The organism is Microseira sp. BLCC-F43 (assembly GCF_041929235.1).
Classification (GTDB): Bacteria; Cyanobacteriota; Cyanobacteriia; order Cyanobacteriales; family Aerosakkonemataceae; genus Microseira.
Genome location: NZ_JBHFNP010000067.1, coordinates 1 through 57,671, shown reverse-complemented (window position 1 = coordinate 57,671; position 57,671 = coordinate 1). Strand labels below are relative to the sequence as shown.

The 57,671-nt window shown below is 46.0% G+C and carries 42 protein-coding genes and 1 pseudogene (1 of these 43 running past the window's edge); 28 read left to right on the top strand and 15 right to left on the bottom strand.

Going from position 1 to position 57,671, the window contains the following annotated elements; all coding sequences use genetic code 11:
- Positions 1–2,362 carry the 5' portion of a sigma 54-interacting transcriptional regulator gene (locus ACE1CM_RS11270; RefSeq protein WP_374877529.1) on the bottom strand. 164 nt of this gene lie to the left of the window's left edge, so 2,362 of the gene's 2,526 nt are visible here — the first part of the coding sequence; its start codon is at positions 2,360–2,362; its stop codon lies beyond the left edge, outside the window.
- 548 nt (positions 2,363–2,910) lie between these two features.
- On the opposite strand from ACE1CM_RS11270, the gene ACE1CM_RS11265 reads away from it, so the two are divergent.
- The 4 genes from ACE1CM_RS11265 (at position 2,911) to ACE1CM_RS11250 (ending at position 6,201) form a co-directional block, all read left to right on the top strand.
- Positions 2,911–3,492, top strand: a complete 582-nt coding sequence (locus ACE1CM_RS11265; RefSeq protein ID WP_374877528.1) for a thylakoid membrane photosystem I accumulation factor — start codon at positions 2,911–2,913, stop codon at positions 3,490–3,492.
- A gap of 175 nt (positions 3,493–3,667) precedes the next feature.
- Positions 3,668–4,279, top strand: a complete 612-nt coding sequence (locus ACE1CM_RS11260; protein ID WP_374877527.1) for a hypothetical protein — start codon at positions 3,668–3,670, stop codon at positions 4,277–4,279.
- Between the two features lie 109 nt (positions 4,280–4,388).
- Positions 4,389–5,162 (top strand): ABC transporter permease, encoded by a 774-nt coding sequence (locus tag ACE1CM_RS11255; RefSeq protein WP_374877525.1) that lies wholly within the window; start codon positions 4,389–4,391, stop codon positions 5,160–5,162.
- Between the two features lie 151 nt (positions 5,163–5,313).
- Positions 5,314–6,201 (top strand): ABC transporter ATP-binding protein, encoded by an 888-nt coding sequence (locus ACE1CM_RS11250; protein ID WP_226580830.1) that lies wholly within the window; start codon positions 5,314–5,316, stop codon positions 6,199–6,201.
- A 69-nt stretch (positions 6,202–6,270) separates the two neighbouring features.
- On the opposite strand, the gene ACE1CM_RS11245 is transcribed toward ACE1CM_RS11250, so the two are convergent.
- Positions 6,271–7,038 carry a hypothetical protein gene (locus ACE1CM_RS11245; RefSeq protein WP_374877523.1) on the bottom strand — a complete coding sequence of 256 codons (768 nt, stop codon included), beginning with the start codon at positions 7,036–7,038 and terminating at the stop codon, positions 6,271–6,273.
- 402 nt (positions 7,039–7,440) lie between these two features.
- On the opposite strand from ACE1CM_RS11245, the gene ACE1CM_RS11240 reads away from it, so the two are divergent.
- Positions 7,441–9,156, top strand: coding sequence for an iron uptake porin (locus ACE1CM_RS11240; RefSeq protein ID WP_374877521.1), 1,716 nt, complete (start codon positions 7,441–7,443; stop codon positions 9,154–9,156).
- A 465-nt stretch (positions 9,157–9,621) separates the two neighbouring features.
- On the opposite strand, the gene ACE1CM_RS11235 is transcribed toward ACE1CM_RS11240, so the two are convergent.
- Positions 9,622–10,362 (bottom strand): pentapeptide repeat-containing protein, encoded by a 741-nt coding sequence (locus ACE1CM_RS11235; protein WP_374877519.1) that lies wholly within the window; start codon positions 10,360–10,362, stop codon positions 9,622–9,624.
- A 280-nt stretch (positions 10,363–10,642) separates the two neighbouring features.
- Between ACE1CM_RS11235 and glyS the strand changes: the two genes are divergently transcribed.
- Positions 10,643–12,796: a glycine--tRNA ligase subunit beta gene (gene glyS, locus ACE1CM_RS11230; RefSeq protein WP_374877518.1), complete on the top strand. Its 2,154-nt coding sequence runs from the start codon at positions 10,643–10,645 to the stop codon at positions 12,794–12,796.
- Between the two features lie 449 nt (positions 12,797–13,245).
- Here the strand turns inward: glyS and ACE1CM_RS11225 are convergent, their stop codons facing one another.
- Both ACE1CM_RS11225 and ACE1CM_RS11220 read right to left on the bottom strand, forming a co-directional pair.
- Positions 13,246–16,896 carry a PAS domain S-box protein gene (locus ACE1CM_RS11225; RefSeq protein WP_374877515.1) on the bottom strand — a complete coding sequence of 1,217 codons (3,651 nt, stop codon included), beginning with the start codon at positions 16,894–16,896 and terminating at the stop codon, positions 13,246–13,248.
- A gap of 248 nt (positions 16,897–17,144) precedes the next feature.
- Complete coding sequence (locus tag ACE1CM_RS11220) at positions 17,145–17,372, bottom strand: hypothetical protein (RefSeq protein ID WP_374877513.1); 228 nt, start codon at positions 17,370–17,372, stop codon at positions 17,145–17,147.
- 123 nt (positions 17,373–17,495) lie between these two features.
- On the opposite strand from ACE1CM_RS11220, the gene murD reads away from it, so the two are divergent.
- Positions 17,496–18,842: a UDP-N-acetylmuramoyl-L-alanine--D-glutamate ligase gene (gene murD / locus ACE1CM_RS11215; protein ID WP_374877511.1), complete on the top strand. Its 1,347-nt coding sequence runs from the start codon at positions 17,496–17,498 to the stop codon at positions 18,840–18,842.
- Positions 18,843–18,999: 157 nt separating this feature from the next.
- Here the strand turns inward: murD and ACE1CM_RS11210 are convergent, their stop codons facing one another.
- Positions 19,000–19,479 carry a DUF6335 family protein gene (locus ACE1CM_RS11210; RefSeq protein WP_374877509.1) on the bottom strand — a complete coding sequence of 160 codons (480 nt, stop codon included), beginning with the start codon at positions 19,477–19,479 and terminating at the stop codon, positions 19,000–19,002.
- A 153-nt stretch (positions 19,480–19,632) separates the two neighbouring features.
- Here ACE1CM_RS11210 and ACE1CM_RS11205 point away from each other — a divergent pair, with 153 nt between their 5' ends.
- The 9 genes from ACE1CM_RS11205 (at position 19,633) to ACE1CM_RS11165 (ending at position 27,564) form a co-directional block, all read left to right on the top strand.
- On the top strand, positions 19,633–20,022 hold the full coding sequence (locus tag ACE1CM_RS11205) for a DUF2267 domain-containing protein (RefSeq protein WP_374877507.1): 390 nt from the start codon (positions 19,633–19,635) through the stop codon (positions 20,020–20,022).
- 101 nt (positions 20,023–20,123) lie between these two features.
- A complete protein-coding gene (locus tag ACE1CM_RS11200) occupies positions 20,124–21,224 on the top strand; it encodes a DJ-1/PfpI/YhbO family deglycase/protease (protein WP_374877593.1) in 1,101 nt (366 codons plus the stop codon).
- A 117-nt stretch (positions 21,225–21,341) separates the two neighbouring features.
- Positions 21,342–21,995 (top strand): phosphoribosyltransferase, encoded by a 654-nt coding sequence (locus ACE1CM_RS11195; protein WP_374877505.1) that lies wholly within the window; start codon positions 21,342–21,344, stop codon positions 21,993–21,995.
- 24 nt (positions 21,996–22,019) lie between these two features.
- Positions 22,020–23,189: a zinc-dependent alcohol dehydrogenase gene (locus tag ACE1CM_RS11190; RefSeq protein ID WP_374877503.1), complete on the top strand. Its 1,170-nt coding sequence runs from the start codon at positions 22,020–22,022 to the stop codon at positions 23,187–23,189.
- A gap of 89 nt (positions 23,190–23,278) precedes the next feature.
- On the top strand, positions 23,279–23,491 hold the full coding sequence (locus tag ACE1CM_RS11185) for an acetyltransferase (RefSeq protein WP_374877502.1): 213 nt from the start codon (positions 23,279–23,281) through the stop codon (positions 23,489–23,491).
- A 93-nt stretch (positions 23,492–23,584) separates the two neighbouring features.
- On the top strand, positions 23,585–23,923 hold the full coding sequence (locus tag ACE1CM_RS11180) for a cupin domain-containing protein (protein ID WP_374877501.1): 339 nt from the start codon (positions 23,585–23,587) through the stop codon (positions 23,921–23,923).
- Positions 23,924–24,123: 200 nt separating this feature from the next.
- Positions 24,124–25,212 (top strand): iron-containing redox enzyme family protein, encoded by a 1,089-nt coding sequence (locus tag ACE1CM_RS11175; protein WP_374877499.1) that lies wholly within the window; start codon positions 24,124–24,126, stop codon positions 25,210–25,212.
- A gap of 204 nt (positions 25,213–25,416) precedes the next feature.
- Positions 25,417–26,247, top strand: coding sequence for an SAM-dependent methyltransferase (locus ACE1CM_RS11170; protein WP_374877497.1), 831 nt, complete (start codon positions 25,417–25,419; stop codon positions 26,245–26,247).
- Between the two features lie 378 nt (positions 26,248–26,625).
- Positions 26,626–27,564, top strand: coding sequence for a manganese catalase family protein (locus ACE1CM_RS11165; protein ID WP_374877495.1), 939 nt, complete (start codon positions 26,626–26,628; stop codon positions 27,562–27,564).
- A gap of 133 nt (positions 27,565–27,697) precedes the next feature.
- Here the strand turns inward: ACE1CM_RS11165 and ACE1CM_RS11160 are convergent, their stop codons facing one another.
- Positions 27,698–28,375, bottom strand: a complete 678-nt coding sequence (locus ACE1CM_RS11160) for a DUF2459 domain-containing protein (protein ID WP_374877493.1) — start codon at positions 28,373–28,375, stop codon at positions 27,698–27,700.
- Positions 28,376–28,511: 136 nt separating this feature from the next.
- Here ACE1CM_RS11160 and ACE1CM_RS11155 point away from each other — a divergent pair, with 136 nt between their 5' ends.
- Positions 28,512–29,177 (top strand): HAD family hydrolase, encoded by a 666-nt coding sequence (locus ACE1CM_RS11155; RefSeq protein ID WP_374877492.1) that lies wholly within the window; start codon positions 28,512–28,514, stop codon positions 29,175–29,177.
- 566 nt (positions 29,178–29,743) lie between these two features.
- Here ACE1CM_RS11155 and ACE1CM_RS11150 read toward each other — a convergent pair.
- The 3 genes from ACE1CM_RS11150 to ACE1CM_RS11140 all read right to left on the bottom strand — a co-directional run bounded on the left by ACE1CM_RS11150 (position 29,744) and on the right by ACE1CM_RS11140 (position 32,099).
- On the bottom strand, positions 29,744–30,922 hold the full coding sequence (locus ACE1CM_RS11150; RefSeq protein WP_374877491.1) for an RNA-guided endonuclease TnpB family protein: 1,179 nt from the start codon (positions 30,920–30,922) through the stop codon (positions 29,744–29,746).
- Between the two features lie 279 nt (positions 30,923–31,201).
- Positions 31,202–31,525: a translation initiation factor gene (locus tag ACE1CM_RS11145; RefSeq protein ID WP_374877490.1), complete on the bottom strand. Its 324-nt coding sequence runs from the start codon at positions 31,523–31,525 to the stop codon at positions 31,202–31,204.
- Between the two features lie 91 nt (positions 31,526–31,616).
- Positions 31,617–32,099: a hypothetical protein gene (locus ACE1CM_RS11140; RefSeq protein ID WP_374877487.1), complete on the bottom strand. Its 483-nt coding sequence runs from the start codon at positions 32,097–32,099 to the stop codon at positions 31,617–31,619.
- 373 nt (positions 32,100–32,472) lie between these two features.
- Here ACE1CM_RS11140 and ACE1CM_RS11135 point away from each other — a divergent pair, with 373 nt between their 5' ends.
- From ACE1CM_RS11135 to ACE1CM_RS11125, 3 genes are all read left to right on the top strand, one after another.
- The gene (locus ACE1CM_RS11135) at positions 32,473–34,977 is read left to right on the top strand and encodes a glycoside hydrolase family 31 protein (RefSeq protein WP_374877486.1); all 2,505 of its coding nucleotides are present in this window, start codon (positions 32,473–32,475) and stop codon (positions 34,975–34,977) included.
- A 171-nt stretch (positions 34,978–35,148) separates the two neighbouring features.
- A complete protein-coding gene (locus ACE1CM_RS11130; protein ID WP_374877484.1) occupies positions 35,149–35,298 on the top strand; it encodes a hypothetical protein in 150 nt (49 codons plus the stop codon).
- An 84-nt stretch (positions 35,299–35,382) separates the two neighbouring features.
- The gene (locus tag ACE1CM_RS11125) at positions 35,383–35,727 is read left to right on the top strand and encodes a hypothetical protein (RefSeq protein ID WP_374877482.1); all 345 of its coding nucleotides are present in this window, start codon (positions 35,383–35,385) and stop codon (positions 35,725–35,727) included.
- A gap of 56 nt (positions 35,728–35,783) precedes the next feature.
- Here the strand turns inward: ACE1CM_RS11125 and ACE1CM_RS11120 are convergent, their stop codons facing one another.
- Positions 35,784–36,197, bottom strand: coding sequence for a hypothetical protein (locus tag ACE1CM_RS11120; protein WP_374877481.1), 414 nt, complete (start codon positions 36,195–36,197; stop codon positions 35,784–35,786).
- Between the two features lie 839 nt (positions 36,198–37,036).
- Here ACE1CM_RS11120 and ACE1CM_RS11115 point away from each other — a divergent pair.
- Together ACE1CM_RS11115 and ACE1CM_RS11110 are read left to right on the top strand one after the other, a co-directional pair.
- Complete coding sequence (locus ACE1CM_RS11115; RefSeq protein ID WP_374877480.1) at positions 37,037–38,818, top strand: S8 family peptidase; 1,782 nt, start codon at positions 37,037–37,039, stop codon at positions 38,816–38,818.
- Entirely contained in the window at positions 38,815–39,042 is a 228-nt protein-coding gene (locus tag ACE1CM_RS11110) for a hypothetical protein (protein WP_374877479.1), read from the top strand. Before ACE1CM_RS11115 ends, ACE1CM_RS11110 begins: the two co-directional genes overlap by 4 nt.
- A gap of 57 nt (positions 39,043–39,099) precedes the next feature.
- On the opposite strand, the gene ACE1CM_RS11105 is transcribed toward ACE1CM_RS11110, so the two are convergent.
- The 4 genes from ACE1CM_RS11105 to ACE1CM_RS11090 form a co-directional block, all read right to left on the bottom strand.
- Positions 39,100–39,417 carry a thioredoxin family protein gene (locus ACE1CM_RS11105; RefSeq protein ID WP_226585299.1) on the bottom strand — a complete coding sequence of 106 codons (318 nt, stop codon included), beginning with the start codon at positions 39,415–39,417 and terminating at the stop codon, positions 39,100–39,102.
- Between the two features lie 382 nt (positions 39,418–39,799).
- Positions 39,800–40,357, bottom strand: coding sequence for a hypothetical protein (locus ACE1CM_RS11100; RefSeq protein WP_374877478.1), 558 nt, complete (start codon positions 40,355–40,357; stop codon positions 39,800–39,802).
- A gap of 87 nt (positions 40,358–40,444) precedes the next feature.
- Complete coding sequence (locus ACE1CM_RS11095; protein WP_374877477.1) at positions 40,445–44,839, bottom strand: PAS domain S-box protein; 4,395 nt, start codon at positions 44,837–44,839, stop codon at positions 40,445–40,447.
- 6 nt (positions 44,840–44,845) lie between these two features.
- On the bottom strand, positions 44,846–46,066 hold the full coding sequence (locus ACE1CM_RS11090) for an RNA-guided endonuclease InsQ/TnpB family protein (protein WP_374877476.1): 1,221 nt from the start codon (positions 46,064–46,066) through the stop codon (positions 44,846–44,848).
- Positions 46,067–46,659: 593 nt separating this feature from the next.
- On the opposite strand from ACE1CM_RS11090, the gene ACE1CM_RS11085 reads away from it, so the two are divergent.
- From ACE1CM_RS11085 to ACE1CM_RS11060, 6 genes and pseudogenes are all read left to right on the top strand, one after another.
- A complete protein-coding gene (locus ACE1CM_RS11085) occupies positions 46,660–48,990 on the top strand; it encodes a response regulator (protein ID WP_374877475.1) in 2,331 nt (776 codons plus the stop codon).
- A 308-nt stretch (positions 48,991–49,298) separates the two neighbouring features.
- Positions 49,299–54,767 (top strand): PAS domain S-box protein, encoded by a 5,469-nt coding sequence (locus ACE1CM_RS11080; RefSeq protein WP_374877474.1) that lies wholly within the window; start codon positions 49,299–49,301, stop codon positions 54,765–54,767.
- 60 nt (positions 54,768–54,827) lie between these two features.
- Complete coding sequence (locus ACE1CM_RS11075) at positions 54,828–55,208, top strand: response regulator (protein WP_374877473.1); 381 nt, start codon at positions 54,828–54,830, stop codon at positions 55,206–55,208.
- Positions 55,209–55,330: 122 nt separating this feature from the next.
- Positions 55,331–55,555: a hypothetical protein gene (locus ACE1CM_RS11070; protein WP_374877472.1), complete on the top strand. Its 225-nt coding sequence runs from the start codon at positions 55,331–55,333 to the stop codon at positions 55,553–55,555.
- An 827-nt stretch (positions 55,556–56,382) separates the two neighbouring features.
- On the top strand, positions 56,383–56,961 hold the full coding sequence (locus tag ACE1CM_RS11065) for an NYN domain-containing protein (RefSeq protein WP_374877592.1): 579 nt from the start codon (positions 56,383–56,385) through the stop codon (positions 56,959–56,961).
- A gap of 379 nt (positions 56,962–57,340) precedes the next feature.
- A pseudogene (locus ACE1CM_RS11060) lies at positions 57,341–57,671 on the top strand (hypothetical protein); the annotation flags it as partial.

Sequence of the window (57,671 nt, the reverse complement as noted above, 5' to 3'; positions counted from 1 at the left end):
GATGGGCAACTAATATAGGCAATCCTTCACCATTCAAGCCAAAAGTTGCAAAAATAACTGGGATAATTCGTCCAGCTTCCCCTAAACCCAAACGCAAATAATGCGCCAAATTTCCCCCCCATACTAAAGGTAAATATCCATAAGCTAAACATACAAATGCTCGGGGTTTTAGGGAACCTTGAAACAACTTTATTACCCCATAAGCTAAAAATGGGATAGTCACTGGAATAATTAAAGCTGCCAGGGAAACGCCAAAATGATGCCAAAATTGAGTTAAATTTAGGTTCAATCCCAAAATTGATTGGATTTCCGGTAATCGATGCAGAAAAATTCCTCCCAAAAGCAACATTAACAGCGCTACTTCATAAGTACGAGGTACGTGGGTTGTCCACAATTCAATCCCTGGCGGACGCAAATTTAACTCAACCGAACGGTGAGGACAAGCTTTCAGACAAGTCATGCATAAAACGCAGTCGCGGTTATCTTCCAACTGTGCTGGGTGAGAATATAACGGACATCCATCTGTTTCCATTCCTTCGCCTTTTTGCGGGCCACCTTTATAACATTGATAGGTGGTGCATTCTGCGGAACAAGTCCCCTGTTGCGCCCTTAGTTCGGTCATCGATAATTTGGCAAATAATCCGTTCATCCCTCCTATTGGACATAAATATCTGCACCAAAAGCGGCGTTCAAAAATAGCAGAAAAAATCATCGCTCCTGCTGTAATTAATAGGAGCAAACAGGAAGAAAGGTAGGCGGTGTTTTCTAAATTCCAGAGTTCTTCCCACAGGAATATTAGAGTAAATAAGCCAAATAAAAACCATCCGCCCCATTTTTCTGCGCTTTCTCTAGGCCATCTTTTTAATTGTCGAGGCCATAACCAGAGGGAAAGTTTTTGAGTTACTTCGCCGTAAATCATGAACGGACAAACTGCACACCACAGTCGCCCAACAAAAGGAAATCCTAACAATACTAAAGGCCACCACCAAGCCCAGAAAGCGTTCAAAGCAAAATTTTGATTGCGGTTCTGGGGGCCAATAAATAAAATTATCACAACAATGGCAAAAAACCACAAGGTAAAGCCATAATTAATCCGATCTGGCCACCAAGGACTTCGCAAAAACCGCCGCAACCAAGGATTGGCGTTTAAAAGATTAACCCGAAATAGTTTTTTCTTGGTTTGTGCCGACCAAAAAATTTCTTCGGTTAGTTCTTTGGCGTTGACGCTTTGGACGAGTGCGCGTTCTACTAAACTTTCTAATTCCCTAAGATTATTGGGAAAATCATACGCTTGTAACCGCCGCAATGCTTCGGGTGTTAAATGGGGTTTAGGAATGCCTTTGGCTCGACATAAAAGGGTAATGTAATATTCAACGTGGGCGCTAATATCTGCTTTGCGTACTCGCAGCGGTGGAACTTTGATTAAATGACCGAATTGGCGTTCAATGGTGGGTAGGTATTTTTCTGCGATCGCCACAATCCTCGCCACACAAGAAATAGGCTGTGCTTGCTTTTCTTCGTTGCGACTCACAGGCGTATAAGTGCCAGTTTCTAACAATTGAGCCACCTTCGGGGTCAATTCCTTGGGAAGTTCGTGAATGTTGTTAAGAATTATCGTTCCCGTTCCGATCCATTCCAGCAGTCCCGCTTTACCGTTGGCGCGTCCAAATAGTTCTGAACCGCTGACTTGCAACGTACTGCAATCTACTTTAATTATCGGTGACCGTCGCTGTGCAGAATTGAAGTGAATTAAAGCAGCAAGGTTATCTTTTTCTAACCCCGGTTCGCCGAAAATTAAAACTGGTTTGCGCCCGCTAGATGCTGCTTTAATTTGCTGTCGCATGCGCACCGCGTAGCGGCTTTTTCCAATCACTCCGCGTTTGGCTTTGGTAACTAAATAAGGTCGCAAAACGGTTTGGCGTTCTTGTTCGTAGCTTAACTGGGAAGAAAGCTGCGCCAGTTCCATCGCCAGTTGTTGCGAGAAAGCTGGCGTAATTTCAGGATATTTCTCTATTAACTCGCGAAATTTATCAGCCGGAATAAACCATAACTGACATTCGCTCAGCGCTACGATTGTTCTTTGAGCGAGTTGTCCAAATAGCAATTCTTGTAAGTTAATAATGCTTCCGGGGAGTAAACTAACCGCCCAAATCGAGCCAGTTTGAGTAGAGCGATCGCCTTCTAACCTCCCCTGTTTTAAAATGTACACTCCCTGGGTTGGTGTATCTTCTAGCACCAGGCGCTGGTTGGGCAGGATAACTTTCTCTTGGATGTTTTGCGCCAATTCTTCTAGTACTTCCGCCGCCAGAATACTGAATGCCGTTCGCTCTTGCAGCCATATCACTATATCTTTTGATGTCATAGCTGGCTTTCCGATAAAATATATTCTGTATTCTACTATTTATTTTCAAACACTAAAATGATTAACTTGACCGACCTCTGGGTTCCCCTGGTACTATTAGGTTTAATTGTCATGGCGGCGATATTCTTTAGCCGTGCCAGTAGTTGATTTTTGATTATACTTTTTGCCATCTGCATTTTACAAGATTTTCTCATATAACCTTGGGGGGCATCGAATTATATTTTCTGGCAACAGCAGCGAATTCAAAAATGAAAGCGCAATCAAAGATGATTCAGTTGGCTACAGCAATAAAAAAGCTTTAGCTGCCTAACTAGATGGGGGGATAGGGGATGCGAAACTATTGCAGAGAGGGAGGTGGAACCTCGAATAATTCGTTCTCAGGTTGAACCTGGGAACGAGGAACGAGGAAAACGAGGAAACTGGTTGAAACCTGGGAAGGAGGACGAGGAGGAGGAAAACGAGGAAACAAGCAAAACGAAGAACGAGAATTTTGTTTAGCGGCAGCAGCCGCTAACAGGGATAATGCATTAGAGGGTTTTTGGGTAACGATGACTATTGCTACTTTTGTGAAATCTTGGCGGCGTCTGGTTGCCAAATGCCTGTTGATACTGACAATTGGACTGGGTTGTCTGCTGGTAGCGGATACTCAACCGGCTTTAGCAAAGTTCGACAACGATACCTTTGATGGCAATATCTTTGTTCTTTATGCCGGGAACGGTTCCCTAGTACCGCCGAAAGTGACGCTGGCACAGTCTTTGAAGCGAGATAAGCCAACGCTGTTGGTGTTTTACACAGACGACAGCAGCGATTGCAAGCAATACGCGACTGTGGTATCTAGCCTGCAAGCGTTCTATGGTCGGGTGACAGATTTCATCCCCATCAGCGTGGATGCAATTGCCCCTAAATCTACCTATACGCCGGATGAACCAGGTTATTACTACTCTGGCTTTGTGCCGCAAGTGGTTTTGTTCGACCAGTCTGGTAAAATTGTCCTCAACGAAAAAGGACAAGTGCCGTTTGAGCGGGTAGACGATGCTTTTCGCAAAGTGTTTAACTTGCTACCCCGCTCCGAATCGGTAGAGTTGAAGCAGCGAGCAGTCAACGAGTTTAATACCGAATTGACGAAGTAGGTGATGGGTAATTGGTAATGGGTAATTGGTCATTGCTAAGATGCCGATGACCGATTACCGATGACCAAATTCCAAAATTTTTCTGGCAGATAGTGCCGAAAACAGACTTCTGTCGCTATCATCTCTCACAAGGCGTACTGCCTTTAAACGCGATCGCTCTCTTGTAGGTGTGCTGATGTCTAAAGTCTACAGCACAGATGAACTACTCCAAATCTTGGCCTCCGAGCGCCAAGCTTGTCTGACGGGGAAACGCCTGAAACTGACGACAAAGGTTTCCGGCAATCCCGTTATCGATATGTTTCTCAAAGCGGAGGGGTTGCAAAAGTTCACGGCATATCAAGACTTTAAAGCTGCCGTTCACGACTACCAGCGGGAACACCAGGTTTCGGGGATTGTCTGGCGACAGATGACGGTGAAGGGCATTTCCCTGCACTATCCCGCCGTGGATGACCAGCTAATTGCCATCCCTAGCGATATTGAAACCCTCAAAGCTGCCAAAACTTCCATGCTGGCATTCTGGCACGAAGTGACGGCGGGTATGGATTTATACCTCAGCATGAATAATGGCAGAGATTTCCGGCAGATTATACCCGCCGATGTGGGCAGAATTTCTTTTCGCACCGAATGGGTAAATCTCTGCAAGTGGGAAAATGCCAAAAATTTCCTGGAAATTGTGTTGCAACTGGGATGGGGAAACCCAGAAGAAGCATCTTACAAAAGGGGATGGCCTAATTCTGGAAGCGAGTACGTTCACGCAGTCAATCCTGGAAATAGACCAATTTGTTAAAGCGCTGACAAAACCCGGTTTCTTAAAGAAACCGGGTTTTTGGGTAAAAAGAGCGATCGCGCAACCTGGGTTTAAAGGTATATTACTTACGAGCTGAATTCTTTACCCGATGAAATACTGGCGCGAAACCCTGGCTGTAGCTCAGCGAATCTTGATTGAACTGTTGCGGCGGCGGCGCAGTTTAATTCTTTGGCTAATTTTTCCCGTTTCTATCCTCACGATCAACGGCTTGGTGATGGCAGACCAGCAAAAACTTTCCAACGCTGACGCTTTTGGTATTATCGCACCTTCAGCTTTGGTGGGAGCGGCGCTGTTTTTTAGCTGTCTAGGGGGTACTGTAGCAACAGTCGTTGCAGAGCGAGAACAACAAACCCTCAAACGTTTATTTCTCTCCCCGCTGAGCGGTACTTCCTACTTTTTAGGAATTTTTATCGCCCACTGCTGGATCGGGATTGGTCAAACCTTAATAGTTTACACCGTCGCGGCTTTTTGGGGCGCCAAGTTCGAGGGGTCGCTTTTATTGGGCGGAGCGATTATCTTGCTCAGTATCATTTCTTACGTTGGATTGGGGTTTATTCTCAGTACTCAACTCGCTCGTCGCACCGAGGACGTAAACTCTTTAGTAGCTGCGTTTGGCGTGCCTTTATTAATTTTAGGCGGGGCATTTTTTCCCACTTCTTTTTTTCCGGATCCACTGCTAAAAATTGCTCAATATAATCCCATCTATCACATGAATGAAGCGTTAGTGGGAGTTTCTGCTAATGGAGATAACTTGACAAAGGTAGAGTCCCACTTTTGGTTTTTGTGCAGCTTTGCCGTTTTTGTCGTTTGCGGTGGATGGTTGTCCTATTGGCGAATGTTAGAGTCGGAACGCAGACTATAACGCCAAGATGTTTACCGAGGACAGAAACCCGGTTTCTTAGGAGATATTGAACCACCAAACCCAGGAGTTTTCGGAGAAACCGGGTTTTCTTAGTAGAGTTTCTTTGCTGAAGTACTGTCATATTCGTTTTCCCCAATTCAAAATAAAACTTATGCTCAAAATCAAAAACCTGCAAAAATCTTACGGAGATCGATTAGTTTTACGAGATTTAACGCTGCATATCCCCTTTGGAGAAATTTACGGTTTACTAGGACCAAACGGTGCGGGAAAAACCACTACGATTAATATTTTATGCGATTTGCTGAGAGCCGATAGCGGAGAAATAACAATCAATAACGAACCTGTTTCTAAAGCAACAAAAAGGCTGATCGGCGTTGCTCCTCAAGAAAATTTACTGTATAAAACGCTCAGCTGCGAAGAAAACCTGTATTTCTTTGCCAAAATTTACGGATTATCGGGGAAAGAAAGGCGAGAACAAGTGCGGGCAGCTCTCAAAGCTGTAAAATTAGCAGATCGGGCAAAATGTCCCGTGGAAACCCTCAGCGGCGGAATGCAGCGGCGGCTGAACATTGCAGCCGCTTTGGTGCATTATCCCAAGTTATTGATATTAGATGAACCGACAACGGGTTTAGATATTGAAGCGCGTTACGAAATTTGGGAATTGATTCGGCGACTGAAAAATCAAGGCATGACAATTTTGCTGACAACTCACTTATTAGAAGAAGCAGAGCGGCTTTGTCAGCGAATTGGTATTCTTAAAAATGGTAAAATTATTGCAGAAGGCAGTTTAGAACAACTGCGGAAACGCATTCCGGCACAAGAAATTGTAATTCTGCAAACCCCGGAAGAAGATGATGCAATCGCTCGCGCCTCAAAATATGGTTTCACCTACCGACGCTACGGCAACGACATCGCATTTTGGCTCCCCAAACATCTAGAATTAAAAGAAATTATTGCCTGCTTTGATGGCATTCCCCTCGACTCAATTTCCCGTCACCCCGTGCGGTTAGAACATATTTACGTTGAGGTGACCAAATAATTGCAGATTGAAGATTTTAGATGGCAGATTTAATTGAGATTGAAAATCTGCAATCTGCAATCTTAAATCTTAACTTTCAGTAGTCAATGTAGCATCCACCTTTGTTAACTCAGTTTTTCCCCGCTCTGACTCAATTTTTACTTTAGTCACCCCTACTTCTAACTGAGTAGTATCGGTTTTTGCCCGATTGGATTTTGCAGATGAGTCAGCTTTTAACAAAACAGGAGGATTAACAAAACAGGGAAAATTAACAACATCCCTTGGAGTTTGCTCAGATGCATTAATTTCTGGGTTATTAAGTACGCCAGCTACCTGCAAAGCTGCCGTGACAAGTTCAGAACAAAACAGCCGCGACAGGTCTGCTTTATTGGTTAATCCCAGCACATTATCCCATAAATCTAAGCCAGAACCAAGGGGTTGATAACTGTCGTAGCGTAGCTTTTTGTTATTAGTTTGTCTTAACCAAGTTTGCATTCTTTCCAAACTGTCTTTTGCTAGCTTTTCCTTGAGCGGCACTAACCAAACCTCACCATCATACATATCTAGGCGCTTAGATAGCCAATTAATCTGAACCCCTTTAATAACTTCTTTTCCATCAGCATCTGTATAGCCAATAGAAGTGGTAGACTCGACAACTAGAAGACTTTTTCCAAATCCTCCGCCCATTTCAACTTCCAGCACTATGCCGACGTGAGAGTATATAGATCGCGTCGCCCATTTAATCAAAGAAGAAAATCCTTCTTTACCCGAAAAGGCAATCACATCGCCGCTTTTTATTTGCGACCGATATTGCTCGTACTCATTGAAGATACTCGGCTTTCTTTTAACTTGCTTCATAACCTCTTTGGTTGGAGTAAATTTCATCTATAAAAAATATCCACCAGGTGGAACTCAATTGCCATATTTTGTTAATAAAACGTAAAAATTGTGTCAATGGCTCAAGCTTTTGAATTTATTGCACCTTCAGTCTTAGTCGGGAGTGGGCGGTTGTTTAGCTGTCTGTGTAGTGTCAGAACGATTTTTCTACCCTAAGAGTGGCAATTCCTACTTTTTTGGCATTTGTATCGCCCACAGGTAGATCGGGATTGGTCACGGCAACGATATCGCATTTTGGCTCCCCAAACATCTAGAATTAAAAGAAATTCTTGCCTGCTGCGATGGCATTCCCGTCGATTCCATTTCCCGCCAACCCGTGCGGTTCTGCTATCTTAAATCTTAAATTTCAGTAGAGGAGTGCTTGTGAAAAAATATCGTCTGCCGTTTCTTGGTAGAGTAGGTTTGTCGATCTCGATCGTCGGTTGTGCATCTTTGGGTATAATGCCTGCGATCGCTTTTGATACTTCGCTGACTGAGGACTCTGACCCAATGGGACAAGTCACCTCAGTATCGCAGCTAACTGACGTAGACCCCAACCATTGGGCTTTTCAAGCGCTGCGATCCCTCGTCGAACGCTACGGTTGTATCGAAGGATACCCAGACCGCACTTATAGGGGCAACCGAGCTTTAACTCGCTACGAATTCGCCACCCAATTAAATGCTTGCTTAGACCGCGTTCAAGAATTAATTGCCGCAGCAGTTGCTGACTTACCCAGTAAAGAGGATATCGCCACAATTCGGCGATTGCAAGAAGAATTTGCTGCCGAACTTGCTACCCTGCGGGGACGGGTAGATGGATTAGAAACACGCACCGCTAGGTTAGAAGCGCAGCAATTTTCTACGACTACCAAACTGCGAGGTCAAGCGATTTTCGCGATTAACCAAGGTTTTGGCGGCGCACCCAATGGAGACGATACGCAAACAATTTTTGTTGACCGGGTGCGGTTAAATTTAATCACCAGTTTTTCGGGTAAAGACCTGTTAATTACAGGTTTGCAAGCGCATAATTTCAGGGGTAACGCATTCGGTGAAGGCAGCGTTCAAAACACTTTGTTCCCCGGTTCAACCCTGACTTCGGGAATGTCTAAATTGAGTTTTGAACCGCAATTCCCCGAATTCGATCCGAAAGATTTAAGTCGCTCTGGTTTTGGTAACAACGACATTGCACTTTACAAGCTGCTGTACCTTTTCCCAGCTACTGATAGGCTGTCTTTATTTGTTGCTCCTGCTGTTGAAGTATCAGATGCATTTCCTGCCATTACTCCCTTTGCCGATGAAGGACAAGAAGCGCTTTCCAGATTTGCCGGATATAACCCTGTAGTCCGCGTTTCTGGCGGTACTTCCGGTAGTGGTTTGGCTTCTGGTGCTGGCTTTATTTGGAATATCGCTCCCCAAGTTGATTTAAGGGCTTTGTACGCTAATGTTACCGCCAATTTGACATCGAGCGGCCCGGATGTATTACCGAGTGTTTCTGTTAATCCTCTGGGGGCGGGATTTTTTAGCGGCAGTTACGTTGCGGCGGCACAATTGACGATCAAACCTGTTAAAAGCCTGGATATTGCTTTAAACTACGCCCACAGCTATCACGAAATTAATATTCTGGGGACGGGTTTATCTCAAGCTTCAGAAAATGCTTTGGGAGGTTTGCCGCTTGGTATTCCCGTCCACGTCAATTCGGTAGGCGGTACTTTAACTTGGCGCGTGACGCCTAAAGTGGCGTTAAGTGGCTATGGTGCTGCTTTTTTTGTAGATGATTCTTCTGGTAGGGTGGATGCTTCTTCTACGCTTACCAGTTGGATGGCGGGTTTGCATTTCAAAGATGTTTTGATTGGCGGTAATAGTGCGGGTTTAATTTTTGGACAGCCGCTATTTCGCGTCGCAGCAGATGGGGATGCGAGTCTGAAAGCAAATGCCGATGTTGACAGGGCAACTCCCTATCATTTAGAAGCTTACTATCGCATTCAAATCAGCGATAACATCAGCGTTACGCCGGGAGCTTTTGTGTTGTTTAATCCTGAAGGGGATAAACGCAATGACACGACAACAATCGGCGTAATTCGCACAACTTTTAATTTCTAATACCGCAAGTTGCTAGTTATAAACATGCTAATTGCTAATTGCTAATTGCTAATTGCTAATCTTGGATTTTTACTCACATTAGCCATTAGTAGGGGCTAGGGCATTTGCGCTGTTATCTTGTCACCTGAAATATTTCTACGCAAATGCGATAGCCCTTACACGCCATTAGCTGCTATGCATGAGACAACTAGCAACTTGAGTTAATACCGTTTTCCCATGAATGCGCCACACTTGGGGGCGGGTTTAGAGAAATTGTTTGTTTTTCCCTGACGTGATTGGTAAAACCCGCCCCTACCAACATGTTTGAGGTGTAGCACGTATCAAGGGAAATTGGTATAATATCGTTGACCGTTGCATCGGAATTACTGCACGTAGGGTCAATTAGCAATTAGCAATTAGCAAGAAAAGCCGATCGTTCCGATGCAACCGGATTTGATATAAAACCTTGACTAGGAACCGGGTTTTTTAGAGAAACCGGGTTGCTTGAAACTCTGTAATTGACCAGAAACCGGGTTTTTTAGAAAAACCGGATTGCTTGAAACTCTGACAAATTTTGGTAAATTCTCCTAGAGCAAAACTTCTATGAATGGGACGACGTTGTTTGCAGTTATTTTCTAGATAAATATAGTCACAAAGCGATCGATCAAATTGGGTGTCGCTGTTGATTTTCCAATCTTCTATACAAACTCCAGTTAATATTGCCTGGTTAAAGTTCGTGTTAAGTGCTTGGGTTCGGCTTAAATCGGCGGCAAATAAGTCGGCTTTGCTTAAATCGGCGGCAAACAAGTCGGATCTGGTCAGATATGCGCCTCTGAGGTCTGCTAGTTGCAGGTTGGCTTCGCTTAAGTCTGCTAAATAGAGGTTGGCTTCGCTTAAGTCTGCCATTGTCAGGTTAGCTTGGTTCAGATCTGCTCCCCTCAAATCTGCCATACTTAGGTGTGCGTCGTTGAGGTTAGTTTGGCTGAGGTTGGCACTTCTGAGGTTTGCGCCTCTGAGGTACGCTTGGCTGAGGTTTGCGCCTCTAAGGTATGCTTGGCTGAGGTTGGTTTGGCTGAGGTTGACTTTGCTGAGGTTGACTCCCCTGAGATATAACCCGCGCAGGTCTGCTATCCTGAGATCCGGGTTGATTTCCGGATGGGTTTCCCGCCACTCGTTCCAAGTGTCCACTCCTTGCTTGAGTAGAACTAGATGTTCCTTGTTTGCCATGACCAGTAGTCTGTAATATTTATACTTGTTTACATTTACTGGGTGGTTTGACCCGGGTCAGGAAACCTTTCCCCCTGAGCAAGAGGACGTGGGGAGGGGGGGGACGCGGGGAATGTTTACGCACAACTTTCCCCATCTCCCCATCTCCCCATCTCCCCATCTCCCCATCTCCTCATCTCCCCATCTCCCCATCTCCCCATCTCCGCGTCTGGGCTTCTGCTGCCAGGAGAGGGGGAAATAGCGGTAAACTGTTTTAGCTGACTAATTTAAGCTTTGGTGTATGGCTAATTTTTTATTGGAAGTTGGTACAGAAGAACTCCCCGCGAATTTTGTCCCTAGCGCGATCGCACAGTGGCAATCTATCATCCCCCAAACTCTTGCGGAACAGTTCTTGACGACGGAGAAAATAGAAGTCTACGGGACTCCCCGCCGCCTCGCCGTCCTGATCCAAGGTTTACCCGCACAGCAAGCAGACAGAGTCGAAGAAATTAAAGGTCCTCCCGCAGCGGCGGCGTTTAAAGACGGTCAACCTACCCAGGCGGCGGCGGGTTTTGCTAAAAAACAAGGGGTAGAATTAGCCGCGCTGGAAGTTCGTCCTACGGATAAGGGCGATTTTGTCTTTGTGCGGAAAACGATTCCCGGACGCGCAACGACCGATATTTTGACCGAATTAATTCCCCAGTGGCTGGAAAAATTAGAAGGTAAGCGGTTTATGCGCTGGGGGGATGGAGACTTGCGCTTTGCACGTCCAATTGTTTGGTTGGTGGCGTTGTTGGATGATACTGTGCTGCCGATTAAGTTGGAGAATGGTAGCGACGTGGTTTTGAGCGATCGCATCAGTCGAGGTCATCGCGTTTTGCACCCCGAACCCGTTGCAATTCCCTCGGCAACAGATTACGCCAATTGTCTGCAATCTGGCTACATCGCCGTTGACCAAACCCAGCGTCAGGAAAACATCGAACGTCAAATTAAAACCGTCGATCAACAGCAAAATGGCTACGCAGAAATCTACCCAGATTTATTAGAAGAAGTTACCTATTTAGTCGAATGGCCTACCGCTGTTGTCGGTAAATTTGAACCAGAATTCTTGAATTTGCCTGTGGAAGTTATTACCACAGTTATGGTGACTCAACAGCGATATTTCCCCATATTTACCGCAGAAGACGCTCAAGAATTATTACCCTTTTTTATCACAATTTCCAACGGCGATCCAGCTAAATCTGATAACATTGCTGCCGGAAACGAACGGGTGATCCGAGCCAGGTTATCCGATGGACAATATTTTTATCGCGCCGATTTGGCTAAGCCGTTAGAAAGTTACTTGCCCCAATTGGAAAAAGTCACCTTTCAAGAAGAATTGGGTTCAGTGGGTAATAAAGTTGTCCGAATTAAAAATATTGCCGCAAAAATTACCTCACAACTGCAATTAAACGAGCTAGACAGCAACAATATCCAACGCGCAGCCTTGTTGTGTAAAGCCGATCTCGTCACCCAAATGGTGGGAGAATTCCCCGAATTGCAAGGAGTAATGGGACAAAAATACGCTTTAGCCAGCGGCGAAACGGAAGCCGTAGCCACGGCAATTTTTGAACATTATTTACCGCGGGGTGCGGGGGATAAATTACCCCAAACTTTAACAGGTCAAACTGTTGGATTAGCAGATAGATTGGATACCTTGGTAAGTATATTCGGGTTGGGAATGCTGCCAACAGGTTCTGCCGATCCTTTTGCCTTGCGTCGCGCTGCCAATGCGGTGATTAATATTACCTGGACAGCCGAGTTAGCCATAAACTTGCAACAGTTATTAGAGGAAACCGTAGCAGATTTTCTTGCTGCTTATCCCAATAAAGCCAACCGCGACGAACTGTTGCAACAATTGCAGGAATTCTTTATCCAACGCATCCGCACCCTACTGCAAGACGATCGGCAAATTGACTACGATTTAGTCAATGCAGTTTTGGGAGAAAACGACCCAGAATATACAGAAAGGGCGTTAAAAGATTTATTAGATGTGAGAAATCGGGCAATTTTCCTGCAAGAAATTCGGCATAACGGCAAGCTGGCGGAAATTTACGAAACCGTCAACCGTTCTACCCGTCTCGCCGCCCAAGGAGATTTGGATAAGCAACAGTTGGAACCCACATCTATAGTGCGTCCGGAATTGTTTCAAAAATCATCCGAACAAGCTTTTTATGATGCTTTGGTGCAGTTAGTACCGCAAACTCAGGCATCAAGAGAACAGCGAAATTATCAACAATTGGTGGAGGCGATTGGTCAAATTACGAGCAAAGTCAGCACCTTTTTTGATGGCGCAGAAAGCGTGTTAGTAATGGATGAGAATTTAGACATCCGGCGCAACCGTTTAAATCTGTTAGGATTGTTGCGAAATCATGCGCGGGTTTTAGCAGATTTTGGGGCGATAGTCAAGAGTTAAATTGGTAATTGGCTCGTTTCCAGGCTATGCCTAAAAATGTAGGGTGCGTTAACGCAGTAACGCACCATTTCTATATGTAGGGTGCGTTAACGCAGTGTAACGCACCATTTCTATATGTAGGGTGCGTTAACGCAGTAACGCACCATTTCTATATGTAGGGTGCGTTAACGCAGTAACGCACCATTTCTATATGTAGGGTGCGTTAACGCAGTAACGCACCATTTCTATATGTAGGGTGCGTTAACGCAGTGTAACGCACCATTTCTATATGTAGGGTGCGTTAACGCAGTGTAACGCACCATTTCTATCCTACTCATAACTTACGCAACGACACTAAATATGGTAGATGGTGCCCGACTCTGCTGGAAGAGAACACCCTACATATAGGTCCCTCTGCCCCTAGCCCCCGTTACCAGGATCCAGCCTGGTAACGAGGCGACGAGGCGATACTACTGACGTTGAAATTTTGATGCTTCTGGGAAATGTTGTTCGATTAAATTAACAATTTTCTCAGTTTCAAAATCTTCGCTAAGTTCAATTATGCGGTTGGCAAAGATAGTCGCTTCAGGATAGGATTGTTGGATGCGAATCGCTTCCTGCTCAACTAAATCGGTATAACCAACGTAAGCCGATTTATACAGGGTTATCAGTTGCTCAAAGGGGGGCATTACCATTTCTATTTCTGTAGGCAAGGTTTCTGGGGTTGAAATTTCCTCTTGGTTTTCATCAATCCACGATAAATTTAAATAATCCTCGATTTTGTGCAACAAATCTTCTGCTTGGATGGGTTTGGGGAGAAAATCGTTGCAGCCAGCTTCTAGACTTTTTTGTCGGTCAACTTCAAATACATTAGCAGAAGCAGCGATGATAACTGTATTTTTAAATTCGGGCAGTTGGCGAAGTTTTCGGGTCATTTCTAAGCCATCCATCACGGGCATTACTAGGTCAGTGATAATTAAATCAGGTTGAAATTCAATGGCTGTTTCTAAACCTTGTTTTCCATCAGCCGCTTCGCAAATTTCAAATCCGATTGGTTCTAACATATTGACGAGGACGGCGCAATTTTCCCAACGGTCGTCAATTACTAAAATTTTGCGTTTTTCACCTTGGTAGCCGATGATATTATGCGTTAAAACAGGGATTGAATCTATCGATGTGGCTGCTTCTGGCAAGTCGAGGTCGAACCAAAATGTGCTGCCAACGCCGGGGGTACTTTTGACAAAAATATCGCCTCCCATTAAAGCAACAATTTTCTGACTAATAGCGAGTCCTAATCCAGTTCCTTCGGCGCGACGGGAAATATCTCCTACTTGCTCGAAAGGTAAGAATATTTTTTCCAATTGTTCTGGGTTGATGCCGATGCCGGTATCTTCAATTTGGCAGCGGATTTTAGTAATTGGGAATTGGTAATTGGGAATTGGTAATTGGTCTTTTTTCCCCTCGTTCCCTGATTCCGCCGGAGAATGGAATGACCCATTACCAATTACGCCTACTTTGAAGGTGACGCCGCCGGTGTCGGTGAATTTAACCGCGTTGCTCAGCAAGTTAATTAAGACTTGGCGCAGGCGTTTTTCGTCGGCGATAATGAATTGGGGAAGTTGGTTGATGGGTTGGTAGGTAAAGTTAATTTCTTTTTCTCTGGCTCGGATTTGGAATATTTCTGTTAACCCGTTTAGGAAGGAGGAAAAATTAAATTCTTCGGGGTGGAGGTCTAGCTTTTGGGCTTCGATTTTAGACAAATCTAAAATATCGTTAATTAAGGTGAGTAGGTGAGTACCGCACTGGTGAATTATTTCTAAACCGCGCTTTTGATTGGGGTTGCAGTCTTTTGATTTTTGGAGAATTTGAGCGTATCCTAAAATGCCGTTGAGGGGGGTACGAAGTTCGTGACTCATGTTAGCGAGGAAGGCGCTTTTTGCCTTGTTGGCGACTTCGGCAGCTTCTTTGGCAGCTTGTAGGGCAATTTCTGCGGCTTTGCGATCGCTTATATTGCGAATCAAACAGATAACTCTATCCTCCTGGAAGCGAACCAGGCGCGCTTCAAATGTTTGCTCTCCTTTTGGCATGGGCAAGCAATACTCGATATTAACGATCGAGTTGGTTTGAAGTGCCTGCTGAATTGCTCCATAGATTGACTCATTAACTGCCGCAGGTAAAAATTCCTGCATCCTGTTACCCAGAAAAACTTCTGGGGGGACGTATAATTCTGAGTATTGTCTGGTGTGATAGTCCAGCACTGTACCGTCGGCAGCTACCAGGAAAAACAGATCGGGAAATGCTGCAAAAATTGCTCTGAAGCGCTCTTCACTCGCACGCAAAGCTTCTTCTGTTTGTTTGCGTTCGCGCAGCGCAGCTTGCTGTTCGCTTATATCTTGAATTTGAGAAATAAAATGAAGCGGATCTTGCTTTTCATCTCGCACAACTGACACACTCACCAAAGTCCAAATCACTTGCCCATTTTTATGCAAATAACGCTTTTCTAGATGATAATATGAAATTTCTTTAGCCAAAATTTTCCTACGATATTCTTGGCTAACTTCCAAGTCTTCTGGATAAGTAAGTTCCTGCCAAGTTAGAGACAGCAACTCAGATTCTGCATAACCAAAAATTTGACAAATTACAGAATTAACATTTAAAAATTTTCCGTCTAAGGAAACAATACACATGCCAATCGCCGCCGTTTCAAAGAAATTTCTAAACCGCTGTTCGCTTTCCCTGAATGCCTTTGTTCGTTCGACAATTTGCGTTTCTAAAATTTCATTATAGTCTGAAAATGCTTTTTCTTTTTCCGAGAAAACATCATTCAAGTATTGCATGTCTTCAAATGAACGCCGCAATTGCAACGCCATAATATTAAAAGAACTCGCCAGTTCTCCCAATTGATCGGCGCGGTCAATTTTTACTGGAGTATCCCAGTTTCCTTGAGCGATATTATTGGCGGCATTATGCAATATTAAAATGGGTTTGATTACCCAACCAGCGGTGATAATACCAATTCCTGTAGACGCAATTAAAGCGGCGAGACAAAGCAGCATAGTGGTGCGGTTGCTGGCGTTGATTTGCTCCATAAAATCGCTTTCTGGAACCACCACGACAATCAGCCAGTCTAGACCAAACTCATCCTTGAAGGGTGTGACCTGTATGAATTGCCGTTCGCCTTTGATTTCAAAATCAAGTTTTTTTGCGGTGTTAATCTTGGTCAATTCGCCAAAGTAAGAGGTCAAATACTGCGCTGTCAAGCGAATTATCTGCTCGCTACTTTCGGTAGCTTTCAGCCGTTTTATGTCTTGATTATCGGCAGTTTTTAAGAAGGGTGGTTCCGTGGTTGAAGAAGCTACTATTAACCCCGATCTCTCGATGATAAAAGCCTGTCCGCGAGTCCCGATTTTTAAACTTTGCAGGAAGTCACTGAGCGCTACAAGCGATAGATCGCTACTTAAAACACCTTGTAGCTTACCCGCCCGATCGTAGAGGGGGTAGCTAGCAGAAATACCTAAGTTTCTAGAATAAGGCATGTAGAGATAAATGGGACTCCATGTAGGTTTGCCTGCTTGCACGGCAATCTGGTAAAAAGGTCGCTTTGTCACATCATAATTTGGCAGATTGACCAACATTTTTTTTCGATTGCCTTGGCTATCTACGCCATACACTCGCAGGACACCCTTTTGGTAATTTTCTGTTAATGTAACTGTCAACCCTCTTTCATCGTTTCCACTTGAAATAAGTCCGCCCTGCGGGTTGCTGAAAGCAATTATAGTCAGTGAATCGAACGCTTGAATTTGTTTTAAAAAGTGGCGTTCTAAGTTTTTGGGATTTTTTATATCCACCTGACCGAGAGCTACAGCATTGACATTGTTTAAATTAATCTGCTGCGGTGTTTTTAGGTAATTTATGATGCGTTCGCTCGTGCGATCGCTAATTTCTCTCCGCAATTGTGAAGCAACATCGTTGACTGCTTCCTGTCCATTTTTAAACGAAAGATACCCCACTAACGCCACCGCGCCAGTAATTTGCATTACAAACGGGACTATCAGGACAATTCGCAAGGTTGCTTTGCGAGAAACTTTAGTAATAATCTTGTTGATGCGTTGTAAAATCATTGAGATAATTTATAATTTGTTGCCCAAGTAATTTATGCTTAGATGCCACCTGGATTAAATTCTCGGCGTTACAGTTAAGATGAGAACCGATGGTGTTCTATTATCAGTTAACAAAAGTAGTGCCAAGGTAAGATATAGTAAATTTTAGCAAAATAAAAACATTATGCAATCTTCGTATAGGTTTTTTCAAGATTTGTGTACTTTCAAGTAAAAAATTTATGCAGGACTGACGCAAAGAAACCGGGTTTCTAGGAAAAATTGTGGCTTTGTGACCAGAGATCGATGCAGAAACCGGGTTTCTCGGAAAAATCGTGGCTTTGCAACCAGAGATCGCCGCCAGAAACCGGGTTTCTAGGAAAAATCGTGGCTTTGTGACCAGAGATCGATGCAGAAACCGGGTTTCTAGGAAAAATCGTGGCTTTGTGACCAGAGATCGATGCCAGAAACCCGGTTTCTAGGAAGATAAACTTTGACAAATTTACGCAAAAATGGTAAATATAATCGCCTCGCCGAAACGAGGAGGGATTGCCACTAGCAACTGACAACTGACAACGGTAGGATAAAGGTTGCGTCGATCAGGGGAAACTAAAACACAGTCTATGCCTAACGCTCATATCATTGGTTTGGGGAGATCGGGAATTGCTGCGGCAAAACTGCTAAAACGGGAAGGATACTCAGTGACATTGAGCGATCTGAAAAACTCCCCCGCGTTTCAACAACAGCAACAGCAACTTGTCGATGATGGAATTACGGTCAAGTTAGGCTATTCTTTTGAACCGGATACTTCTGATAACCTCATCGTAGTTAGTCCCGGCGTTCCTTGGGATATTCCGGCTTTAATTCGCGCCAGAGAATTGGGAATAGAAACTATCGGCGAGATGGAATTAGCGTGGCGATATTTAAATAATATTCCTTGGGTTGGCATTACCGGAACGAATGGAAAAACGACTACCACCGCTTTAATTGCCGCTATTTTTGCAGCTGCTGGATTTTATGCTCCCGCTTGCGGTAACATCGGCTACGCTGCTTGCGAACTAGCCTTAGCAGATAAAAAACCAGATTGGGTAATTGCGGAAATTAGCAGCTATCAAATCGAATCTTCAGCAGCAGTGGCGCCGCGTATTGCTGTTTGGACAACGTTCACGCCGGATCACTTGAGTCGCCACAAAACTTTAGAGAATTATTACAACATCAAAGCGCATTTATTAACGCAAGCAGAGCTACAAATTTTCAACGGCGATGACCCGTATTTGCAAAAAAATGCACCGGCGCGTTTTAGCAATGCTTACTGGACGAGTGTCCAAGGGAAAGCGGATTTAATTAACTCAAAAGGCGCTTATATTGAGAATGGTTGGGTAGTATTTGAAGGAGAAGAAATTCTTCGTGCAACGTCCTTGCGGATGGTGGGAGAACACAATCAACAAAATTTGTTAATGGCAGTTGCGGCAGCTTGCTTGGCGGGGATAGGGAAGGATGCGATCGCTACCGCCATTGCCAATTTCCCCGGGGTTTCCCACCGCCTCGAACAGATCTGCACTTGGGAAGGAATTGACTTTATTAACGACAGCAAAGCCACCAACTACGACGCCGCCGAAGTCGGATTAAATTCTGTTTCTGCACCCGCAATTTTAATCGCAGGCGGAGAAGCAAAAGCCGGTGATGATACCAAGTGGCTAGAAAAAATTAAAGCCAAAGCTGCCGCCGTTTTACTCATCGGCGATGCAGCAGCAGCATTTGCCAAAAGATTGGAAGAAGTTGGTTATTCCAATTACGAAATAGTCGAAACAATGGAACGCGCCGTACCCAGAGGAGCAGAATTAGCCAAACAATATCAAGCCAAAGTTGTGTTGCTATCTCCCGCTTGTGCAAGTTTCGATCAATATCAAAGCTTTGAACATCGAGGCGACAATTTTCGGGAAATTTGTCAGAAATTAGGTAATTGGTAATGGGTAATTGGTAATTGGTAATTGGTAATTGGTAATTGGTAATGGGTAATGGCATTCCCAGGCGACCGCCTGGGGAACGAGGAAAAACAATTAGCAATTAGCCATTAGCAATTAGCAATGAGCAATTAGCAATTAGCCATTAGCAATTACCAATTACCTATTCCCGCCTTTCCTGATAATCATCAGAAGAAGCCGGATCTAATTCCCACCTGCGATCGTCGCGAGTTTCGTACTTATCAAAACCGTAATAGTCTTCTTTATCGTGCATTTCTGTACCAACAGCTTTACCCAGATCGTCAACAATATCTTGATCCGGAGTCGCAACTGTTCCACCTACCGCCTCGTCACCTACTGCTTCTGCTTGTTCCCAAGCTGCATCAATATCGCCGCCAGTTAATTCAGGGCTAGTTGAGGTATATTGTTGCATTTCATCCTGCAATCTGCGCGTGCCAATATTGTAACCAGGCTCGTCTTTAACTCCCGTTCCATAAGATTCGGTAATTTCCTGCGGCAGATCGCTAATTTGCGCTTCCTCTTCCGTATCCTCTGTATCTGGAGGCATTATATTTAAACCGATATTAGATTCCAGTTCATCGGACAAACCACCAGTTGTAGAAGATTTTGCTTTGTTTGCCATAAAACTTACTCCTGAACCCCTTTTTTAGCTTAGTTTTTATCGAACTTGCCTACCTATCTCTTTAGAGCGAAACCAAATCTATCACTTTAGAGCGAAGAAGATTTTCTCAGTAATGCCTACGCTTAGAAGCGTATCGGGGACAAGTTAAAGATCATGAAACGCGACGAGTTTCTCAAACACGTTCAAAGCGTCGCTCAGCTTGATTCGCGTGAAGAAGCTGAGCGTGCTACCCGCGCCACTTTTGAAGTACTTGCCGAACGCATTGTAGGCAATGAAGCCAAAGATTTAGCTTCCCAACTGCCGCAAGAGTTAGGACAGTATTTGCGTGGTAGAGAAGGTGAAAACGGTCAAGCTTTCTCCCTCAAAGAATTCTATCAGCGCGTAGCGGATAAAGAAGGCGTAGAACCAAACATTGCTGCGATGCATGTCAGGGCAGTATTTACAGTTTTGCAGCAAGCGGTTACCCCCGGTGAATTCGCCGATGTCCGCGCCAATTTTTCACCCGATTACGAAGAGTTGTTTGCCGTACAGAATATATCGTAATTGCTAATTGCTAATTGCTAATTGCTAATTTTATTGTTGAGGATTAGCAATTAGCAATTAACCATGAGCGATTAGCAATTACCCATTACCGAGGAATGAATATGATCTCAAACAATCAAGGCTCTCAAAAGCGCGTTGCAATCCTGTTAGAACACGGGGTTGAAGATGCTGAGTTTCAAATTCCTTATAAAGCCCTAAAAATGGCGGGAATCGATGTAGTTGTCCTCGGTTCGCGCACGAATGAGGATTATAAGGGGAAGCAGGGCAAAGTTTCGATGAAAGCCGATGCAACGACGACGGAAGCAAGCGCTGAAGAATTCGACGCTGTTATTATTCCTGGCGGAATGGCACCGGATCGGATGCGAGTTAATCCAAATACGGTGCAATTTGTGCGGTCAGCTATGCAGCAAGGAAAACTGATTGCTGCTGTTTGTCACGGACCGCAAGTTTTGATTGACGCCGATGTACTTAAAGGTAAAAATGCCACCGGATTTAGGGCAATTCGCAAGGATATGCAAAATGCCGGGGCGCATTATATCAACGAGCCTTTGGTAATAGATGGAAATTTAATTACTTCCAGACAACCGAGCGATTTAGCAATTTTTACCACGGCGATTTTAAGTCGTTTGGGTTACGGCGGGAAAGAAGCTGCACTGCCTGATGAAAGCGATACAAATGCCGAATGGTGGAAACTCGCGGATGCTTGGGGCGGATCGACTAAAGGCGAAATTGTCACCGCAATTAATACTGCCTTGGGTGGAGAGCGTTATTCCCACGAAGCATTTCAACATTATGCCGAAAAAACCTCGGATGTCGAAGTGCGTCGCCTGCTTCAAGAGATAGTTCAAAATAAACAGCATCACATTCAAATGCTAGAAGCTAGGCTCAATGAATTGGGCGAAAAACCCTCTTTACCGGCTAAAGCTGCCGATACTTTGGCGAAGTTGCAAACCTCGCTTCAAGGTAGCGATGAAATGGCTATGATGCGTCGCGCACTGGGCGATATTCAAACGGGTGTGGTTGATGTTTATAACCTGATGCTCAAGTTAACCGACCCGGTGACGGTGAGATTATTAACTCAAATTGAAGCAGATTTGTCTGAGTACGAGCGGCGTTTTGCCGAACTTTACCGTCAGCGGTTCGCCGGGGCAATCACCAAGCCAGCTAAACCCTCTACTGGCGCGGCTGTAACGGCTGCGTGAACAATTGCTTAAAGATTGCAGGTGAAAACTTAAGCTCGCAGACAAAAAATTGAAGATTTTAATCTCTGTGCCAGCTTAAATTTAAAATTGAACTGTTTTTTTCATCTGCAATTAATAATGCAATTTAAAGATCGAACCGCAGCGGGGCAAATGTTGGCAAACCAGTTATCTGCTTATGCCAATCGTCGGGATGTTTTGGTGCTGGCATTACCTCGCGGTGGAGTTCCAGTCGCCTATGAAGTCGCAAAAGCGCTGAATGCGCCCTTGGATGTGTTTCTGGTGCAAAAATTGGGGGTTCCCGGTTGCGAGGACTTGGCGATGGGTGCGATCGCCAGCGGCGGGTTCCGCGTCATCAACTTTGAAGTCGTCGCCGCCCATCGCATCCGATGTGGGATCGTTGAGCGCGTGGCGTACAGAGAACGCTGGGAATTGCAACGCCGCGAGTTGATCTACCGGGGTAATCAGCGATCGCTCGACGTTTACGACAGTACAGTCATTCTCGTCGATGACGGCATCGCCACCGGGGCTACCATGCGCGCAGCGATTTTGGCACTGCGACAGCAGGAAGCTAAGAAGATCGTCATCGCCGTCCCCGTCGCCCCCGCTAAAACTTACGCTCAATTGCGACCCGAAGTAGACGAAATCTTTTGCCTATTGACACCAGAACGTTTATATGCACTAAGCGCTTGGTACTATAAATTCCCGGCGATCGCAGACCAACAAGTGCAACAAATACTTGAGTTAGCTAACCAAAGTCAACTCGCAGCGTGATTCAAATAAAGGAAAAGAAACAAAATGAAAGCTGTTTGCTGGCATGGTGCGAACGACGTGCGCGTCGAGACGGTTCCCGACCCGAAAATATTAAATCCCCGCGATGCGATGATCAAAATTACCTCAACTGCGATTTGCGGCTCGGATTTGCATATCTACGATGGGTTTATCCCAACGATGCAGAAAGGGGATATTTTGGGTCACGAATTTATGGGAGAGGTGGTCGAACTTGGGTCGCAAGTGAAGAATTTAAAAATCGGCGATCGCGTCGTCGTTCCCTTCACAATTTCCTGCGGCAATTGCTTTTTCTGCAACCGGGATTTGTGGTCGCTCTGCGATAACAGCAACCCCAACGCTTGGATGGCAGAAAAACAAATGGGTCATTCCCCAGCGGGATTATTTGGTTACTCGCATTTATTCGGCGGTTATGCAGGCGGACAAGCAGAATATGCCAGAGTCCCCTTTGCCGATGTTGGCTGCCTCAAAATACCCGATGGTTTAACCGACGAGCAAGTATTATTCCTCACCGATATCTTTCCCACCGGCTACATGGCAGCAGAAAATTGCAACATTAAACCAGGGGATACCGTAGCCGTTTGGGGATGCGGTCCTGTAGGACAATTTGCTATTAAAAGTGCCTATATGTTCGGGGCCCAAAGAGTCATAGCCATCGACCGCATTCCCGAACGCCTACAAATGGCAAAAGAACAATGCAAAGCCGAAGTAATTAATTACGAAGAAATCGATCCGGGTGAAGCCTTAAAAGAAATGACCGGCGGCAGAGGTCCCGACGCTTGTATCGACGCCGTAGGCATGGAAGCCCACGGTACAAATATCGATTACCTTTACGACCGAGTCAAGCAAGCGGTACGTTTAGAAACCGATCGACCTACCGCTTTGCGTCAAGTAATACTCACCTGTCGTAAAGGCGGAAATGTCTCGATACCAGGCGTTTACGGCGGCTTTTTAGACAAAATTCCCATGGGCGCAGCCTTCAACAAAGGGTTAACTTTCAAAATGGGACAAACCCACGTCCACAGATATTTGAAACCTTTGTTGGAACGGATTCAAAACGGTGAAATTGACCCATCTTTTGTGATTACCCATCGCCTGAAATTAGACGAAGCGCCCCACGGATACGAAATTTTCAAACACAAAAAAGATAACTGCATCAAAGTTGTGTTGAAACCATAATAGCTAATAGCTAATTGCTAATAGCTAATTGACCCTCGTTCCCACGGATCTTGCCTGGGAACGCTATTACCCATTACCCAGGAGGTTTTATGTTACTCAAAAACAAAGAATCTGGCAATTTAGTGGAAATCCTTGATGTTCAAACACTGATAAACCCATCTAAAGAGAAAGTCCCCGGACAAACTCAAGAAGGGCAAGAAGAACAAGATCCAGAAGGTTATTCCAAGCATAATTTGATTTTTCCTTCCGGTGAAGAACTCCCCCGCTGCTGGGTAGATGTCAATTACAACAATGCAGCTTAGCTAATTGCTAATAGTTAACATTCGACAACGCTCCTAGACTCTTAACTATTAGCAATTAGCAATTACCAATTACCAATTACCAAGGCGAAATTTATGCCCGATACCAGCGTTAAAAAAGTTGATTCTGCCTATTCTCCAAAAGGGGAAATGGGGCAAAAATATCTCGCATCGGGAAAAAGCTTGTCGATGCGCCTTTGGGAAGATGAGCAACCCGGTGAAGACAAACCACCGACTCAGCGCGAGTATGAAACCGTCGGTTATGTAATTCAAGGTCGCGCTGAATTACATATCGAAAATCAAATGGTTTTGCTTGAACCCGGTTCATCTTGGGTTGTGCCTAAAGGTGCATCCCATACTTACAAAATTCTCGAACCATTTACCGCCGTTGAAGCAACTTCTCCCCCCGCCCAAGTTCACGGGCGCGATGAGTAATACAGAAACCCGGTTTCTCTAAGAAACCGGGTTTCTTCATATCTGCCTCATCCTTAAGTCATATATTTAAGCCAAAAATTTAGTAAAAATAATTACAAAATGGTTACTAAAGAAAGATACGGTAACCGCCAATGAAAGTTTATTGTAAATAAGTGTGAAGACAGGGAACCAACATTAGTTGGACGAAAAAGGAAGATTAAATGCAAAGCAACGTAGTTGAGATGCCGCCGATTAGCTGGAACGAACAACTCCAAGCGGTTGATTATCATGAAGCTGAGCAGCAATTTGTAACGCTGCTGGAATTGGAAGATTTAGATACAAAGCTGGAAATTCAGCCAGAAATAGCAGAGAATTTTGCCAGAATACTCGACAGCGCCATCCAAATTGCTTATCAAGAAGCACCCGGAGAAAGCGAAGCAGCACATCGTTTTTTGCAGCGGGTACTTTATCGCATAAACCGACTAAAACTGTTTTGGTACGACGATCTGCGAAACTATACTAACGAAAGGTCTGGTTACTTGCGGATAGTGCGCGATCGCATCGAGTATTTCTGGCAAAAGTGGGAACTGGCACAAATAGACGTAGAAGCACTAAAGCAACTCGATGTCAAGCAAGCATTGATCGAACGCGCCGCATATGATGTCGATCCGCCGTTGAATGAAAATAGCCGATATATCCGTGAAGAAATCAGCGAAGCGGGGTATCAACATTTACTGGCGATCGCATCCTTCGACGGGTTAGTTGAAGCAAGTCGTCTTTCCCGCATTTTGGGAGGCGCTGCCAACGAAGTACAATGTACTTTAGTGCGGGTATTATTAGAAGAGTACGGCAGCGGCAAATTAAATCGCAAACACTCTACTTTTTTTGCCAAAATGCTTGCCGAATTAGGACTCAATACCGAACCAGAAGGATATTTTGACATCGTACCCTGGGAAGTATTAGCAAGCATTAACCACAACTTTCTATTAACAGAATGCAAGCGTTATTTCCTGCGTTACAACGGCGGACTGGCGTATTTTGAAGTAGTAGGACCCGCCATCTATAAAAATTATCTCGCCGCAGCGCAACGCTTGGGATTATCAGAAGCAGCGATGGGATATTGGGAACTGCACATTAGAGAAGACTCACGCCACGGACGCTGGATGATCGACGATGTTGCATTACCGTTGGTAGATATGTATCCTAACGACGCATGGCAAATTGTGTTGGGGTACGACCAAGAGAAATTTATGGGCGATCGCGCCGGTGACGCCGTCGTCCGATCGCTCCGCCAAGCAGAACTTCGCTAACTAATGTTTGTAGTAGGGACTTTAGTCCCCAAAAGTCTAATAAACAACGACACAACTGCACTAACTAATGTTTGTAGTAGGGACTTTAGTCCCCAAAAGTCTAATAAACAACGACACAACTGCACTAACTAATGTTTGTAGTAGGGACTTTAGTCCCCAAAAGTCTAATAAACAAGGACTAAAGTCCTTACTACGAACTTTCAAATGCTGAAAATTTACCGATTACCAATTACCATTAATATGTTCGACCAATCTATCTTCACAAAACAATCCAATTCACCGTATTCAATTACCAAAAATGCACCATATCCCAGTAAAATTGCCAAGCGCAGTCCTTCTGGAAAAGAGATATTTATATGCCCAGAAGAATCTAATTTTTACTCTCAATGTTTAGACACATTCGTTCTACAAAACTGTTGGGAAAATGAAGCCGTAATAGAATTTGGGTCTGGCGATGGACTTCCCGTCATTCATTCCTTACTGAGAACGGAATTTTTAGGGTGCATTCATGGATACGAACTCAATAGTTCAGCTTGTAAAATTGCCAATAGCAAAATCGCAGAATACTCACTAACCGATCGCTATGTAGTTCACAATACCTGTTTCTTCACATCATCTAAACCTGCCGCGAGGTATCTTGTCTCAAACCCCCCCTATTTGCCAGCAGTAGATGACGATATTTACCTGCCATTATTACGCGGCGGGACAGACGGTTCTACAATTACCAGAAAGCTTTTTTCGTTAGGTTACGACAACGTCATGTCGCTGGTTTCTAGTTACTCTAATCCAGTCGATACAATTGATTATGCCATCGCACAAGGTTACTCTGTTTCCAAGTTTTTAGTCACCCCGCTAGAATTTGGTTATTACAGTTCCGAACCCAAAGTTAGAAACACCATCGCCAAGCTACGGGAACAAAAGAAAGCTTTCTATTCTGGAAACATCTACCTTCTAGCTGGAGTACTATTTCAAAAACAGTCATTAGCCACCGCCAATCTATCCGATGAGCTAATTCAAATCATCACGAGCTTGTAAAACTTGGAAAGCCGAATTCATCCACCCGGTTTCTTTAAGAAACCGGGTGGATTGAGCCTAACAATTTTTGTTTCAAAGAACGCATCTTAATTATATTCCTAAAGGTTGATGAACGAAACTAATTTAATTAGTTTCCTGGTAGGTAAGAATAAACAACAACAGGTCTTAGGCAAAGAAACCGGGTTTCTGCGTAGATGTCTAGTTTCCCACCGACGATTTTTTATAGAAACCCGGTTTCTAGACTCGTCGTGGGTAAGTCCTGAACAATATTCGCGGTTCGTATTAGATACATATGAACCCCGAAGACAGAATTTGCCAGAGGAGTGTTTCGGAAAGTCCCCCGTTATCTAAACGCAAAAGTTACTCAAAGAGGCTGTCATGTTTTATCACACCAAAAAACTGCAATATTTCAAACCACCAGAAAAACCCGATGCAGTCTACGCGAAGAAAATTCAGGAACTGATCGGCGGTACATTTGGTGAAATGACCGTGATGATGCAGTATCTATTTCAGGGTTGGAACTGTCGCGGTCCTGCTAAGTATCGCGATATGCTGCTAGATGTCGGGACTGAAGAAATCGGTCACATCGAAATGCTAGCAACAATGATCGCTCACCTATTAGATAAAGCCCCGATCAACCTGCAAGAAGATGGTGCAAAAGATCCCGTCGTCGGTGCAGTAATGGGCGGTACAAGTCCACGGGATGTAATTATGGCAGCGGCGATGAACCCGCAACATGCAATTGTTTCTGGTTTGGGTGCAACCGCTGCCGATAGCGTTGGTTATCCTTGGAACGGTCGTTTTATCGTTGCTAGCGGTAATTTAATGGCTGATTTCCGGTCAAATCTCCACGCCGAAACACAAGGACGCTTGCAAGCGGTGCGGATGTATGAAATGAGTGACGATCCGGGGGTAAAAGATACGCTCAGTTTCATGATTGCTCGCGATACAATGCATCAAAATCAGTGGTTAGCCGCAATTGAAGATTTGAAAGATTCTGGACTCGAAGATACGCCGGTTCCTAGTTCCTTCCCCTTGGAATTGGAGAAGCGGGAATTTGCCTATCAGTTCTGGAATCATTCTGACGGAACTGACAGCGCCGAAGGTCGTTGGGCGCAAGGCAAATCGATGGACGGTAAAGGTGAATTTGAATATATCGAAAATCCTCAACCCCTAGGTCCCGAACCCGTACCACCCCAAGTCGATCCGCGTTTGCACGGTACGCCTCAAGTCAGAAACAGCACCAACACCAATGTCACCAATGGTAACGATAACAACCCATTGGTGGCAATTAAGCGCATCGTTACCGGCAGCTAGAAACTTGCAGAAACCGGGTTTTTTACAAAAACCCGGTTTCTCTTCAGTGAGTAGGGGCACGGCATGTTTTAGATTCTCCTCTTGGGCGATAATTTAATCTTGTCGTGCCCCTACACCCCGAGCGTAAACAGTATTATTTCCCCCCATCGCAACTGTTATCCAAGTGCAACATAATTGCCTTAGAAAGTCCTGCCCACACAGGTGTATTAACATCAGCTTTTCTCAGAGCTTCTGCCGTCCAAGAGTTACAATTTCTCAAGATTGAGTAAGTGCCTTTAGCCTCGTAATAGCTAACGTTTTGACGGACGCCATAGGGGAATCTATTTTTTTCTCCTTGCCAGTTTAATATAAAAGTATCTCTAATAAATTTATTTAACTTTAAATAACCCGTTGTACTCACGCCAAAACATTCTATTTCAAAATTTTGCGGCAGGTTTTTGTAACCTTCCACTCGGATAACCGAGGGATTGGGAAGAAATAGTGCTTTAATACCCGCAGCAATTTTTGCATCAATTTCCCTGGGCGGGTTCATATAAAATTCTCTTTCTCCCCAGCCAAAACCTAAGTAATTGTAATCGGCATTTTTACCTGCACCTATTTGATTCAAAGATAAATGTTTCCGCCAGTCAAAAATTGTATTCTGGACGGGCACTACAATTTCTGAATGGAAGCCAAAGTTAATAACGCAGATTTTCACATCGCAACTGGCTGGCAAACTCTTATATTTTTGAGGCAGTAAAGCTCCAATCAACAGCGACGAAAAAATAAAAATAGGAACGATAAAAACATAATAAAATTTTATTTTTATCATCTACTTAATCTCCCAATTTTAAAATGTTATGAGAACTCCCAAAAATTTTACACAAATCTCATACTATTGTTAGATGAACTGATAAAAATATGCCTGTACCTTGATATTACTTCAAACAAAAATCGGATCTAGGGCAATGGCATTGTCAGCAGTTATTTTAGATGTAGATGGAACGCTGGTTATCAGCAACGATGCACACGCGCAAGCTTGGGTGGAAGCGTTTGCTACTTATGGCTATGACGTACCCTTCGAGAAAGTTCGACCGCTGATCGGGATGGGCGGCGATCAAGTCATACCAAAAATGGTACCAGGACTTGATAAAGAAGAAGGGGACGGAAAAGCTATTTCCGAAAAGCGCAAAGAACTGATTATCAAAAAATTCGCTCCGACGCTTCCTGCTGCACCGGGTGCGCGAGATCTGATATTGAAGATGCAGCAATCTGGTTGGCAACTGATTATTGCTACTTCGGCGACGAGTGAAGAACTTTCGCTGTTATTAAAAGCGGCAAAAGTTGACGATTTGCTCGCAGAAGCAACAACATCGAGCGATGCGGAACATTCTAAGCCAGATCCCGATATTGTGGCAGCCGCATTGGAAAAGTTGCATCTGGAACCACATCAAGTTGTGATGATTGCGGATACTCCCTACGATATTGCAGCGGCGAGTAAATGCGGAGTGGGAACGATCGCATTTCGCTGTGGTGGCTTTGATGATAGCCAGTTAGAGCGAGCGATCGCTATCTACGACGACCCCGCCGATCTGCTAGCACACTACAACGAATCTCCATTAGCTAATAGTTAGAACTGACGCGGGGGCGGGGAGACGCTAAGGACGGGGGGACGCTAAGGACGGGAAGAGTCTCTATATGTAGGGTGCGTTAACGCAGTGTAACGCACCATTTTTAGCTAAAACCGACAGAAGCCCCACGACTCACCCGCAAGGGGAGCGTGGGATGAATGGCTTCGCGGCGACGAGTTGACCCCCGACCATTATCAGCCGCTAGGTTGATCGGGGAGTGGGGTCGGCGAGGAGCCGCCAATTTGTGTATTTGGCAACCTATCAATCCAATCTTCAACCAACTGTGTAACTGTCTTTTCCTTGCTTTGTGCATAAGACTTGAGCTTGTTATATCTTTTTTGAGATAGCCTGATTCTAATAGATTTTTCTGGGATAATGTATCCACGATAGGGATACATTTATCCTAATATATAAATGGTCGTTGACCCACCCACACGGCTGTAAACAACACGAAGTAGCGGTACGACGCAAGCGAAAGGAACTAGCGTGAGCAAGGGGGAAGGAACGTCGCCAACTGGTAAGCCATTGCTTTGACACTCACCGACCTAAAGGTGCGGTGATTCTTGCATCTACAGGTACTCTCCACTAGGGAGAATACCCTTCATCAAGTTAAGGGTTGTGCCAAGCAACCCATTCTCTAGACCAGATGAAGCCATTACAGCAGCATCTCTCTTTAGGTCTAAAGAACAACAGAAACCATCCCACCTGGAAAGGTTTCTAGCCGCGTTTAAATCAGCGTTGTGGTAGTGACCATTAGGACAATTAAAATGATGTCCTTTTCTCTCGCCAAGACTGCCGCAAGTTGAGCAAGATTTACTGGTGTATGGGGCCGGACGCTTGATTATTCTCAACCCTTTGAGAGCTAACTTATAATCTAGTTTCTGCTCTAAAGAATAGTAGGCCCAAGAATGCCTTGACTCACCACTATCAGCCCGATTCTTGTTCCTCTGTTTCATGGTATCTCGACATCCTGCCAAATCTTCAACCACTACATCAGCATTCAAATATTGGGCGAATCGCACAATCCTTTTGCTAATCTTGTGGTTAACAGATTCCATCCATCTACGCTCGCGCTTATCCCACTTCTTTAATGCTCGGAATTTCTTGGCTAATTGCAAAGACTGACGACGTTTCTGAAAATAACGACGACGATGTTTAACTTCCTTGCCACTAAAGAACTTGCCAAAACCTTTGGCGGGTGCTACCACAGCTAAATTGTTTTGCCCTCGGTCACATCCAATTCTGTTAATCGTCTGTAGCTGTGGAACTTCCATAGTCACAGATATATAGGCATACCATTGATGTCGATGTTCGATTAATTTGGCAGAACCTTTATCAATTAAAGGATCGCTAATTAACAGCCTGTCTAAAATAGGTTGCCAATGCCTTGATGCTACTTCAACAGGAACTCGTTTGATTCCTTTGATAGTGGGAAAACTTAAACTATAAGTTTCACCAACTTTGTGGAGCGACCAGTTCTGCTTATTGATTTCTGGGGGCAAGGATTTATATTGTTTAACTTGCTTCCCAACGACCGATGTAGTATGGCGAATTGTTTGATTTGCGAGTGCAGACATGAGCGAAGTTTCTACCTTGGCTGTGGTTAACTTTCTCCTCTCTGGGAGTGGAATAGTTAATAACCAATTAGCTAAACGGGTGTTCTCCTGAGTCATTTCGCCAAATAGTTTTACTTTGGCTTGATTGAGTTGAGAAAACTTGAGTTTTAGCGTGATAGGTACTTTACTCATGCTAGAATTATAGCAGATTTTACCCAGATAGGTAAAGCCGTCCTAGAAGGACGGGGCTTTAAACCCAAGATTTCGGTAAAACAATTTAACTGCCTGCGGGAGGCGGGCGGCTGCCTGGGTTCTCTCTTTGAAGAGATAAAGGACGCAAGTCCAGAGATGCTGTGTAAGTCTTGGAGCGTTTTTGGTAACGCACATTGTAGAAACAATGTTCCCAACAGAGCAACGGCAAGTGAGACAGGAAGCCTACACTGTATACGAAGTATCAGTGTACGTACTTCACTACCTGTAGTACTCCTCGTCAGCGGGGTCGCCGTAAGGATCTTCGCTCCCTGGACTGATATAGCCGTATTGATCCTCGTCAGCGGGGTCGCCGTAGGGGTCTTCGCTCGCCGGACGCACATCGCCGTAGTAGCCTTCTGCGGGGTCGCCGTAGGGGTCTTCACTCGCTGGACGCACATCGCCGTAATAGCCTTCTGCGGGGTCGCCGTAGGGGTCTTCGCTGGCTGGACGGACTCGACGGTCGTATTCTCTATCGCGATCGCTTTCCTCTTCGTTTTTACCGAGAAAAGCATCTTGGATGTCTCGCAAAAATCTGTCAACCATAACGATCTCCTGATTTGGTAATTGGTCGTGGGTGATGGGTCATTTTCACCCGCTCACCCGTTCACACAGGCGAGACGCCTGTGCTACCCTGCTACTGTGCAGGCACTAAATCGGTTAAATCGCGCCCGTCTGTCCTTCCGTTATAACCTTGAAAGTCGCGATATCGTTGTGCCTCTTCTGCTGGAACCGCAATGCCTTCTCGCGGCGGCGTTACCCAGTGCGCCCGTCCTTGAGCATCGCGATAGTAGACGCGCCCGTTCTTAGAAAGGTAATACTTGCCTTCTGGGCCTTGCTCTTGCCTGTTCTTATGCCGATTGTAGAGGTAGTAAAGTGCAGCAGCGCCTGCCAAAATTGCCACTTTTTGACCCGTTGATAATCCCCTTCTCGCTTGAGGTTGTTGATTTGCTGGAGGAGGGACTACTCTTCCACCACGGGTATCATCAATCGGCGGCGGTGGTGCATACTGCTGTCTCGGACTTGAGCAAGCAGCAAACAACGGAACCGATAGCAATGTTGAAAGCAGCCAAGCTTTAGTACGTAAAAATTTTTTCGGCTCAGGTTGAATTGCGTTCATTGCCTCTTTTTTACCTGGGGCTAAAGGACAATTTTTGGCGGGTGATTAAAACCAACGCTGTTGCATTAGGGTTACCACTAAAAGTGCTGAGTGCCGAAATGCCGTCAACTGCTTGCCGCCTTTGTCCGGGACTTGGCACTCAGGACTTTTAGCTAGACCGTCCTCTGGCTGCCAGTGGAAAGGCTTTTACAACGATCTACAACAGCGCCACAATTTGATTTTCAATAATTTAATCGTGCCGCAATTTGCCGTTCGTTCCATCCAGCCTGAGGTAGAAAGTTTTTTCACCTACTTCACACCATAGGAATATACAGTTTGGTCAACTATTTAGTTTAATTAGTTTAAAGAGAGATGGAGCTTGACAAAATCTGGAATGCCTCAATACTTTGGAAAACTACCCACCACAAATCAAGCTTGGTCAACCATCGCCGCTGTAGAATCAATTGACTCGGATCAACGGGGCGTTTGGTGCAACTGTGGCGAGGCACGCCTTGGCATCAAGGTACTAGCACCTAATTTAATTCACGTGCAAATGTCTCCCACCGGGGAGTTTATCCCCCGTCGTTCTTGGGCAGTAACCAAGGACGATCCAGAATGGCAATTCGTACCTTTCCAAGTGCGAAAAAGCGATGAAAAGGTAGAAATTGAAACCGAACAATTGCGCGTTTGTATCGAGCGCAACCCGTGTCGCATTGCCTGTTTCGACAAACAAGGGCGTTTGTTTGCACAAGATGTAGATCTGGGAATGGCTTGGCGCATGAACAAAAGTTCTTCCTTATCTTCCCCCCTTGTAGGGGGGACTGAGGGGGGTGCCGTCGCTGCTTGGAAACGGATCGAAACAAACGAACATTTCTATGGTTTTGGCGAACGCACTGGACTACTAGATAAATTATCTGAAGTTAAAACAAATTGGGCAACTGATTGTTTAGATTACGGTTCGCTGACGGATGAAATGTACCAGGCGATTCCATTTTTTATCGCCTTACGTCCCCAATTAGCTTACGGTATTTTCTGCAATACTACTTTTTGGAGTCAGTTCGATATCGGTGCGGAACAACCTGGTGTTTGGCGGATGGAAACCCGGGGAAATGAATTAGATTATTACATTATTTACGGCCCCGAACCAGCACAAATTCTCAGCACTTATACCCAACTAACGGGTAGAATGCCTTTACCGCCAAAATGGGCGCTGGGTTATCATCAAAGCCGCTGGAGTTACGAATCTGAAGCAGTGGTGCGGGAATTGGCGCAGGAATTTCGCCAGCGGCGCATTCCTTGCGATGTAATTCATTTAGATATTGATTACATGCGGGGATATCGCGTGTTTACTTGGAGTCCGAAACGCTTTGGAGATCCGGCTAAATTAATCAGCGATTTAAAGCAACAGGGTTTTAAAGTAGTGACAATTATCGACCCTGGGGTGAAGTACGAACCCGAAGGCGATTATCATGTGTTTGACCAAGGGCTAAAAAACGATTATTTTGTGCGAAAATCCGATGGGCGGATATTCCACGGGTATGTTTGGCCTGATAAAGCTGTATTTCCCGATTTTATGCGTGCTGAAGTGCGACAGTGGTGGGGCGACTTGCACGCCAGTTTGACCGATGTCGGCGTCGCCGGGATTTGGCACGATATGAACGAACCGGCGATAGACGATCGCCCGTTCGGCGATCGAGGTGTTAAAATTTGGTTCCCCCTCGATGCACCCCAAGGTGACGGAAGCGACTCCACCACCCACGCAGAAGTTCACAACCTTTATGGGTTAATGATGGCGAAGGCGTCTTATGAAGGAATGCTAAGACAGCGTCCTCATGAGCGATCGTTTATCTTAACCCGATCTGGTTTTGCCGGGGTGCAGCGATATTCATCTGTTTGGATGGGGGATAATCAATCGTTGTGGGATCACCTGGAAATGTCCCTACCAATGTTGTGCAATATGGGGCTATCCGGCGTCGCGTTTGTCGGGTGTGATATCGGCGGTTTTGCAGGTAATGCTACCGCTGAATTATTCGCCCGTTGGATGCAACAAGCAATACTTTATCCTCTCATGCGCGGACACTCGGCGATGACAACTGCCCGTCACGAACCTTGGGTTTTTGGCGAACAAGTGGAAAATATTTGCCGCGAATACATTAATTTACGCTATCAGCTATTGCCCTACATTTACACGTTGTTTTGGCAAGCAGCAACAACTGGCGCACCAATTTTACGTCCGTTAGTTTATGATTACCCCAACGATTCCAAAACCTATACTCTGTCCGATCAAGTATTGTTGGGTTCCTCGATCATGGCAGCACCTATTCTTCGTCCTGGAATTGAATATCGCGCTGTTTATCTGCCTGAAGGAAGTTGGTACGATTGGTGGACTGGAGAGCTTTATCAGGGGCCAACCCACATTTTAGCTCACGCACCTTTGGAACGAATGCCGCTTTACGTGCGGGGGGGTGGGATAATTCCAATGTCGCCAATAGTGCAATTTGTTGATGAGCGATCCCCCCAACCCCCCTTGTCAAGGGGGGCACAAGACTTATCTGCCGCACCTCAGGGCACCCAAGACTTATCTGCCGCACCTCAGGGCACCCAAGACTTACCCCCCAAGGCATTGGGGGCATGGGGGGATCTAAGGCTACGGATTTGGCCTGGTACGGGTGAATTTACCCTTTATGAAGATGATGGAAATAGTTTTGAATACAGAACGGGTGCGTGGGCGACTACAACTTACCGCGTGCGTCCTGAAGACCCACAATTCATTGTAGAAATTGAGGCGCGGTCAGGACAATTTTCCCCTCCCTCGCGGGAAGTTATTGTGGAATTAGTCGGGGTGGGAGAACAGCGTTTTACCGATGATGGTACGGCGCAGAATTTGGTGTTTGGTTAGTTACCAGAAACCCGGTTTTTCAAAAAAACCGGGTTTCTTAAAAAAATCTGACTCGGCTAAAGATTTATAACCGGATTAGAAACCGCTAAAAAATGCTCCGAGAAATTACAAATTCAGGAAAACGATCAAATTATCAATATACTGGAAAGCTTTACCGATGCCTTTGTCCACTTGGATCGGGAGTGGCGCATTACCTACGAAAACCAAGAAGTAGCTAAACTCAACCAACAAAAGCGAGAGGAAATGATCGGCAAACCCCATTGTCAACAGTGGTATTGGTCAGTCGTTACTATAGTAGAAAAGCAATATCGCCTTAGCTAATTTAATATATCCTGGGGTAGAAGTCCTTAGCATACATAACAGCGTAGGATACGTTTGTGGAAAATAAAAAAGGAGACAATTGATATGCAGCGGATTTTATCGGATTTAGGAAAAGTGGTTCGCCAAAGCTTTTTAGTTGTCGGTTTGATTAGTTTGCTTAGCTTATCAGGTTTATCGATTTTCAGCCCTCAACCAAGTTTAGCAGCCGCTGACAAAGACAATTCGTCAGTTCTGGACAAAGGTAGCAATAGCCAATCTGTAAAAAGCCGGGAAGAAGCCTACGACAAAGCCATCAAAGCCATTGACGACCCCGAAGGACTGGAGAAGGTCTACGAGAAAAATTTAGAAAAGTACGAAAAAGAAAATCCCCAACCAGGTATCATTGAAAGCGCCAAAGACGTAATTAAAGAAGTTACCCAACCTGAATAATTTCTCCTCGTTCGATCTAGAAACCCGACTTCTCCAAGAAGTCGGGTTTCTGGGTGTTACTCGCTCAATTCCTGTTGTAAATACTTGCCCCATTTGGCAGCCAGAGGAATTTCTGTAAAAGGAATTCGCACTGAATTTGCCGAATTTGGTAAGAAAAATTCCAAAACAACACCACGACCAGATATGGGTGGCTTATCTAAATCAACCGGCTTATCATTGACTAACAAACGGATAGATTGTACGTCTTTAAGAGAAAATGTTTCTAGATTCACCGGGCCAGAGCGGGTGGGTTTTCCCCAAGTTAAATTGTCCCCTTTCTGACCCAGGACTGCGTAAATATCGTACTTAGCCCGCTCGAATCCAGATGCCCAAGTGCGATATGCTTCGACTTTTTGATATTCGTTCCACCCTGCCCAAGCTAGCCAGATAAATAGGGCAAGCAGGGGCAACCATAAAAGACCGCGTTCCATAAATATAGGATGTAGGTCAGAAAAATCTTCATTGTTCCCTAATTTTCCCTGAAAATAGATCTTGTTGGTTAATCAATGTTTGACGGTCGGGGCACGGCAAGGAGAAAATCTTCTCTGATGCCACAGATTTTGGCTGCCGTGCCCCAACAGGTTAATTAACGTTCGCTGGTCGGGGCACGGCGAGGAGAAAATCTTCTCTGATGCCACAGATTTTGGCTGCCGTGCCCCTACAGGTTAATTAACGTTCGCTGGTCGGGGCACGGCGAGGAGAAAATCTTCTCTTGTGCAGTATATTTTGGCTGCCGTGCCCCTACAGGTTAATTAACGTTCGCTGGTCGGGGCACGGCAAGGAGAAAATCTTCTCTGATGCCACAGATTTTTGCTGCCGTGCCCCAACAGGTTAATTAACGTTCGCTGGTAGGGGCACGGCAAGGAGAAAATCTTCTCTGATGCCACAGATTTTTGCTGCCGTGCCCCTACAGGTTAATTAACGTTCGCTGGTAGGGGCACGGCAAGGAGAAAATCTTCTCTTGTGCAGTATATTTTGGCTGCCGTGCCCCAACAGGTTAATTAACGTTCGCTGGTCGGGGCACGGCGAGGAGAAAATCTTCTCTTGTGCAGTATATTTTGGCTGCCGTGCCCCAACAGGTTAATTAACGTTCGCTGGTAGGGGCACGGCAAGGAGAAAATCTTCTCTTGTGCAGTATATTTTGGCTGCCGTGCCCCTACATATCCATAACCTATGCCCAGAATGTAACGATCGCACAATATCTCAACGATGGGCAGGCGCTTGAGCTATTGTAGAGAGCATCACGCTTCGCTCTAGTTAGTAGGTAGTTATGAGAAAGCTTTTCATAACGTGCTTGTTTTTAATCGGGCTAGGCTTTGCCCTGTTTAATTTTAAGGGTTTGGCAGCTAATGGCACGTATAATTCGATTGTGCTGGATTTTCGCGAAGATATTCCACCAGCGCAGATAGCAGCAGATATTAAAGACTTCGCTTCCCAATACAAGGTCACGCCTCGTCTCAATAGCGCTTTCTCCCAACAGGATAACGTCTATGTGGTCGAGGGCGATCGCACTCTCCTACAAGCTTTGCAAAAATCCAACCTGGCAAAGCAAACTGAATATATCGAACCCAACTATATCTATCAAGCCTACGAAGTTCCCAACGACCCCGACTACAGCAAACAGTGGAACTTGCGTAGCATCAACGTCGAAGCAGCTTGGAACGAAACTAAAGGCGGTGGCGTTACCGTTGCGGTAATAGATACCGGCGTCAGTCAGGTTCCCGACTTGCAGCAGACAACCTTTGTTAAAGGCTACGACTTCGTTAACGATAAAGTTGAAGCTAACGATGACAACGGTCACGGCACCCACGTTGCTGGTACAATTGCCCAATCTACCAATAACGGCTACGGTGTTGCAGGCGTCGCCTACGAAGCCAAAATTATGCCCATCAAGGTATTGAGTGCTAGCGGTGGCGGTACTGTTGCCGATATTGCGGAAGCGATTAAATTCGCCGCCGATAACGGCGCCGATGTGATTAACATGAGCTTGGGCGGTGGCGGATCTAGCAGCATTATGGAAGAAGCTGTTAACTACGCCTACCAAAAAGGCGTGACCATCGTCGCCGCAGCGGGAAATGAAAATAGCAGTTCGGTTTCCTTCCCCGCCCGTTATAACCATGTAATCGCCGTTTCCGCTTTGAATGCAGCAGGCGAAAAAGCTTTCTACTCAAACTATGGTGCTGGAGTCGATATCTCCGCCCCCGGTGGCGATACCAGTCAAGGCAACGTCGGCGGTATCCTGCAAAATACCATCGACCCGGAAACCGGCCTAGACTTGTTTGAAAGCTATCAAGGCACAAGCATGGCGTCCCCCCACGTCGCGGGCGTTGCAGCCCTCGTAAAAGCCAGCGGAGTGGAAAATCCGGACGAAATTGAAGCAGTCCTCAAACAGTCGGCGCGAGTTATCCAAGACGACGAATTAAATTACTTTGGTGCCGGACAATTAGATGCGGCGGCGGCGGTTAAACTCGCGAGGAAAGGACAACTCAACTTCCGCGACTTCTTCCGCTGGTTGCGGGATAACGGTTATCTCAACCTGCGCTTCTGGTTTGATGGCGGCGTCGTCGCCCTGTTGCCGAAGGTTTTGATGGTGATCGGTTCTTATTTGTTGGCTTGGTTTTTGCGGAATTACTTGCCGTTTGTTTGGGGTTGGTCCCTGTCAAGCGGTTTAATTTTGGGCAGTTCCGGGTTATTTTTCCTGCGGGGACTGTACATTTACGACCTGCCACAATGGCCTTTACGGGTGATGGGCAGTTCGATTCCGGAATTGGGCAGTGCAATACAAGGTAGTACCGTGCTGAATCCAATTTTTGCCAGCGTGCTAATCCCGCTAGGTTTGATAGCATTACTGTTGGGACACCGCAGTTGGAAATGGTTTGCGATTGGGTCTTGTTTGGGCGTCGCGTCCTGTTTGGCAGTGAGTGCGGTGATGTCACCGGGTTTATTGTGGTTGGGAGATGGAATACTTGCTCGCATCTACCTAATTATCAACGCCTTACTCTGCTTCGGACTCGCCCGTCTATCTAGTAAAGGAGAAGAACGAACTGCATGAGTATCACCGTTACCGGCACTGTCGAACGTAAAGGCTTTGGCAAAGGCACTTGGGCGCTAGTCGCAGAAAACGGCGACCAGTACGAAATCCACGCTGGCGCCCCCAAAGAATTGCTCCAAAAAGGCCAGAAAGTCACCGTTAAAGGTGAAATTCGCCAAGATATCATGACCATAGCCATGATTGGTCCCGTCCTGGAAGTGCAATCCTTTGATGCGAATGAGTAGGACATAGGTTCGTAGTAGGCGCTAAAGCGCTAAAGCGCTGACTACGAACAAATAGTCTTAACTACTCGCTGCATTTAAAACAGCTTGCAGCTTGCTTCTAAACTCGCCTTTGGGATGACCGCCTTTAACCTCGCCCACAATCTGAAATTCTCCTTCAGGATTGTCGCAGATGAGGTAGGTAGGCCATCCCATTTCCGATTTATCGGGATACTGAGTTAATAGAATCTTGCGATACTTGCGATAAGTTGCCGTATCCTGCATTTTGACATCGATAAATTTTAAACCGAGTTCCTCTGAAACTTTCTGGTCGTAAAACGACATTTTGTGACAAATACCGCAGTCTTCAGAAGAAAACTTGATTACACTCCGCTCCATAACTCAATTCTCCTGGCTGTTTTTCAGAAACGCTTTCCTCCAGTCAAGTTAGCCAGTACGTGGTTATTGGTCAAGCAGCTGGCAACATAAATTTGATCTTCATATGATGTCAGGCAACTCACCCATAATTAAAACTCAGAGCGTCCCCCCGTCTCCCTGTCCCCGCGTCAGTCCTAACTATGGGTATTCAACCGGACATGATATCATTTCTCACCAGCACCTCTGCTCACCAGCACCTGAAGAGTGGGGCAAAAAAAATCCCCCGTGCCAGTGAGCCGGGGGAAAATGTCTTATCAGGGTGCATCTACCACTTCACTCTTCATTGGAGAGCGATTGCAATCCGGAAAAACTTGAGTAAATTGGCAAAAATATCTCACCAGTCCTATTCATCGGGTTCATCGGGTACGAGTGGCTGAATCGGCGAGGGTTTGCGGGGCATCTGTCGTTGCTGGGTTCCCCAAGCGGATATGTCTCGGCGGGGTAAGGTCGGAAGTTGTCGCTCTTGGTCGGTAGATGACATTTGTGACGAAATAGGGCGGGGTCTGGGTCTTGGGCGGCGAACTAGGCGGCGCGGTTTTGGATCGTGTAGCTGTTGTAAGATCATCCAAGATCCGGCTACACAGGTGAGGGCGATCGCGCCAAACAACAAAACCGGCAACTTCCCCGAATTCTGGATGTTTACGGCTTCATTTTGAGATTTTGCCGCCGTTGATGCCGATTCTACTTCTACATCCGAGTAAATCAGCACCTTCCCAGCCGAAACCGCAACGCCTAACAACCCTGCCCACACCGCCACAAAAAGTAACAGCGCGTGTTTCTGAAGTAGATTTACTACCGGATTACCGCTAGGTGGGGGGGCTGGTTTTTTTGCTTGCCGATCGCGATTCATTGGCTTCAAGCGTGATAATAGTTGCGTCCGTTGGGGTTTCGCTCTAGACATTTTTTCAGGTTTGCACCAAATACTTAAACAATAGCTTGGCAGCTAGTGCAGTGAAGCCAGTCCGTACCAATTTTAGGAGACGACCTGCTAGTTTGTCAGTTTTTCTGCATCGTTAACAACTCGATGTAAGATAGCAGCTAATTCCTCGCTGGTGAAAGGTTTGGGCAAAAACCCTTGGATGCCGCATCTGGTGACATTGCTGAGGTCTTCGCCAGACAAAAGTCCGCTCATGACAATAATTTTCACCTGGGGGTTAATTGCTTGCAAGGTGCGGATGCAAGTGAGTCCATCCATCGAAGGCATCATCATATCGATCAACACGGCGCTAATTTCTTGCTGTTCGTGGGTGTAAAGCGCGATCGCATCGATTCCGTCGGTGGCGGTTAGCACCCGGTAATCGCAGGTTTCCAGGACGGTTTTAGCCACTTGGCAAATTGCCGCTTCGTCATCCACCACCAGAATTAATTCTCCTTTACCCCGCGGCAGTTTAAAACTCGCCGCCGCTAACTCGGTTGCTTTTGTGCCGCCATTTGCTGGCAAAAACACCTGAAATTCGCTACCAGACCCCACCTTGCTGCTGACTGCGATCCAACCCCCGTGGTTTTTGACAATCCCCAGGGCAGTAGAAAGACCCAATCCCGTACCGGAACCGACTTCTTTGGTGGTAAAAAACGGGTCAAAAATCCGATCGATAATTTCCGACCCAATGCCAACTCCCGTATCTGCAACCTTTACGACCACGTAATCGCCAGCTTTCGCTTCAATATTCCTTCTCGCTTCGCTTTCCTCAACGATGCGGTTTTCTGCCACAATACTTAAAGTGCCGCCATTGGGCATGGCATCGCGAGCGTTAATGCACAAGTTGATCAACACTTGATGCATTTGGGTGTTATCTGCTAAAACCGTCCACAGCGGTTCATTAGCAATCTGGGTGTAAATTTGAATCGACTTGGGGAACGTGCGTTCGATCACCTGCTCAATTTCCCGCAGCACGTCTTTGATTTGCACCAGATAGCGCTTACCTTCCATTCCCCTGGCAAAGGTGAGGACTTGCTTGATCAGCGCCGCGCCCCGTTTAGCGTTGGTTTCGATTAACTTTAGTCGTTGCTGGGTTTTTTGATCGGAAAACTGCATCGCCAGCAGTTGCGCTGACATCAGGATCGGCGTCAATATATTGTTGAGGTCGTGAGCCATGCCGCCTGCCAAGGTGCCGATGCTCTCCAAGCGCTGAGCGCGGAATAACTGTTGCTCGAGTTGTTTTTTATCGGTAATGTCGCTATTGACCGTGAGGATCCATTTGGGTTGGTTTTGTTCGTCCCGCACCAGCGTCCAGCAGCTGGCGACGATAATTTCCCTGCCGTCTTTGGTGACTTGATGCAATTCACCTTTCCAACAACCGCTTTCGATCGTTGTTTGCAACGCCGCTGTACATTGAGGCGAAGGTTCTTTAAACAACAGTTGGGGAGCTTTCTGGGAGAGAGCTTCTTCTGGACTCCAACCGTACAAACGCTCTGCACCTTTATTCCAATATAAGATTTGGTTGTCTAAATCGCGAACGAGAATCGCCTCAGTTGCCACATCGAGTAAAGCTGCTTGAGCGCGGATTTTCTCTTCAGCAAGCTTGCGATCGTTTATATCAATAATCACCCCTACCATTCGTACTGCTTGCCCCCAAGCATTGTAGATACCCCGACCTCGATCTACAACCCAGTGGATACTGCCATCGGGATAAATTACCCGGTATTCGGCATCGTAGTCGGTATGGGTTTGCAAAGCACGGGAAAGCGCTTGCTCAACTCGGTCGATGTCTTCAGGGTGGACGCATTGGCGCCAAATCTGATAGCTTGCTTCTGTCTCCTGTGGGTTCAAACCGAATAAAGTGAAGTGGTTCTCGTTCCAGATCAGAAAGCCTGTGGTGAGGTTCCAATCCCAACTGCCGATGCGAGTAAATTCTAAGGCGAGTCTGATTTGTTGTTCGCTTTTATGCAAAGCTTTTAACAGTTGGCTTTGGGTAATCGCAATTCCTACCTGGTTCGCCAGTTGTTGCAATAGTTCGATTTCAAACTCCGACCACTGTCGCGCATGGGCGCATTGATGTGCAATCAACAAACCCCACAGTCGGGGAGAGGGGGGAGGAGACGGGTCGAGTGGGAGACAAGGGAGAGCGGTGTGTGACGCATTCACCGCGTCAGAGTGTCCCCGTGTCCCCGCGTCTTCTTCTCCGCCATCTCCTACCCTCGTCTCCTCTGCCTCATTCCCTGGAATCAGAATCGGTACGACCAAGTTAGCTTTGACGGCAAAATGCCGCAGCAATTCGGCATGACAAGGCAGAATACCCTCTTTTTCGATATCGGCGATCGCGCCGACTCGTCCAGAGCGGTATTGCTCGCGGTATGCTGGAAAGCAAGGATCGAGGATGTCGTGTCCGATAATTGCAGGCCAACCTGGGACTACTGCTTCTTCGATCACCTTTCCCGATCCGTCGGATTTTAGCCCAAAGATGACGACGCGATCGCACGCGAGTATTCTTTGCACTTCGGTGACGGTAGTTTGTAAAATTTCCTCGAGTTGCAGAGACTGGCGAATCTTCAGCGTCACTTCGGCAAATAACTGACTCCGCAAATTTTGCCGCAGCAATTGCGCCTCGACTCGCTTGCGTTCTGTAATATCCATACTCACCCCGACGATGCCGCAAGGGTTCCCCGTTGCGTCTCGGATCAGAGTATCTGCTACATAGGCGGGGAAAGTGCTGCCATCAGTACGGCGCACGGTAAATTCTCCTTCCCAACTGCCGGTTTCTCTCATGCCAGCCATAATTTGTGCGCCTAGTTCTGCTTCCGGTGACGCTACTACTTCTAAAATCGATTTTCCTATTACCTCCCGTGTCAGTTGGTACAACTGCTGTGCGAACTGGTTAAAGTAGATAATTTTGCCTTCTAAATCGGTAGCAATCACCGCATTGCGTACCTGGTCGAGCAGGGAAGCTTGAAACGCAATTTGATCTTGATCTTGTTTGCGATCGCTAATATCCCGAATCACCCCTAGAAACCCAATCCCAGCACCATTATTATCCTTAAGGACGCTAACCGATACCTCAACGTAGATTTCTTCTTCCCCATTTTTTTTTTTATGAATTCCCTCTCCCCGCCACGCACCCTCTGTTGCCAAAGCCTCGCTTACCGCTTGCTCATCTTCTGGTTTAACCCAACGATATTGATGGGATTCTTCTAGTGGCTTCCCGATTATTTCATCCGCCTTGACTCCATACAATCGATCTGCGGCTTGATTCCAATAAATAACCCGATGCTCGTTATCAATTGCAATTACTGCATCGCTCACATGAGATAAAACATGCGCCTGAAATTGAATTTGCGCTTCTGCTTGTCTGCGTTGATCTATTTCCCGTTGCAGTTGTTCGTTAGCTGCTTTTAACTCGGCAGTTCGTTCCTCAACTCGTTTTTCTAACTCCTCGTGAGCTTGAGACAGGACGGCTTCAATGCGCTGGCGTTTAGCAATCTCTTGTTGCAATTCCTCGTTTACTTGTCTTAATTGTGTCGTCTGCTCTTCTATTTTTACCTGCAAAGATTCGATAATGCCAGTCATCTCCTGGGGTTCAAGCACTTGCAGCCAGCTAGTTTGAGTCACAATTCCTAACAACTCCCCTTGCTCGCCAACAACTACCAATCGTCGCACGTGCCGCTTTTCCATTTCCTGATTCGCCACCCAGAGGGAATCTTCTTTGTTCAAACAAAATAGCGGCGCACTCATCACCTTTTGTGCCATAGTTTCCGCTAAATTTAACTCCAGAGTCAGAAATTGCACGAGATCTCGCTCGGTGACGATTCCTATTGGTAATTGGTCAAGTGTATTTTCTGCTGCTTCAGTAATAACTACACAACTGACGCCACGTTCAGCCATGAGTTGGGCTAAACTTAGCACCGATGCAGTGGCGGGTGCAGCAATAACTCCAGTCGTCATCACTTCTCGGACTCGTCGCACTTTGAGCAGATTGACAGGTTGCAGAACTTGACGAATGGTGTTGGGTGTGACTATTCCTACCAGTTGTCCCTGGGCATCCAAAATGGGTAAATGGCGAATTTGATGCTGACGCAACAGCGACATTGCCGTGAAAATGCTTTCATATCCTGATTTTTTCAGGGTCACGACTTTTGGCGTCATTACAGAGGCAATTTTGACCCCGGATAATTCCCTACCAGCAGCGGTAAGCTTTACTACATCTCGCTCCGTAAATATCCCCAGTAAGCGCGTCCCTGACACCACCAAAATGCAACTGGTTTGTGGCTGAATCGGTTGGTGCGATTTTGAGGATGATTTTGCTTTCGATAGCAGACAATTGCTCCCGCGTGCCTGACTCATCAAGGTGATCGCATCGAGTACCATAGTATCGGGCGCAACGGTTAAGGCAGGAGCGATCGCGCTCTCCAGAGGTGGCAAGTCAATCGACTGGGAAAATTGTCGCATAGTGAACTACCCCACCGCATAGGCGGATGGGGCTTCTGTACTCAACGGCGAGTGCCGCAGACGAGGCTTTCGCCCCGACTTTGGTCTTACCTCCCCTCCTACAGCAGAGACGTCTGAACCATCCGCCTGTAGCATTCTGATGCCCTCAGCTCTAATATTCATCGCTGCATTTCCATCGCGGTCGTGACGAGTACCGCATTGAGGGCAAATCCATTCCCTCATCTCCAACGGCATTTCATCTACTTGATAGAAACAATTAGAGCAGAGTTTTGAACTGGGAAACCATCGCTCGAGCTCAACCAACTTCGCGCCTTTCCGTTCTAACTTATAAGCCAAAAAGTTGATAAACGTTCCCCATCCAGCATCAGAAATTGCATCAGCCAAATTGTGGTTACGAACCATGCCCTTGACATGAAGATTTTCCACTATGACAGTTTGGCTATCGCTGACCAACTTATGACTAAGTTTGTGTATAAAATCCTGCCGCGAATTGCTGACTCGTTCGTATACCTTGGCAACAATTTTTCTATACTTATTCCTTGATTTACTCCCCTTTTGTTTGCCTGCTAGCTTTTTCTTTTTACGCAAGATATTTTTCTCGTGCTTGGCAAGATGCTTGGGATTGTCATATTTTGATACTTTCTCGCCATCGAAAACGACAGCGAAGTGCTTCAACCCAAGATCGATGCCGTAAATCTTGCCTTCCGACGAAGAAGATTTCTCTCCCTCCACTTCGGTCAAAATAGATGCAAAATACTTCCCTGATGGAGTCTTGCTAACGGTAACAGTTTTTACCTTCCCCTCAATCGGTCTGTGGATTTTGGCTTTGACTATCCCGATATTTCCGGGGAGCTTGACGTTACCACCTACTATCTTGACGTTTTGAGGGTATTGAATCGACTGCTTGCCGTGCTTTGACTTGAACCGAGGAAAACCAGCGCGCTTCTCAAAAAAGTTTTTGTACGCTGTGGTTATATTGAGCGTTGTAGCCTGTAAAACCTGACTGTAACAATCAGCTAGCCACAGCGTTTCTTCTTGTTTCTTGAGTTGTGGTAGCAGTGAATTGAGCGCTGTCTGCCCAAGTCCCTTACCAGTGGCTTTGTATGTTTCAATTGATTTGTTTAACGCATAATTCCACCACCAGCGAGCTACCCCAAATGTTTGAGCTAGAAGTATCTCCTGCTCTTTTGATGGGTATAGACGGACTTTTACGGCTTTGTGCAACACTCAGTATCACCTCCCGCTATTTATCTTATTGCCTTTCAGAATCAACACTAAATATTCTACTAAAACTTAACAATTGAAGGGTTTGTTGTACCAATCTGCCCACAAACTGGGAAAGCTAGGGGTATCGAACCCCTAGCTTTCCCAGGGCACACCATCCCCACCGCTCCCGTCGGATGGGGAATTCCGCAGGTTTTGTTAATGCCGCAATCAACATCCTGAAAATAGCACTAAGTACGGTAGGGCATACCGGATCTAAAGCTTGGGGAGATTTGCCCTCTAGCTTAGTTGGAGAAATCCTGCTGGGTGATGGCGAGTCTATGAACCAAGAATCTCCGTGCATGGACGGCCGGAGAGTGTCAAAAAACAAAAAAATTCCGAGCTCCCCCTTGGTCGTAGGAGGGGGTAGGGGGGTGGTGAGCGAGGCAGCCTGCACCCAGAAGCAATGAAGGTGATATTTTTAACTGTTGTCTATTGATAAAAACAACCAACTTTCTAAGTAAGTCAGGCTTGAAATCAACCGGGTAATTTAAAAAATTTAAAATTGATCTTGTCTAGATTTTCGTTAATTTAGCCAAACAGACAATAATTGGTATATGAAAATATTGCTAATCGAAGACGATCCATTAATTGCAGAAGGGCTGGCTAAAAACCTGACTGAACAGCATTATATCGTTGAAGTTGCTAAGGATGGTCAAGCGGGGTGGGATTTAGTTGAATTTTCTAGCTATGATGCGATCTTGCTCGATGTGATGCTGCCGAAGTTAGATGGAATTAGCTTTTGTCGGCGCCTGCGAAGTCAAGGCAATCTCACCCCCGTAATTTTACTCACGGCGCAAGATGCCAGCACGAATAAAGTCATGGGTTTGGATGCAGGCGCGGATGATTATATCGTAAAACCCTTTGATTTTCAGGAATTATTAGCCCGCATCCGAGCGTTGCTGCGTCGGGGGGGTTCAACCTTACCGCCGCTGTTGGAGTGGAACAAACTACGCCTCAAACCCAGTACCTGCGAAGTATCTTGGGACGCTCGCTCGCTGCATTTGACTCCCAAAGAATACGGACTGCTGGAAGTATTTCTCCGCAATCCACAGCGGATTTTTAGCTGCGGCGCGTTGATCGAGCAACTGTGGTCGTTTGAAGAAGCCCCCAGCGATGATACAGTCAGATCCCATCTGAAGGGATTACGAATGAAACTAAGGACAGCAGGAGTTCCAGAAGATCCGATCGAGACAGTTTATGGTATTGGTTATCGACTCAAGTCTGCGGATACTGCAAGCGGGGTTGCCACTTTTGATGCCAAGAAATCCACTAGCCAAAATGCCAACGCCAACGTTGCAGCGCAGACAGCAGCGGGAGTTGGTAAAATTTGGCAGCAAGTTAAAGATACCATCGCCAGTCGCCTTACAGCGATCGCCCAAGCGACAACGCTGCTGCAAAACGAGCAGTTGACCGAGGAGGCGCGCAGTCTTGCAGAGCAAGAAGCGCACAAACTGGCAGGATCTTTGGGCATGTTTGGTTCGGATGAAGGTTCTCGTTTGGCGAAAGAAATCGAAGCTAACTTTAAAGCTGACTTGCATTTGGCATCAGAGCAAAAGCAATACCTGGCTCAACTCGTTCAAGCACTGGATCGGGAACTGCAACGACTCAATAGGGAACAATTGCCCGAATTACCATCAGCAAATGAATCGGCAGACGCATATCCTTTATTGTTAGTTGTTGACTTGGATCGGTCGCTGACGGAACAATTGGCGATCGAAGCGACAAGTTGGGGGATACGAGTGCATTCCACTAATGGCTATACCCCTGTGGAACTGAGAGAATATATTTTAAACTCGCCTCCCGATCTGGTGCTGCTCGACCTGACGCATCGGGACTGGTACGAGAGAAGTCTGGAGTTATTGAATCAACTGAATGCACTTACTCCCCCAGTACCAGCGATCGCGATCGCAGAGCGGGATAATTTAATCGACCGGGTGAAAATCGCCCGCTTGGGGGTACGGCGGATGTTCCTCCAACCTTTATCCCCCGTCCAAGTGCTAGAATGTGCCACGCAACTGCTGCAATACGCTCGTACCGATGAAGCGAGGGTGATGGCGGTAGACGACGATCCGCATATTTTAACCGCGCTGCAAACTTTACTCAAACCTTGGGGCATCAAGGTATACACCCTCGATCGCCCGCTGCGGTTTTTGGAAGTTCTCAAAACAACCGCGCCAGAGTTGCTAATTTTGGATATAGAAATGCCCCAAATTAGCGGCATTGAACTGTGCAAGGTTGTCCGCAACGACCCCAACTGGAGCGGACTATCAATTTTGTTCCTTACCGCTCACACCGATGGCGACATCAGACAGCAGGTGTTTGCGGCGGGTGCGGACGACTACGTCAGCAAACCGATTGTAGCGGCGGAACTGGTGACGCGCATTCTCAATCGGATCGAGCGCTCGCGCCTATTGCGGAGTTTATCAGAAACCGATCCCCTGACTGGCCTCCCCAACCGACGCAAGTCCGCCGCCAGTCTGCTGCGCTGGCAACAAGAGTGCCAAGTCACAGATCAACCTTTGTGCTTCGCAATTATCAAACCCAACAACCTGAAGCAAATTAACCACCAATTCGGACACGCCTCCGGAGATCGAGTCTTATCTCAATTCGCCGAAATCCTGCGGCGATCGTTCCACAACCAAGATGTCATCGGTCGTTGGGGGGGAACCGAATTTGTCATCGGCATGTCTGGAATCGCAAAAAGCGATGCCAAACGGCGACTGTCTGAACTTTTGAAGCATCTGCGCCAAAGAGAATTTACTGGTGTTGATGGCATACCGTTGCGGGTATCCTTCAGTTGTGGAATTGTTCAGTATCCTCAAGATGGTGCCGATCTACAAACTTTATATCAAGCCGCAAGCCTTCAGTTAAAAATTAAAAATTAAACTGGTAATTGCTAATTGCTAATTGCTAATTGCTTATGGGGGTTGGTGGATAATTCTCTGCTTGGGTGCAAAATTACAAATTTACTAAATTTAATTTTATAGCAAATATGTTTAAAAATGTCAAGCATTTGTTGATACCAAATCCGGATTTATTAGCCTTTAGCCCGCGAAGGCGGGCTTTGTTTGTGTAGCCCCACCCTTGAGGGTGAGAAACTTAAAAAAGGCGGTAATGGATGATACAAAGTTGCACAAAAAACGGACAACTCCCTGCGCGTCTTATTATCTACTATATTTGAAGGTAAGTTTATATGACATATAATTCAATTATCCCTTACGGGAATTGCTATCTTTGGAAACCGGGAATGGTGTGGCTGCATGTGGTTTCTGACTCCCTGATTGCCCTGGCTTATTATGGGATTTCAATAACGTTAATTTATCTAGTCCAAAAGCGAAAAGACTTACCCTTTGATTGGATATTTTTGCTGTTTAGTATTTTTATCATCGCTTGTGGAACCACCCACCTGATGGAGGTTTGGACGCTTTGGCATCCCATCTATTGGGTATGGGGAACGCTCAAAGCCTTGACGGCGGGAGTTTCCCTCTGTGGGGCGGTGATGTTAATTGCATTAGTGCCGCAAATTTTAGCTTTGCCGAGTCCAGCCGAGTTAGAAGCAGCTAACCAACAATTGCGACGGGAAATCGCCGAACGGGAGCAGGTAGAAGCCGCACTGCACGCCTCCCAAAGTCGTTTGGCTGGGATTCTGGATATTGCAGATGATGCGATTATCTCGGTTGATGAAACCCAAAGCATTACCTTGTTTAATCAGGGAGCAGAAAAAATCTTTGGTTACAGCGCCGAAGAAATTTTAGGACAATCCTTGGATTTACTGTTACCTTCTCGCTTTGGGGAAATTCATCGCCAACACATCGGCGAATTCGCCAACTCTCCCAATGTTGTAGCGCGGGGAATGGGACAGCGGCGGGAAATTATTGGTCGTCGCCAAGATGGGAGCGAATTTCCAGCTGAAGCTTCGATCTCGAAGTTGGAATTAGAAGGGGAAACAATATTTACTGTTATTTTGCGCGATATTAGCGATCGCATAGCCGCACAACGCGATCGCATCCAAGCACAGAAAGCGCTGCAATACAGCGAAGAACGACTGCGGCTAACTCTAGAAGCAACTTGCATTGGCATTTGGGACTGGAACTTATTAAATAACCGCATCACCTGGAACGATAATCACGCCAGACTGTTTGGTTTGGTTCCCGGCACCTTCCTGGTCAACTATCAAGCATTTCGCTCCCGCGTCCACCCAGAAGATATCGAACGGGTAGAAACCCCTTTATCTATTGCTTTAGAAACAAAAACCGACTACGCCGCAGAATACCGCGTTATTTGGCCTGATGGTAGCATCCACTGGATCGAAGCCAAAGGGCGGGGTTTTTACGACCCAGCAGGCAGGGCAATTCGGATGATGGGAACGGTGATGGATATAAGCGATCGCCAAGCGCAAGAAGCCGCCCTCCGCCGCGCCAACGACGAATTAGAACACCGCGTTATTCAACGCACCCAAGAGCTATTTGAAGCCAATATAACCCTGCGCACCGAAATCGCAGAACGGGAATGGGCGGAACGCGGGGTAACCGTCCAGTATGCCACAACGCGGGTACTGGCAGAAGCCGCTACCCTGACGGAAATGTACTCCAGAATTTTGCCCGCGATTTGTAATAGTTTGGGGTGGGTAGCGGGTGAATTTTGGAGCGCTACGCGGGGTAATGGGTCATTGGTAATGGGTAATGGACAATCGCACCAATTACCAATTACCAATTCCCAATTCCCAATTCCCAATTCCCAATTCCCAATTACCCCCTCGCTACAATGCGTAAAAATTTGGCAAGCACCTGAGATAAATTACCCAGAATTTAAAGCGATATCCCAAACAATTACCTTTGCCCCAGGAATTGGTTTACCGGGGGGCGTTTGGGCAACAAACGAACCAATTTGGATTGCAGATGTAGTTGAAGATGATTTATTCCTGCGCTCTGAAATAGCTGCCGAAATTGGATTGCACGCAGCATTTGGCTTTCCGATTCGGATTGGTAGCGAAATCCTCGGTGTCATTACCTGCTTTAGCCGTCAAATTCAACCACCCGACGTAGATTTACTCGATCTGATGACGAGTATTGGCAACCAAATTGGGCAATTCATCCAACGCAAACAGGCAGAAGAAACACTACAAGAAATCGCCACATTGCAGAACGCAATTTTAAATAGCGCCAACTACACAGTTATTTCTACCAAAGTAGACGGCACGATTCGCACCTTTAATGCAGCAGCAGAACGAATGTTGGGATATACCGCAGCAGAAGTAATTGGCAAGACAACTCCTGCTATCATCCACGACTGGGATGAAGTCGTACAGCGGGCGCAAGAACTTTCACAGGAGTTGGGCATTACAATTGCACCGGGATTTGAGGCGTTTGTAGCTAAAGCGCGGCGCGGGGAAATAGATGAGCGCGAATGGACTTATATTCGCAAAGATGGTTCCCGCTTCCCGGTTTTGCTATCAGTTACTGCTTTGTACGATGGCGATAACAACATTACAGGATTTCTGGGAATTGGCAGCGATATTACCGAACGCAAGCAAGCACAAGAAGCGCTGCAAAGGTACGCCGCAGAAATCGAAGACCTTTATAACTATGCCCCTTGCGGGTATCATTCCTTAGATGCAGATGGTAATGTTATCCGCATCAACGATACCGAACTCAATATGTTGGGCTACGCCCGAGAAGAGATAATTGGAAAGCATGTAACCGATTTCCTTGCACCCGATAGTTGGGCAACCTTCCAAGAAAACTTTGCGCTTTTTAAACAGAACGGCTCGGTGCATAATCTGGAATTGAATTTTATGCGCAAAGATGGCACAATTTTGCCGGTGAGTTTAAATGCAACCGCGCTCAAAGATGAAGCGGGAAACTATCTGATGAGTCGGTCTACGATTTTTGATATTAGCGCTCGCAAGCAAGCAGAAGCAGCACTGCGGCAAAGCGAAGCCGACTACCGCGCCGTTGTTGAAGATCAGACCGAACTGATCTGTCGTTTTCTGCCAAATGGGGTATTGACCTTCGTAAATCAGGCTTACTGTCGCTATTTCGACCGACAATTGGAAGAGATTCTCCACAATGGCTTCATGCCGCTGATTCCAGAGGAGGAGCGGGCATTAGTTGCAGAGAACATTGCCTCCCTATCTGCGGATAAACCATATATCAGCCACGAACATCGGGTCATCCTCCCCACGGGAGAAATTCGCTGGCATCAATGGATGAACCGAGCCATTTTCAACGACCAGGGACAAATCGTTGAGTATCAGGCCGTAGGTCAGGATATCACAGATCGCAAGCAAGCAGAAGCAGCACTGCGCCAGAGCGAGGAACGCTTGCAACTCGCACTAGAAGCCTCTGGAGACGGACTCTGGGACTGGAAAATCCCAACGGGAGAGGTTTATTTAAGTCCCCGATGGCTTTTAATGCTCGGCTATGACATAGATGAATATGTCGCAAATCTCAATACCTGGGAAAGTCTGATTCATCCAGACGATCGCCCCTGGGTAATGGAGGTGCTGAACAATCATTTACAAGACAGTTCGGTTCCTTATGCCTTCGATTATCGAGTGCGAACCAAATCGGGGGAATGGAAATGGATAGGGAATTATGGTAAAGTCGTGGCTCGCGACGAACAAGGGAACCCGCTGCGGATGGCGGGGACGCATAAAGATATTAGCGATCGCAAAGCTAGGGAAGCAGAAATCCGCAACCTGAATAGAGCATTGGAAATAGCCGTTGTCGGCATTTCCCAAATAGATTTGCCAGGAAGTTTCATTCAAGTCAACCCAGCTTATACCAGTATGTTGGGTTACCAAAGAGAAGAAATAATCGGGATGGATTGGCAACAAACCGTCCACCCCGACGACCGAGAAAAAACCCTAGCTGCTTACCAACAAATGCTGGCAAATGACAAGGCAGAAGTAGAAGTAAGGGCGGTGCGAAAAGACGGGTCGGTTTTCGATCAGAAAATCGTCATGGTCAAAGCTTACGACCAAGAGCAATTCATCGGGCATTATGGCTTTATGAAAGATATCAGCGATCGCCGAGAAATCGAGCGACTCAAAGATGAATTCGTCTCAATTGTCAGCCACGAATTGCGTACCCCTCTCACTTCAATTTCCGGTGCGTTGGATCTGCTGGCGAGTGGGTTATTGCAAGCTCAACCCGAAGAAGCGCAGCGCATGTTAAACATCGCTGCCAATAATACCGAGCGGTTGGTGCGTTTAATTAACGACATTTTGGATATCGAACGCATCGAGTCTGGTAAAGTAAGCATGACTAAGCAAATATGTCAAGCTGAAAATTTAATGCTTCAGTCAGTAGAAGTCGTACAAGAAATGGCGCGCAATGCAGGCGTTACCATCAGCGTCTCTCCCCTCAAAACAAGTTTGTGGGCTAACCCAGATCGGATTATCCAGGTTTTCACCAATTTGCTGTCTAATGCAATTAAATTTTCACCCTCTGGTTCAACAGTTTGGTTGAGTGGGGAAGATGATCGGGGGACAAGGGAGAGGGGGGACGCGGGGATGGAAGAGGATGGGGGGACAAGGGAGAGGGGGGACGGGGAGAATGTTTCTAGACAACTCGACCCGTCCCCACGTCTCCCATTCCCCGCGTCCTCTTCCCCCTCTCCCTACGTATTATTTAAAGTCACCGACACTGGGCGGGGCATTCCAGCAGATAAACTGGAATCGATTTTTGCACCTTTTCAGCAAGTCGATGCATCCGACTCCCGCGCCAAAGGAGGAACGGGTTTAGGTTTAGCCATCTGTCGCAGCATCTTGCAGCTGCATGGGGGGCAAATTTGGGCTGAAAGTAATTTGGGACAAGGCAGCACCTTTTACTTTACCCTGCCAGTTTTTTACCAACCAGAAACCGATTCACCAGCATTCGCCGACTCCCAGATACCGCTGGTATTGATCTGCGATGACGACGCCGATATCCGGTTTGTGGTAAAAACTACCCTGGAACAGCAAGGTTACCGAGTTATTGCAGTCGGATCGGGACAAGAGGCGATCGGGCAAGCGATCGCCAACCATCCCGATGCGATTATCCTTAACTTGATGATGCCTGGAATGGATGGGTGGGAAACCCTAGCGCAATTGAAACAGCATGAAGAAACCCAAAATATCCCGGCGATCGTACTCAGCGGATTATTACCCGACAATCGAGAAGTTCCCCATCCAGGGGTAAACGACTGGATAGTTAAACCTCCCGATCGACAAACGTTGTGTCAAGCGCTGGAGAAAGCTTTAGCCAAACAGAATCAGACGATGAAAGTGCTGGTGGTAGAAGATGATTTGGATCTGGCACAGGTACTGATTGCCATGTTTGAGCGCTATGGGATTGAAACATTTTATGCGCGAACAGGAAGGGAGGCGATCCAATTAAGCCAGCGCCTCCTCCCCGATTTATTAATCCTCGATTTGGGACTGCCGGAAGGCGATGGCTTTGCCGTGGTAGACTGGCTCAGGCATCACAACCGTCTGTGTCACGTGCCGTTAGTGGTGTATACTTCACGAGATTTGAGTCAAAGCGATCGCGATCGCTTAAAGTTGGGTCAGACACTGTTCCTTACCAAAGCTCGCATTACACCCCAAGAGTTTGAACGCCGAGTCATCAACTTGCTAAACCGCATCGTTCGAGTTCAGGAAGGACCCTCCAAGCTCTAATCTTGGTTGAATAGTTAGACTTAAGTAAGTTTAGCTAAGTTCTATGGAGCACTGCAATTTGTGACCGCCAAACGCATTCTAATTGTCGATGATGAATACGATATCCGCGCCGTGGCGGAACTGGCGCTCAAAACCGTCGCGGGGTGGCAAGTCTTAACCGCCGCTTCCGGTAGCGAAGGGTTAGATAAAGCCGCCTTGGAACAACCCGATGCCATCCTCCTCGATGTGATGATGCCCGAAATGGATGGGATCGCCACTTTGCAAGCATTGCAAGCTAATCCTGCCACCGAGTCTATCCCCATCATTTTAATGACCGCTAAGGCACAAGCTGCGGATCAACGCCGCTTTGCCGAACTCGGCGTCGCGGGTATTATTACCAAACCCTTCAAGGCAATGCAGTTATCCGCTCAAGTTGTCGCAGTCCTCGGCTGGCAGCCGTGAGCCAGTTCTTTTATATTTTTTAACATTTAGCGAGTATCATCTGCACAAGTTCTGCATTTTTTAGCTTTAACCTAATTAGTCAAGTAGAGTTCAGTTAATGACTGGGGTTAAAGGAGTTGGTTATGCACTCAATTTATCATTTAGTCCACGAAACTCTAAAAGCTGGCTACTTATCGATGGACACTGAAGCTCAAATCCGCAAACTTTTTGATACCCGTTTAAATTCCTACGACATAGAAGCGTTGATGCTATTACAGCAGGCGATAGAAAATGGTCGCGTTAAGCGTCAAGTCCACGAGATTTACCAGGCAGCTCAAGCCAAATCTAGCAAATTACAAATGGCTTAAGCTGGGAGTGTGTGAGTATAAATCTGCTTGATTCGGTTGGCGTCGTTGTTCTGTCGAGGCGGTTCGTTACAATTAGCTGCGAGGAATATAATTTAGGACTACTTATGCGGGACGAGCTTAGAAACCGGGTTTATACGCAGATATCTCGTTGTCAAACCAACGATTTTTCATAGAAACTTTGGTGTTTGCCTAATTACAATTAACTGGGAGGAAACTAATTTTTTCGTTAAGAGGCAGGGGGAAAAGGGGAGAGGTTTTCCCCGCCGCCATCACGTTTGTAGTTTCTTTCATAGAAACCCGGTTTGTTTGAGGGGATTCAAATAAAAAAAGCTTTTTTCTGGCACAGAGCGTCTCGTTGGCTATTCGTGCCCCAGGCATCAAAATTTCCGCCTTTTTTGGTGAATCGCACAAATTAATCCCAAGAAGGCTATAGATTTGCACCGAAAGCGGGACTGCAACAGAGCGAGGGAGCTTACCTCTGCCCCAGTTGGAGTCCCTTTCCTTATTAGAAACAATTCAATATGGAGAAACTGGCGTCAAACCATTACGGCTACAAGGTTACAGGAAATTGTGATTGTTTCTTAACTTAAGGGCGATCGCTTTGAGAAAACACTTGGTATGATAGGGGTTTAGTCCAATTATAGTCATCTGTTCCGCCATGGCTGGTACAGATCTATAGAATCCTGATTTTACTAATAAACTTGCAGAATTTAAATCCAGAGGTATCAATGACTATTGCTAAAGAAAACGGTCACGATCGCGCAGTAAGGCCACAAGCGCTTTACCAAGGGCAAAAACTTGCCAAACCGAGTATCAGAGGTGAAGAGATGGAAATGACAGAGGGTTGTGGGGAAGTTTCGATATGCGATCGCTTAAATCGCGGTCGAGTAGCTATTTTTATAGATGGGGCAAACTTATTTTATGCAGCTTTGCAACTTGGCATAGAAATAGACTATACAAAACTACTGGTACGCTTAACTGCTGGTTCTAAGTTGTTACGCGCTTTCTTCTACACCGGAGTAGATCGCACCAATGAAAAACAACAAGGTTTTCTGCTGTGGATGCGTCGCAACGGTTACCGCGTCGTCACCAAAGAACTCGTCCAACTCCCCGATGGCTCCAAAAAAGCCAATCTAGATGTAGAAATTGCCGTTGATATGATGACTTTAGCCGGATCTTACGATACAGCGGTTTTAGTCAGCGGAGATGGGGACCTCGCCTACGCCGTGAATGCGGTTAGCTATAAAGGAGTGCGAGTCGAAGTCGTCAGTTTGCGGTCAATGACCAACGACCATTTAATCAATGTCGCTGATTGCTACATTGACCTCGATAGCATAAAAGAATCGATTCAAAAACCCGGTACTCCTAGCTATATTTATCGACCACTGTCTAATTCTCCCCTGTAGTAACGCAAGTTGCTAATTGCTAATTGCTAATGGCTAATTGCTAATATAGCAATTTTCCCGCTCGCTCGATTAGCCATTAGCCATTAGCCGCTCTTCGAGAGATAACTAGCAATGATTTAGTACTAATTCAACCCAGCTATTAACCAAGGAGCGTAATGCATGTTACGCTCCTATTTCTTTTGGTGTATAACTCGATTAATAATTGAACCTCTTGGTAGATATAGAAAAATTTTAATTTTGCTACACGTATAAGTAAGGCTCTATCACCGCTTGGTCGAACTACAGCAACCTTCGCTCGCCCAATTTAAGGCGTTGTTGAAGGAAATATCGGCGCGTTCGATGGCGAGGCTGCAAAATCGTTGTTAGCAAGGTAAAACATATGTATGTCGCTCAACTGCCAAAACAATATACAAGTTTAAGAGAAATTGATTTAAACCAAACCACTCAAAGCGAAGCTCAACCGAGCGATATCCAACTCAATCTGCCTATAATATACGATGTAGTTCTGACCTTTAGTTCCGTTAGCTTCATCGCGATTGTAGCAGCAGCTTGTTTGATGGTGTCAAAAATTAGAGTAGATCTACCAAAACCTTTGGGTTTTAAAATAAAACCTTCAAATCAAGTTCCCTGTAAGAACTGTCGATACTTTTCGGGTAACTTTTATCTGAAATGTGCGGTACATCCTGGTACAGTCCTCACCAAAGAAGCGA

Coding starts and splice junctions, on each gene's coding strand:
- ACE1CM_RS11110 (WP_374877479.1), top strand. CDS start 38,815: ATGAGTATCACCGTTACCGGCACTGTCGAACGTAAAGGCTTTGGCAAA.
- ACE1CM_RS11115 (WP_374877480.1), top strand. CDS start 37,037: ATGAGAAAGCTTTTCATAACGTGCTTGTTTTTAATCGGGCTAGGCTTT.
- ACE1CM_RS11145 (WP_374877490.1), bottom strand. CDS start 31,525: ATGGTTGACAGATTTTTGCGAGACATCCAAGATGCTTTTCTCGGTAAA.
- ACE1CM_RS11170 (WP_374877497.1), top strand. CDS start 25,417: ATGCTGAAAATTTACCGATTACCAATTACCATTAATATGTTCGACCAA.
- ACE1CM_RS11250 (WP_226580830.1), top strand. CDS start 5,314: ATGCTCAAAATCAAAAACCTGCAAAAATCTTACGGAGATCGATTAGTT.
- ACE1CM_RS11260 (WP_374877527.1), top strand. CDS start 3,668: ATGTCTAAAGTCTACAGCACAGATGAACTACTCCAAATCTTGGCCTCC.
- ACE1CM_RS11190 (WP_374877503.1), top strand. CDS start 22,020: ATGAAAGCTGTTTGCTGGCATGGTGCGAACGACGTGCGCGTCGAGACG.
- ACE1CM_RS11085 (WP_374877475.1), top strand. CDS start 46,660: ATGAAAATATTGCTAATCGAAGACGATCCATTAATTGCAGAAGGGCTG.
- ACE1CM_RS11080 (WP_374877474.1), top strand. CDS start 49,299: ATGACATATAATTCAATTATCCCTTACGGGAATTGCTATCTTTGGAAA.
- ACE1CM_RS11125 (WP_374877482.1), top strand. CDS start 35,383: ATGCAGCGGATTTTATCGGATTTAGGAAAAGTGGTTCGCCAAAGCTTT.
- ACE1CM_RS11175 (WP_374877499.1), top strand. CDS start 24,124: ATGCAAAGCAACGTAGTTGAGATGCCGCCGATTAGCTGGAACGAACAA.
- ACE1CM_RS11185 (WP_374877502.1), top strand. CDS start 23,279: ATGTTACTCAAAAACAAAGAATCTGGCAATTTAGTGGAAATCCTTGAT.
- ACE1CM_RS11140 (WP_374877487.1), bottom strand. CDS start 32,099: ATGAACGCAATTCAACCTGAGCCGAAAAAATTTTTACGTACTAAAGCT.
- ACE1CM_RS11225 (WP_374877515.1), bottom strand. CDS start 16,896: ATGATTTTACAACGCATCAACAAGATTATTACTAAAGTTTCTCGCAAA.
- ACE1CM_RS11195 (WP_374877505.1), top strand. CDS start 21,342: ATGCAATTTAAAGATCGAACCGCAGCGGGGCAAATGTTGGCAAACCAG.
- ACE1CM_RS11070 (WP_374877472.1), top strand. CDS start 55,331: ATGCACTCAATTTATCATTTAGTCCACGAAACTCTAAAAGCTGGCTAC.
- ACE1CM_RS11180 (WP_374877501.1), top strand. CDS start 23,585: ATGCCCGATACCAGCGTTAAAAAAGTTGATTCTGCCTATTCTCCAAAA.
- ACE1CM_RS11160 (WP_374877493.1), bottom strand. CDS start 28,375: ATGATAAAAATAAAATTTTATTATGTTTTTATCGTTCCTATTTTTATT.
- ACE1CM_RS11265 (WP_374877528.1), top strand. CDS start 2,911: ATGACTATTGCTACTTTTGTGAAATCTTGGCGGCGTCTGGTTGCCAAA.
- glyS (WP_374877518.1), top strand. CDS start 10,643: ATGGCTAATTTTTTATTGGAAGTTGGTACAGAAGAACTCCCCGCGAAT.
- ACE1CM_RS11205 (WP_374877507.1), top strand. CDS start 19,633: ATGAAACGCGACGAGTTTCTCAAACACGTTCAAAGCGTCGCTCAGCTT.
- ACE1CM_RS11135 (WP_374877486.1), top strand. CDS start 32,473: ATGCCTCAATACTTTGGAAAACTACCCACCACAAATCAAGCTTGGTCA.
- ACE1CM_RS11165 (WP_374877495.1), top strand. CDS start 26,626: ATGTTTTATCACACCAAAAAACTGCAATATTTCAAACCACCAGAAAAA.
- ACE1CM_RS11120 (WP_374877481.1), bottom strand. CDS start 36,197: ATGGAACGCGGTCTTTTATGGTTGCCCCTGCTTGCCCTATTTATCTGG.
- ACE1CM_RS11200 (WP_374877593.1), top strand. CDS start 20,124: ATGATCTCAAACAATCAAGGCTCTCAAAAGCGCGTTGCAATCCTGTTA.
- ACE1CM_RS11100 (WP_374877478.1), bottom strand. CDS start 40,357: ATGTCTAGAGCGAAACCCCAACGGACGCAACTATTATCACGCTTGAAG.
- ACE1CM_RS11150 (WP_374877491.1), bottom strand. CDS start 30,922: ATGAGTAAAGTACCTATCACGCTAAAACTCAAGTTTTCTCAACTCAAT.
- ACE1CM_RS11105 (WP_226585299.1), bottom strand. CDS start 39,417: ATGGAGCGGAGTGTAATCAAGTTTTCTTCTGAAGACTGCGGTATTTGT.
- ACE1CM_RS11095 (WP_374877477.1), bottom strand. CDS start 44,839: ATGCGACAATTTTCCCAGTCGATTGACTTGCCACCTCTGGAGAGCGCG.
- ACE1CM_RS11255 (WP_374877525.1), top strand. CDS start 4,389: ATGAAATACTGGCGCGAAACCCTGGCTGTAGCTCAGCGAATCTTGATT.
- ACE1CM_RS11210 (WP_374877509.1), bottom strand. CDS start 19,479: ATGGCAAACAAAGCAAAATCTTCTACAACTGGTGGTTTGTCCGATGAA.
- murD (WP_374877511.1), top strand. CDS start 17,496: ATGCCTAACGCTCATATCATTGGTTTGGGGAGATCGGGAATTGCTGCG.
- ACE1CM_RS11235 (WP_374877519.1), bottom strand. CDS start 10,362: ATGGCAAACAAGGAACATCTAGTTCTACTCAAGCAAGGAGTGGACACT.
- ACE1CM_RS11155 (WP_374877492.1), top strand. CDS start 28,512: ATGGCATTGTCAGCAGTTATTTTAGATGTAGATGGAACGCTGGTTATC.
- ACE1CM_RS11245 (WP_374877523.1), bottom strand. CDS start 7,038: ATGAAGCAAGTTAAAAGAAAGCCGAGTATCTTCAATGAGTACGAGCAA.
- ACE1CM_RS11065 (WP_374877592.1), top strand. CDS start 56,383: ATGGAAATGACAGAGGGTTGTGGGGAAGTTTCGATATGCGATCGCTTA.